The organism is Nostoc sp. (genome assembly GCF_036917655.1).
In the GTDB taxonomy this organism is placed as follows: Bacteria; Cyanobacteriota; Cyanobacteriia; order Cyanobacteriales; family Nostocaceae; genus Nostoc.
This window is the reverse complement of record NZ_JBALCY010000014.1, coordinates 115344-173014: the sequence shown is the minus strand read 5'-3', so window position 1 is coordinate 173014 and position 57671 is coordinate 115344. Positions and strand designations below refer to the sequence as shown.

Below are 57671 nucleotides of genomic sequence, written 5' to 3'. Positions count from 1 at the left end.
TTGCTGCACAATAGCCATCCGCAACTGCTAATTGCTGAGGTCGAAATCTAAACAGTCAATTATCAAACTAGTCCCCATAGACACCTGTTTTTTTGTTAGTATTCAAAAAAACCTATTGACACATTTTCAGATCAATTGTTTGTTGTTTGTAAGTAAATGTAAACAATTGTTTCAAAAGAAAGAAAGCACATGAGGTTTAATGACTGATTATTTCCAAGGAAATTTCCCATTACAATCTGTCCCACTGACGAAGAGTGTGGTAAAGAGCCACGCCCATACCGAAGAGGAGAGCGGAAAATTAGCTGCAACAATAGTAGAAGCTGCATCAGACCGCAAAGCGGGTGAGATTGTATTGCTCAAAGTAGCAGAGGTATCTTACCTAGCGGATTACTTTGTGATGATGACTGGCTATTCTAGGGTACAAGTAAGGGCGATCGCTCAAGCAATTGAAGGAAAAGTCGAAACTGAGTTGCAACGGCGTCCCATAAGGACAGAAGGGAAAGTCGAGGGGAGTTGGGTACTACAAGACTACGGTGATGTGATCGTTCACATCATGATGCCCAAAGAACGGGAGTTTTATAATTTAGAAGCGTTCTGGATTCATGCAGAACGTATTTCCCTTCCAGAATCTGATGAGGGTGAAGGTAAGCCAACATGATTAGGTCTTCGGTTTCAAATTGCCCAGTTCCCACAGACCAACAACCGCTTAATGAGTACGAAGAGTTAAAAACTTCCTGGCTGTTTCGTGATAGCACTTTAGATTGGCGCTATTATATCACGAAAATGGCTTGGATTTGGGGTTTATCTTGGCTGGTCGCAGGGCCTGTGGCAGCAGCAAGTTTTCCCCCTCACAAATATATTGCACATTTTATCCTCTGTGGTGCAGCAGCTGCGAGTGTTGGGGTAGTGCTGGCACTGGTAAGGTTGTACTTAGGCTGGTTCTACGTGTGCGATCGCCTTTGCAGTCCCACAGTATTTTATGAAGAGTCCGGCTGGTACGACGGTCAAACTTGGACGAAGCCACAAGAAGTCCTCAACCGCGATCGCTTAATTGTCTCATACGAAATCAAACCTATTCTGCGGCGGTTACAATTTACCTTTGCTGGCTTGGCGGGAATGTACGTTATTGGTACGATAGGTTGGCATTTGTTTTAAAAGTTGGGAGTCAGGAGTTAGGAGTGATTAGTTAATAATTCATAACTCTTAACTCCTAACTCCTAACTAAAAAAAGGTAATAAATATAAACCCATGACAATGGGAAAACGAACTCAAGCCACAGCACTGGAAGTCCGGTTGCTGCGGGAAGGTATTATTGAATCCAGGCATATAGTCCAAGCTGTTGTCTGCGACGAACGAGGACGGGTTCTAACCGTTGCCGGAAATTCTGAAACTGCTGCATTTATCCGTTCAGCCCTCAAACCATTTCAGGCACTCGCAGTCACCACCACAGGTACACTGGAACGCTATGACCTCAGCGATCGCGACTTAGCAATTATCACAAGTTCCCACAAAGGGACAATAGAGCAAGTCCGACAAGTATTTAACATCCTTTGGCGATCTGATCTTGACCCAACTGTACTCCAGTGTCCAATTCCTGAAGGGAAGCGGAGTCCTCTGGAATACAATTGCTCTGGAAAACATGCAGGGATGTTAGCCGTTTGTCAGCAACGCCATTGGCCCTTGAATAACTACTTGGATCGCAAGCACCCAATACAGCAGTTGATTTTGGGCAAAGTAGCAGAGTTGCTGCGAATGCCAGCTGAGGAATTTATCTGCGCTCATGATGACTGTGGCGCACCTACTTATCTGATGCAACTCGGTCATATGGCGTCTTTGTATGCGCTGTTAGCCTCTAGTACCAATTTGGACATGGAACGCATTGTCCGTGCTATGACTCATCACCCCGCTATGGTAGCAGGAGATGGAGAATTTGATACGGAACTGATGCGTTTAACTCCAGGGGAACTGGTGAGTAAAGCTGGTGCCGAAGGAGTGCAGTGCATTGGTAGACTCGGTGAAGGTATGGGCTTGGCAATCAAAGTCATGGATGGGGCAAAACGAGCAAAACATGCCGTTGCTATTCACTTACTCCAGCAAATGGGTTGGATTAGTCCCAGCGCCGCAGAAAGCCTCTCAGAAAAGTTTGTGACCTTAGGAAAATACAAGCGTTTAGAAGTAATTGGAGAATTATCATTTTTGTAGTTGCCAAACTCTTGACCATAGGTTATGATATAAAAGTCAAGAGCGACGCGGGATAGAGCAGCCTGGTAGCTCGTCGGGCTCAACGGGCAAAGTTAACTAGACGCTTATTAGTTAAGTTTGCTATGGGCGGCACATAAAGAAACTTATGTGCGTTTATCTGTCAAACTCGGGGAAGCCAATAGCGCGGTAATCCCGAACCAAGCTCCAGAAATGGAGAAGGTGTAGAGACTGGAAGGCAGACACCCTAACGATAATGACGAGGGTGAAGGGACAGTCCAGACCACAAACCAGTTAATCTGGGCAACGAAAGTTGTAGTTGGTAAGCATAACCCGAAGGTCAGTGGTTCAAATCCACTTCCCGCCACCAAATGAAATATAAAGCAAAACCCTGTTTTCCTAAAAGATTACAGGGTTTTGTTTTATGCTGATTGTCAGCTACTTTGTTTTACAAATGGACACAAAGCTTAAGGGAGACATAGCAGAACAAGCTGCTGTTCTTCATGCCTTAAAGCGTGGTTGGGGAGTTTTAAAACCTTTTGGTGATCGACTACCTTACGATCTAGCATTTGATGTAGAGGGAACTCTAATTAAAATCCAAGTCAAATATGCTTGGTTGGATGAGCCTTCCGGCAACTATGTTGTAGATAATCGCCGCACTAAAACCAATCGGCGGCTGATGCTTCGAGAAGCATATCAGCTCTCAGACTTTGATTTTGCCCTGGTATATATAGAAAAGCTTGATCTGTTCTATGTCTTTCCCGTGGATGTGTTCATAGATTATGGGAGCGAAGTACACCTTGTTGAGGCTGAAAAACGCCAGCGTAAACCTCGTTCTGCAAAATATCGTGAGGCTTGGGAGTTAATTTTACAGGCATCTGTAGGTAAAGAAAGTTGTGTTCGATCGCCTGTTCAATTCGGAGAAGCAGGTTTTTGATCTATTCTGGAAGAAATAGCCATCTAAAAGGCGCGGAGAATCATGGTTGTGAAGTTGCAGCGACCAATTTTAGTGGGAGGATTGGGACTGTCCTTTTCTCTGTGGATGTTGGACAGTTGGCAGGATTCTATAGTCCAGGTGGGTGAGTTTGGTTTGTTGAGTGCCTTAGCTGTAGGTGGTGGTTTGTGGTTATTTCAACAAAATCGCTCGAAAGACAGTTTAGAGCAGCTAAATAGTATGCTCGTGGATCGGGCGACTGTGGAAAGTGCGATTTCTATTGCTGAAACTGTAATTAACCAACTAGCACAAGAAGCAGAAAACCATCCGGCGTTACAAACACTGCGAGAACAAGTCGCCCAATTGTTGTTGGAATTAGACAGGCAACAAATTAAAGTGGCTGTGACTGGCGGCAAATCCGTGGGTAAAAGCACTTTAATTCAAGTGCTAAAGCAAAATGTCGAGACACGAAATTTGGTGTCTTTAGAAGAGACAGCACCTTTGTTTAGAGAAGCGAGTGACAATTCAGATGCAGCTATTTTAGCAGAAGTGGCAAAATCTGATTTTGTTCTGTTCCTAACAAATGGTGATTTGACAGACTCAGAATTTCAAACCTTACAGCAGATAAAAGCAGCAAATCAGCCTACTATTCTAGTTTTCAACAAACAGGACCAGTATTTAACCGATGAAAGGGCCAGCATCTTACTGTCATTAAAACAGCGGATGCATGAAAATGTAGTTGCAACAGCCGCCTCTCCCATTCCCATCAAAGTCCGAAAGCATCAGGCTGATGGTTCTGTGCAAGAGTGGATGGAGCAACCAGCAGCAGATATCCAGCAGTTGGCGCAGCAGTTGGGCGAAGTTTTGGCACAGCAGAGACAACGGCTAGTTTGGGTAACTACCATGAGGAAAGCTGGGTTGTTGAAAGCTGAGGCGAAAAACTGGCTGAATGGAACCAGATGCGATCGCGCCACCCCAATTATTGAACAATATCAATGGATAGCTGCTGCTGCTGCCTTTGCTAACCCAGTCCCAGCCCTTGACATCCTAGCGACTGCGGCAATTAATGCTCAGATGGTAATGGATTTGGGTAATATCTATCAGCAGAAATTTTCCCTGGAACAGGCACAAACTGTAGCTGGAACAATGGGAAGTTTGATGCTGAAACTGGGTTTAGTTGAACTTTCTACAAAGGCGATTAGTACTGTTCTTAAAAGTAATGCTGTTACCTTTGTTGCTGGTGGCGTAGTGCAGGGAGTAAGTGCAGCTTATCTAACAAGGGTAGCTGGGTTAAGTCTAGTTGAGTATTTCCAACAGCAGGAAATAGCGATAGATTCTGGGACTAGTTTGAATTTGGAGAATTTGCGGCAAACGTTGCAAAAGGTATTTGGGCAAAATCAGCAGATTGGTTTTTTGCAGGGGTTTGTTAAGCAGGGTGTGAAGCGTTTGTTGCCAGAGGTGCAGCAAGTTGAAGTTGTAAGTATCCAGATGTAGCAGTATAATTTAAGACAAAAAAGCCGACTCTTAAATTTTGGATTTTAGATTTTGGATTTTGGATTGAATGATTCAAAATCCAAAATTTAAACGTGGTTTCAAGCCCCCGATTTTAATCGTGGAGAAAAAATAAATAAACATCTTTGTTTCAATAAAGAGGATTAATCTGTTGGGTCAATCTAAAATCTAAAATCCAAAATTGGCTGACACTTGCTTGCGTAGTGCTGTAGGTAAACCTAAAATTTACCCAAGTCTATTTTAGACTTGGGTGTATTTAAGAATTATCGTGAGAGTTGCGAGTTAGCAAAAAATTGTGAATAAAGATAGTTAACTAAACAGCACCACTGTTTCTATTAAACACAATAGCTATAGTTTTGAAAATTAACTTTAAATCGTACACCAAACTCCAATTTTTTTGATACTGCAAATCCAGGCGAATTACATCTTCAAAACTACGGACTGTAGAACGCCCATTTACTTGCCATTCGCCAGTCATACCGGGTTTAACATCTAAACGTTGCCACTCCGGTACTTCATAGCGTTCCACTTCATCAGGTGTGGGTGGTCGGGTGCCTACTAAACTCATCTCTCCTTTGAGAACGTTCCAAAATTGGGGTAGTTCATCGAGACTACTTCGCCGTAAAAAGCGGCCTATCTTAGTAATTCTGGGGTCATTCGCATTCTTGAAAAAGGCACCTTGCACTTGGTTTTTGACTTGAGATTTCTTCGCTTCCGCATCCACACACATGGAGCGGAATTTCCAAATCTCAAACTGCTTCCCCATCCAACCACAACGGATTTGACTAAAGAAAATGGGTCCGGGATCATTAATTTGAATAGCGATCGCAATAGGAATAAACAAAACTCCTGTAATTAATAAACCGATCACTGACCCTACAATGTCTAATAACCGTTTCATCCAAGATGCTACAGAAGGGTGAGTAGTTGGTAACTGCTCTACTTTACGGGAAGTTGTCTTCCGATTATCTATTAAGTCTTCTTGTTTTATTAGCGATCCATCGTCCACAGGCTCCAGGGGAAAAACCTGATCCAATCCCGTGAGTTTTAGGACTGCCATTACCTGAGGTGTTACATTCCGCAGTGTTAATGTAATCCCTTTCACCTGAGCGTATTTAAAATTACTGACCAGGGCACCTAAACCACTACTATCCATAAAAGTAGTTTGGTGAAAGTCAATGATGATTTGCTTGGGATGTGAATTGGGCTGGATTAAGCCTTGGCAGGTTTGCTTAAAGCCTAAAGCCTCCAGCACGCTCAACCGCTTGGGCACCTGCACTATAGCCGTGTCGTTTAGGGAATTAACTGGAAAATCGACCTCTGTCGGTTGGCTAGTCATGAAGCTCTGCACTTTCGTTGCCATGTATAATGTAATCTGCCAAACATTATTTTGTCCTAGAAAATTACCTAACCTAATATTAGAATCAGTAGTAATAAGGACTAATCGCTATTTACCGGGGCTGAAATTGGAGATCGCCAGCGACGATTCACAGTAGAACAAGAAGCCAAAAAACATCCTTGCTGTTGTGCCGACGCAGCGCGATCGCGTTGCTCTCATCAAATGATTGCTAAAACTACGCTTACACCTACTGCACGCCTGATTGAGGTGTTTTCTGCCATTCAAGGGGAAGGACTGAATGTAGGGACACGTCAGATTTTTATTCGTTTTGCTCTGTGTGATTTGCGCTGTCATTTTTGTGATAGCGCCCACACTTGGAATGCACCTGCTACTTGTCGGATAGAGCGATCGCCTGGATTGCGCGACTTTGAAATCCACTCTAACCCTGTCCCATTACCCATCTTAATTGAATGGGTGGAACAGCAAAATCTACCTTGTCTACACGATAGCATTAGCTTAACTGGGGGCGAACCACTTCTTCATGCCCCATTTTTAACGCAGTTTCTACCCCAAGTGCGAGCCATAACTGGTCTACCTATATACTTAGAAACTGGCGGACATCGCCCAGAACAACTGGCGATGATTCTCCCCTACTTAGACTCTGTGGGTATGGATTTCAAATTGCCCAGTGTCAGCGGCGAAAATCATTGGCAAGAACATGCTAAATCTCTCCAATTATGTCATGATTCATATTTAAATGTTTTTGTCAAGATAATTGTGTCTCAAAACACAGATCCAGCCGAGTTGGAACGTTCAGCTTTGCTGGTGGCAGAGGTTAGTCCAGATATCTCAGTATTTTTACAACCTGTTACGCCTTTGGCAGTATCTGAACAATTTTCCCCAATACCTGTGCTTGCACCTTCGAGCGATCAAGTTTTGACGTGGCAAGCTTTAATGAAGCGGTTTGTCAAGCACGTGCGTGTGATCCCACAGACGCATAAAATGCTGAACCAGCTGTAAAATTTGAGTTTTACAAAGATGTAGTCAAGAAAAAAGTAAGATTTTATGAAATAGTCATTGGGCTGCTGTTAATCAGGGAGACAGTAGCCCTCCCAGTAGGCAGTCTAATTAGCTCAATCAAAAGACCTCTAAGAGTTTTTAATACGTAAAATCGTCCCTCTGCGAATCGGAGAGGGACAGACTTAAAGTTTAGTTCAAGGCAGGGAGAGGTTCGTCAAACTCATCTTGATTTAGGTACTTTGTTGCGTGGGCAATACCCACCAAACCTAATTTCTGGTTTTTACAGTGCGCCCTCATCTGGAGTTTTGGATTTAGCTTTTGCCTTATTGGCACTGCGTTTGAGGGCAGAGAGTCTTGCTTCGTATCTAGACCGTTGGCGCTTACTAGGTGTATTGTCAATCAGGGTTTTTAAAGCGCTACCAAGACTTTTGTAGGCATTGGGGAGGCTATAACCAAAACGAGTTGCCAAAGCGATCGCTTTTTCATCAGCATTTAGCAATTCTTTTAGTTGCTTTTCACCACTATTCTTTTGGTACAATCGCCAGCCTGACACACCACACAGCGACAAAGCTAACACTAGCAGCAATCCATCTTGTACCCACAATTCGCCTACAGCACCACCTAAACCGATGGCTAGTGCTGCCATTTCCCAACCATCTTTAGGAATTGTGTCATTTTGAACGCGAGCAACTTCATGCCAGAACAGCAGATTACGCTGATCCATTGCGAGGGCATCCCATTTCACCAAGTCAATTTGAATTTCTACCTGGTCTTTACCAATTTCTTCGCAACGAACCAGGGGTGGATTGACCTCAGTTGTGCCTTCAACCGTGACCCAGCTTTGCAATTCTGGCGGTAGTAAGCCTTTCAACCGCCGGAGTTCACTCATTTCCGCTTTGGCAGAGGAGGTTGCATAGGATGTCATAATATCCAGCCCTAGAAAATTTCAGTATATAGTGAGGGTATCACTTTGGAGTATAGCTATTTAAGTGATGATCCGTCTCAGTCGCGGGGAAAACTTCCTCGCTTTTTTCGCGCTTCCATTGCTTTTTCCAGCAAATCTAGCAATCCTGGGGCTTCTTCTTGGATACTGAGTAGCAGTCTTTCCCCAAGTTCTATATTTCCCGGATCAAGACCTGTTACCATCACTTCTTTCAGGCGAGGTATCGCTATACCATCTACAATTTGAATCAACCCACTCAGACAACGGTGAAATTGTCTTTCTGTGAGAATCGAGTCTTCTAGAGGAAACTCAATAATGGCACGGATTTCGCCATCGGATGGGTCATACTTCCATTGCAACATTTTGGTTTCCCAGGAAATGGCAAGCATTGTCTGTAGGATAGCTGCCTTGTGAGGATGATCTTGAATTCCTGCCAGAACTTGAGGGGCAAATACCCGGAAAAATTTTCCCTCTTCATCCAGCTGGACAACTATTAGGAAATCTTCTAGGTTATCAGCCTCTACACCTGTTATAATCCGGTCTTCTTCTTCATCAAAACGGTAGTCCCAACCAAGGTTATCTAAATAGTTGGCAATTTGTTTGAGGTTAGCTCCCATAAAAGCCTCATAAGGAACGTGGAGCAGCTGTTAACAGGCCTAGTTTAACCTGCTAAGGATAGTTGTTTAGGTTGGTGTGGCTACTTCTGATCACATAGAAGTATGCAATTAGGGCATGGGGCAAAACAGTTCCTCTTTTCCGAGTTCTGAGTAAAGAAGTAGGGAATCTCACTTCTTTACTCAGAACTCAGCACTCAAAACTTTTGAGGAGCAGTGGGTATTGAAAATAGGAAAAACCGATGATGTTCTGCGCTATAAATTATATTTTCTGAAGAACTATTGCTCATTATTAAAGAAGCGATGATCACTTTTTTCCAAGAAAATAAACTATCCCTTTGGGGTTTTATTGGGATTAGTCAAAATGGTTTATAACTCCCTTGGTTTACCTTATCCCCAGAGTTTTCAACTTTGCTATTGGGATTAACTTTTTACACGGGTGCGTTTATCGCTGAAATTGTCCGAGGTGAGATTCAATCAGTAGCTAAGGGACAGTGGGAAACAGCGCGATCGCTAGGATTAAAACCAGGGTTGGTGATGCGACTGGTGATTTTTCCCCAAGCTTTGCGGGTAATAATTCCACCGTTGACGAGTCAGTATCTTAATTTGACGAAAAAGACCAGTTTAGCGATCGCCATCGGCTACCCTGATATTTATTTTGTCGATTGGCGAACTTGGATTGTGCTGGCGATCGCTTCGACTTTAGGCGCTATAACTGAGGGTGTATTTTTTAGCAAACAACAGTTAACAAAGTGGGGAATTGTTTTGTTTGCTTTCATCATCGGCGTTTTGTTAGTTGTTTTACCACTGGACTTTACATCCCGTCTCTGGTTACTAATCTTTGCATCCCACAACTTCGCACCAAGCTTGAGCAAAAAATCCATCTGGATGCTGACTCCATTCCCGTAAAGCACGGCTCATTGCTGTAAGCGTAGGCGTAGGCGTAGCCCGCCGCAGGCATCGCTCATCAGTCCAACCTTTTTCCACAGCTTGATCGTCCTTTGCAGAAGCCTCAATTAGCAGCGCTAAATATTCTGTAGCTTCACTCAGCGGCTCATAACATTGATAAGAAGCCGAAGCTTTGATATTAGTAAACCCACTTTGGCGCAGCAGAGCGCGTAACTCTCTACCTACGTAAGGATTACCAGAATTTTGCTGCTGGAGCCACTTGTAATAAGAAAATGCTTTTTCCAGTTCTGGTGTAGACGGCGCAATCAAAAACCCGCCCCAGTCAGGACTACGAAGCCCAACAATTCCCCCGGTTTTAAAACTCGCCACAGTTCCCGTAACGCCTGCGCTGGTTCTTGAAGATGCTCAAATAGTGCATGGGAAAAGATTGCATCAAATGAGTTATCCGGGAAGGGTAAAGCATAAATATTCGCCTCCAGAAAATTAGCATTACTGACACCTTGGGTGAAAGCACTCTCAGCAGCGATCTGGATTTGAGAAGCTTCGCGATCGATACCTGTAAGCGTACCTGGTGCGATCGCTTTAGGTTTAGCAAAAGCGATCGCACCAGGGCCGCAACCACAATCTAGTAATTTCATCCCTGGACGTAAATAAGGTGTGAAAAACGCAGCATGAGTATTTGCGCTGCGATTTGCCATAAAATTCGTCGCATTACTCGAATAGCCTGGAGTATACTTCTCTGACATAGCTCTGACTCCCTACGATGTCTGTATAAGTATCATAGATAGGTAGTTTTGAGATGTCTAATATATATTTATAGAGAATTGAAACTTATAAAATATCAAAAAAAATGGAATTGCGACACCTGCGCTACTTTATTGCTGTCGCTGAAGAACTGCACTTCAGTAGAGCCGCAGAGCGATTGCACATCGCTCAACCGCCCTTAAGCCAACAAATTCAGCAACTAGAGGCACAATTGGGAGTAGAACTGTTTCACCGCAAAACCAAGCGACAGGTGCAACTGACGGAAGCTGGACAAATGTTTTTGCAAGAGGCTTATCAACTTTTGGCTCAACTGGAAAAGGCAATTGAGCTAACTCAAAGAATAGGAAGAGGTGAGAAGGGACAACTACGAATCGGGTTTACTAGCTTAGTAACTTATGATTTGCTTCCTGTGATTTTGCGGCGGTTTCGAGAACAGTTTCCAGAAGTAGAGTTGGTATTGCAGGAATTAACCACAACTCAGCAGGAACAAGCGCTACAGGATGGCCGCATTCATGTAGGCTTTGCCCATCCACCCTTAGAAGACAACGCACTCAATCAAGAGTGCATTCACCAAGAAGCTCTAATTGTGGCTTTGCTAGAAACTCATCCCTTAGCTGAACAAGAGTGTATCTCAGTGCGATCGCTAAAAAACGAAAACTTTATCATGTTCCCTCGCCACCTGAGCTTTGGACTTTACGATCAAATCGTGAGTCTTTGCCAGCAAGGAAATTTTAGTCCAAAAGTGACTCAAGAAGCTATTCAGATGCAGACGATTATCGGATTGGTGTCAGCGGGAATGGGGATTGCGATCGCCCCATCTTCATTGCAAAATCTTCAAAGGGCTGGTGTGGTGTATCGTGCTGTAGAGGAGAAAACACCATTAGTAGAAACGGCTATAGTGTGGCGAGAAGAAGATATGACGCCTGTTTTACGCGAGTTTTTGCAAGTTATGAGAAGTGTCTGTGGTTAACTGATTAGTTATCTCCACGCCATGTAAAAATAATTTGTTCATCAGCTTGCCTAAACTCAATATTAAACTTATCAAATACAACTTCTCTTCCTAGAAGTAATTGCTCTCCACCTGTATTGGTTTGTAACCATGCCACAGTAGCAATAAAACTGTGTTCATCAATTGTCATTTCAACATTACGTAAAACATACTCAACTCTTCCACCTATAGTTTCTGCTAATAATGTTGATTCGGCATCAGCCAAAGCATAGCCTAAATCTTGACCGACTTTGAAGGAAATTAAACTTAATTCAGCACCAGAGTCTACTAACATCGTTGTAGACATTTGTATATCTCTATGCTTCAGTTTTACATTATAATTTGGCTGCCAGTCATGCCGAGCAACTGTACGAAACCGAATTGGTAGAATTTGGATAGAAGCAGTGCGAAGCGGAACTAAATAAATTGCAAATATCTGCTTTGACGCTTCTGCCAATTCTAGAACTTCACGCAAGTTTTCACTATGAGCAATTAAGCCATTAGCATTGTAAGCAATATATTGATTTTTATATAAGTCTAATAACATTTGGCGATTCTGGTTTAGCCACTTCAGCATTTGCTGACTTTCATCGGGAGATGGTGTTTTATTCATAGATTTTTATGTTCTACATAAATGTAAAACCGGGTTGTTGCTGTTAATTTAAATTAAAAAATATCCTTATTCTAACTGCATCTGGCTGAAATGAGATTTGAGCGTTCGCTCTCTCATCTGCGATTTATTAATTGAGGGTGGGTTTCAAGCCGCGTTCAACAGCTACTTTCAAAGCTCTTGCTTTACTTACTAAGCCACGTCGGTAGACCTGCATGAGTTCATCTAGTTGACGAACTTCTGCATCATTAAGCTGTCCCTCTCGGTGACGAGCTAATAATGCACTGAAAACTTCTTGTTGCTGACTTTGCATCTGCATATCGCACAGAACCAAAACCTGATTATCCGGTAATGACTCCATAGGTAGTTCGGTAATAGCGCTAACAATTTCAGCCATTTTCTACCAGCTTGCCTTTTATTTATGATTGTATCTGCGATCGCTCTGCATCTTCTCGTTAAAAAGAGCGTAGGCGTAGCCCGTCGGAGACATCGCTATTACATAAACTACAACTCAAATTGGGAATACTGAGTAAAGCGCAGGTATTTGCTGTGCAGAATCGAAGCGACTGGCTACCAGACATCATGCTGCTGAAATTTTAGCAACTAGGAGAAAATTATGAGTTTACCAGTGACAGCAACCTTTATGCTTGCTGATTGGATTGTCAAAGGACTAACAGATGGGACTTTTGAACGAGTTGGGGGTGTAATTAGAAATGTAAATACAAAACAAATCGTTAGTTGGTTACGGGAGCAGGGAGCAAATAATTATACTGGAAAACAGTTAGAGGAACTTGGGCGAAGTATGCAAGTCACTCAAGGAATTTTGCAGGTAACTAGTGCAGTCAGTATACTTAACCTTGGTGTCTCAGTTATAGGCTTTGCTGTAATAGCACAACGGCTTAAGGAATTAGAACAACGCTTACAACAAGCACAAAAACTGTTAAAGAATATTAACCGTAAAATCGACCTTAGTTTCTATGCTAATTTTCGTGCTGCAATCGAATTAGCAACTAATGCCTTTACGATGACCAAAACTGAAAATCGTAGAAGCAGCGCACTACAAGCTATTAACCGCTTTTTAGAAGCAGAGCATATTTATACTGAATACACCGATATCCAAATTGAGCAAAAAAGCCAAATTGCTGATGAATATCTGCTGACTTTATCTTTAGCCTACCTAGCTGAAGCTCGTTGTTATTTAGAATTAGAAGAACACGATACAGCACTTCGGCGCTTTCAGGAAGGTTCGAGAGTTATCTATTCTCGTATCCAAAAATATGTTGAGCTTCTGCTAACTTCTAACCCAGCAGCATACTTGCATCCTCAGTTCAAAGGTCAGATTGATTTGCGTAGACTAACCCGCATTTACCAATGGCTTGACCCGAATTTGGATGAAAATGCAGTCTTCGATATGCAACGTAAGAAATTGTTCAAGTTAGCGCAAGATCCTAATAAGTGGGTAGAATCAATACCAGCAGCAATTTGGGATTCCGAGATAGATTGGGTAGGAAAAGCAATTTGGGATGATCCTAAACCGCAGATTTACGCACGTCTTCCTAAAACTTTGGCAGTAATGGAATCTATGATTGAAACCGATCGCCGCTTTGAATCTTACCAAACAGAAGTACAAGCAATATCCCAATTAGGAATCAGCTTTCATGACTGGCTTAAATTAACTCCATCCATAGAAATTAAACCAGATGGCGCAGGATTGATATATATTATTCCATCCAAACCTTTAGATTTACAGCCTTCCATCTGAATTCAATTCTCTTTCTTGGCGGTTCGTTAAAAAGAGCGATCGCTATTAGACAGAATAGAACTCAAATTGGGAATACTAAGTAAAGCGGGAATATTTGTTGCCTAGATGTCAAGTTGCTTATCACCAAATATCCTGCGACGGAAGTTTTATTAACTAGGAGAAAATTATGAGTTTACCACTTCAAATTACCTTTGCACTTGCACCACATATCGCTAAAGGTTTAGCGAAGGGAATATATGTACTATGTGGCAGTGTAATCCGAGATATTCCAACAAATAATGTCCTTGGATTTTTAAGAGGAACAACCTCAACCCCTGCGAGTTCGCCTAATAACGTTCTAAACCTGATTATTTCTGGTGCAACTTTGCTAACTTCAGGAGCAAATATAGCTGTGTCAGCTAAGGGATTTAGCAATGTTAACCAGCGATTAGATAAGGGATTTGGTGATGTTAACCAACAACTAGATAATATTGAAAATCAAATCCAAGCAATTGGAAAACCTATGCAAATCAGTTCACAGCTTTTGCAGATAACTACTGCTGCTAGTATACTTAATCTTGGGGTATCTGTGATGGGTTTTGCTGTTATATCGCAGCGTCTCAATGAGATAGAAAACCAATTAAAACAAGCAGCAGAATTGTTAAATAAAATTAATCACAAAATTGACCTCAGTTTCTATGCTAACTTCCATGCTGGAATCGAATTAGCACTTAATGCCTTTACGATGACTAGAGTTGAAAACCGTAGAAGCAGCGCCTTACAAGCTATCAATCGCTTCTTAGAAGCAGAACATATTTACAAAGATTACACCGTTAATGAACTTTCCCAAAAAAGCCCAATTATTGACAAATATATACTTACATTATCTCTAGCCTATATTGCAGAAGCACGTTGTCATTTAGAACTAGAAGAACATGAAACAGCACTTCGCCGTTTTCAAGAAGGGGCAAAATTTCTCAGGTTGCTGCTTAATAAATATATTGAACTCATGCTTACTTCTAATCCAGCAGCATACTTACATCCTCAGTTTAAAGACCAGATTAATTTGCATAAACTAACCCAAATTTACCAATGGATTGACCCGAATTTTGATGAAAATAGAGTTTTTGAGATGCAACGCGAGAATATGTTTAAACTGTCTCAAAGTCATGATGAATGGCTGTCTTCTCTTCCATCGGCAATTATAGATCGTAGTGAAATTGAATGGAGCATATTTGGACGAAATCCTACTCCATTCACAGGAAGATTTGAAAAAGAAGCTTACAAACGTCTTCCCCAAGTATTTGAAGTAATGCAATCTATGATTGAAACCAATCGTCGTTTTGAATCTTACCAAACAGAAGTACAAGCAATATCCCAATTAGGAATCAGCTTTCATGACTGGCTTAAATTAACTCCATCTACAGAAATTAAACCAGACGGCGCAGAATTGATGTACATCATTCCATCCAAACCTTTAGAGTTACAGCCTTCCATCTGAACTAATTACAGGATTAAAGATGAATTAATCAAGGTCAAGAAAGTCTCTGGGAGTAATAATCTGGTTTTGAGATTCGGCTAGGGTCTTGAGTGATAAAAGGTCTTGATCTCCTGTGATTAAAAATTCTGCATTTGCATCTTTAGCAAGTTCTAAAAATTTGTTGTCATCTGGATCTCTACAGGTATTTATTTGAGATTTTATTTCTATAAATTGACTGTATTTTTTAACTATGTCCAAAAAATCTTGTCGGTCTTCATCTGAGATATATTTATCGAACTTACGTTTGTAAATTCGTGTGTTTAATTCTTGATAAGTTTTATCGCTTTGAACAATTTTGAATTCTTTATAGACTTTATCTAGGGCTTTACGGGCTGTTCCATTAGGACTTAGAGCAGCACTAAGTAAAACATTTGTGTCAATGACAATTAGTTTATGATTCATCGGCGAGTAATTCTTCTAGAGTTTTTTCGGTTAATCCTTTGGCTTGAGCATTTCTGCCGATTCTGTCAAAAACACTAAGTAAATCTTCATCTTTATTATTTGAAGAGGTTTTCTTTATTTCTTGAATAAGTTGTTCTTGTTCTTGTGCGGGAAGTTGTAGGACAAGATTAAGAATTTGCTCGAAGGTTAGGGGGAGTTGATAGGTTTTTTGAGTCATGGTGAGTTCTGGAGTTAGGGAATAGAAACTTGTTAGCTTTTTTAATCAGGTTTGAGCCATTTTTCTACTTTTCAATCACGATTCCTCTACACCTTGGCGAATCGCATTATCGATATTCTCAAGAGTTTTAGGTTTTCCTTGATATTTTAAGCAGCCCGCTACATCATCTAATTTAGTTTATGGAAAAAAATTACTATGCTTTAATAAATCACCGACTTCTGGAATTGCTTCTGTTTTAATTCCAATTTTTTTCATATTCCTCTAGATTTCTATATGTGGGAATAGATTGGTTAGTAACCACAGAATAAAGAACATCTGGGTCTAAATCTGCGCCATTATCCCAGTGAATTGTTCCCCATTCACTATTAATTTTAACAGTTTTAAAATAGTTGAAATCTTTTAAAGGTGCAAAAACTCCTGTAAATTCGATTAACTGGTTAACATCAACAATACCTTCTTTTGCGTCTTCAAACTTCAAATACAGTTGATAGTTATCGTGAGGAATAACTTCTATAATATCTTTAAGCATAATTCACTCTAATGGTTGAATTGTTTCTAAGGGATTATTTTGTCTTGCCAGTTGCGAGTTTTCTCTAAGTTCTGATTTATGCATAGCTGCCCATTCAATTATTAAACCAAGAACTTTAGAAGTGAGTTTACCTTCTAAAATTGTCTATTCAGCCATACCTACCTGATTGTAACTATTTTTAGTAGCTCTTATTTTGCGCCTCTGTGAGACAAAAAAGGCGAACTTTTTGGTTTCGCCTTTATCATATTCTGTTGCTCAATAAAAACCCAAATCTAAATCTTCGCTTCTTCCCTCACCAACTTATCCCAACCCAAATCTTTCAAATTATTATTCCGACGCAACGGACGAGTCACCAACTCTAACAGGTCACGCGCATTCGTAAAGCCGTGAATTTGAGCAAAAGTGAACTCCACAGACCACTTTGTATTAATACCGCGTGCTTCCAACGGGTTAGCGTGAGCCATACCAGTAATTACCAAATCTGGTTTCAACTCATAAATTCGCTGAAGTTGATTGTAATTATCCGGCTTCTCCACAATCCTTGGCAGGGGTGAATTCATTTCCTGGCAAGTTTTCTCCAACAGTGCCAACTCAGCAGCTTGATAGCGCTTATCCATGTAGGGAATGCCGATTTCGTGAACAGTCATCCCACAACGGATTAAAAATCGTGCTTGGGAAACTTCCAGCAAGTTATCACCCATGAAGAATACAGACTTACCGCGAATCAGTTTCACATAATCTTCCAAACCTGCCCAAATTTGTGCTTCCCGTTCATCCAAACCCTTGGGAGTAATACCGAACACCGAGCAGATTTTCTCAATCCAAGCGCGGGTACCATCGGGGCCGATGGGGAAGGGTGCGCCAATTAGTTTACACTTGCGGCGGCGCATTAAGGTGGTAGCAGTGCGGCTGAGGAAGGGGTTGACACCAGCGACATAATACCCTTCTTCCAGTACTGGCAGTTCAGTGAAGCGCTTCGCGGGAAGCCAGCCGGAGACTTTGATACCTTGTTTCTTTAGTTCCAAGGTTAACTGAGTAACCACGGGGTCGGGAAGGGAGCCAAAGAGAACCAGTGGTGGGTGATCCACGTACTCAGATTCATCTTGGGCGACATCTTCTTTCTTCTTACCGAAGTTGAGCAATTTAGCGATCGCATTCCGTTCAATTTTCTCTGTTTCCGCCACAGGAGCCTTATCAGGGCAACGATTAGCCATAGCAGCTAACACAGTGTCTTCCCCTTGGGTGAAGGCGTAATCTAGACCATTTGCCCGCGCTACAACGATGGGAATCCCAATTTCAGATTCCAGCTTCGGTGCCAAGCCTTCTAAATCTGTTTTGATAATTTCGGTGGTGCAAGTGCCAATCCAGACAATTACACTAGGATTGCGATCGCGTTTAATTTGCAAGCACAACCGCTTTAACTCTTCATAATCATTCAGTTGTGCCGAAATATCGCCCTCTTCCAACTCTGCCATTGCATAGCGGGGTTCAGCAAAAATCATCACCCCCATCGCATTTTGCAGGAAGTAGCCACAAGTTTTTGTCCCAATCACCAAAAAGAAGCTATCTTCAATTTTTTGGTATAACCACGCCACGCAGCTAATTGGGCAAAAGGTATGGTAATTCCCAGTTTCACATTCAAAGCTTAAAGCTTCTGGTTGTTGAGCGACAGTCATTTTGGTTTTTTCTCCCCTTGATATTTAATGGCAGGTCAACCAATTTTAGATTTTAGACTGACGATTTTGGATTGAGACTGGGACAACAAAAGTATCCTATGTCTGACGACAATTTCCCTAATTCCTAATCCAAAACCCCAAATCTAAAACTTAAAATTGTGAGGAACGGCAATAATTAAGCGTTGGGGAAGAGACGGGCAATTTCTGATTCATCAAAAACGCCTGCTGGCAGTTCTTCCCCTAAAAAATCGTTATTTTCTTCAGCCTTTTGCAAAGCTGTTTCATCACCCCAGACATCTGATAACACGTCCTTAAACGCATTTTCATCTAGCGGACTATCCTCAAGCGCCTCTTCATCCAGCTTTACTTCCATTGCAGCTGTTGTATCGAAGGCAATTTCCCCAAACTCATCTGCTTCTAGACTAGAGATTTGGAAAGACTCATCTTTTGAATCCTGTCCGTTGGATAAGGAAATATCGCCAAAGCCATTTTCGGTTTCCTCCAACTCGCTGATCCCCAGGCTTTGATCATCGGAATCCAGGATTGCGAACTCTGGAACTACCGCCACCGACCCAAAGCCATTTGTATGAGAATGCGTCAAAGTTTCATCTTCAGGCTTTTCATCGATGATAACTGCTGCTTCTTCTCCGTAATTCTCTGGTTCTGGGTTGACGAGAAAGCGATTACCGAGAGCGAAATCTGGGTCAAAATGCAAATCCAGCACCTCAATCAGCGTATCGGCGTCAGGATTAAGCTTGGCAAAGGGCAACATTAACTGCGCTAGCTTTGGCTCTAGGGCATTAACTACTCCCAGGATGAGGTAAGAAGGTGGTCGCTTCCCGCCATCAGGGGTGTACACTGATTCCACTTGCATGTGCAGGGTAATCCAGTCCCGATTGTTCTGGAAAAATTGCAACCACTTTTGCTTTAATGAATCCGTAAAGCTGTGAAAGAAAGCCATATTATTGTCCCCCATCCTGAGAACTTGGTGATTTATACAATCATCAAGTCTAGTTCCTCTTCTGAATTAGGAACCTGGGGTTTACCCGGATTTAGATAAAAATCGGACAACAAAGAGAACAACTCACGATCTGGTGTGTCATTCGGTACAACACCTTCGGGACGCGCCAGAATTTGGTCGGCGATGTTGAGATAGTAGTCGCAAACGTAGTCCAGGGAAGGATCTTGCTCTGCCATTTCAAACAAAGTCTTACCTTTCACACGGGAAACACGGATATCTTCAATTAAAGGTAAAACTTCTAGAACTGGCATGGGCACTGCTTCTATATATTTTTCAATCAAGTCGCGCTTGGAGGTGCGATTGCCAATCAACCCAGCTAAACGCAGTGGGTGAGTTCGGGCTTTTTCGCGGACTGAAGCAGCGATGCGATTGGCAGCAAACAAAGCATCAAAGCCGTTGTCTGTAACAATCAGGCAGTAATCTGCATAGTTGAGTGGTGCTGCAAAACCACCGCAAACTACGTCACCCAGAACATCAAAAAGAATTATGTCGTATTCATCAAAGGCGTTGAGTTCTTTAAGTAATTTTACGGTTTCACCGACTACGTAGCCACCGCATCCAGCACCCGCAGGTGGGCCACCAGCTTCTACGCAATCAACACCGCCGTAGCCTTTATAAATCACATCTTCCGGCCAGACATCTTCGTAGTGATAGTCCTTTTCTTGCAGAGTGTCGATAATTGTGGGAATCAAAAACCCAGTCAGGGTGAAGGTGCTGTCATGTTTGGGGTCGCAGCCAATTTGCAGCACTTTCTTTCCACGTTTAGCTAGGGCGACGGATATATTACAGCTAGTCGTGGATTTACCGATACCACCTTTTCCGTAGACTGCTAGTTTCACTGTTGTTTCCCTCTTATAGCTTCTTGTCAAACTTGTGGCTCAAACATTTGCCTTCACCTGTACTGAGATGGCGATGCGTGAGGTCTGTTGATGTCATTATTGGGCAAATTACATAGAAAAGAAAGTGGCTCTTAATCTGTAAAACGGTCTAAGATGATGAATTAAAGATTAATCAGGTGTATTTGGGGTTTTATCAATCTTAAAGACTTTAATAGCTCTAAAAAAACTCAATAAAAACTTTTTATTAGTTATTTTTATAAAAAGAGTTACAAAATAAAAAAAGCTAAGATAGCCTTCTTGGAATGGTTTTTATAGAATTAACTGACGTTCGTACAAAGTGTTTTCAGCGTATTGGGGCGCAGGGTCAAGGGTAAAGAGAGGTATATGCAGCCGGATGCTAGAAATACTACTGGAATTTGCGTTAGCGTAGCTCACCGAAGGTATCGCAGATAAATTGCCAGTTTTCAGTCGGTAGCTAAGACCCTTTAATTGCTGCTTGAGAGTAAGTTACTCTGATTTTGTAAAATATTATTAAATTTCTAGATATTATCTAAGCTGATTAAAATCTTTCGGCTGTGCCAATTAAAAACCTCGTTTTCAGCCTCTGGCTGGAAATGCTTTTTCATTGCGGCTCTGCCGCCACTCTTGAGGCGGCAGCCCTCACATAGGCATTCCCAGTCGGAGACTGGGAACGAGGAACGAGGCACGAGGCAATTAGGACACCTCAGTTTCAATTTCCTGGATTTCTTGTAATGTTTGCCAGCCAGCTTGCCACTGGGAGTTATCTTGTAATAATTTGGCGTTTATCCAGAAACGGACTTTCGGATCACAAGCCGCAACCATTTCGGCGTAAACCCACTTAGCCTGATTTTTACGGTTGACAACTTGGAAGTGCCGCCAGCCATCAACTTTTTGCTGTGCCGTCCACTTAGAACCAACTAGGTAAGGAAATTTTTGTTTTTTTGTCATTACTCAATTGTCTCTCCTCTGCTTCCCCAGTCCCCAGCTAAGATCGAAGCAAATCACCATTACGGGTAAACTTCTGACAATGCAACTCACTATCTTGCTGGACACATAGCGAAAACCATCTGATATGGCTCCAGCAGGTGTTGATGTTGTTGGTAATTTTGCGCTTCTTCTTGGAAAGTCGTTGTCTTACAACTTCATTAGGGCAAAGAATTTCTAACGTGCCCGTACCATCTTCGTAATTGACGATGCGAAATAGACAGTCTTGCAACATAGCACGGCTGCTGCTGTCGAAGAACCGCTTAAACCGATGTAGCTTTTCCCCTTCAGTCATTTGACTAATGGGTTTTATTTTCAAGAAATCCTCATCCTCAAAGTCAAAGTCATCATCTTCAAAGTCGTAGGGGTCAATCATTTTCAGCATCCACTAAGCGACCTGGGATTATGGTAACTCTGTGTGGGGGCAGGAGGAAAATGGTGGAGGAAAGGTTGAAGAATTTTAATAGGTGATGCTTGGTGTATGCATTTAGATTTATACTGAGGTTCAGCCAGCTTCAGCAATAACCTTTCCAATTTCTTGAAGGCTTGCACCTGTTGCCAGCATCGCACGTATCAACAGTTCAATTGAAACTGAAGCATCACCATTCTCTGCCTTAGCAACACGCGGTTGACTTGAGTGAATTCTCTCGGCTAATTCAACTTGTGTCATGACTTTTTGTCGTCGTGCTTTTAAACTCCGGCTGAGTGCTAATTTGATTCCAATCAGAGCATTTTCTTCTGGCGTTAGTTCCAAAAATTCTGAAACTGTGCCAACCTTCCAACCCCTTGCTTCTAGACGTTCCTTTTTAAGTTGATCCATGACTAATCCTGTCTATCTATATCGTATTTACTCAATCGCTTTTGACAATTCTCAATCACTTGCTCAGGTGTTGTTCGCGTAGTTTTATTGAACACCTCGACAATCAAAATGGCATCGTCGTCAATTCGATAAATGATTCTCCAATTTTTGTCCACGTCTCGAATGCGTAACTCGTAGCAATGCGCTCCAATACTTGGCATTGGTCGTGAGTGAGGCAATTCTAGGTTCTCACCTTGCTGCAAACACCTCAACAGAAAACCTGCCTCAACACGAGCTTCCTGACTAAAAGGTGGAGTTTTAACCTCGCCGCGTAGCCAAACCAAAGGTTTATCATCGTTATACATCCCATTTTTATATCATATCTGATATACTATAGTTGTCGCCAGCAGCCTAACAAGTAGCTGCACCGACCGTAGAGCATCCGTGAGAGGTTAAGACAAAATCATTTTTGTCATTTAATTCGTTATGAAGCGATCGCAATTCAATCAGGTGATTTTCTTCTGGGCAGTATCAATTATCGCCATGCGGTGAATTCAAACGTTGGGTCGCGTAGAGCTATAATTTGAGGCAAAGGATTCCAAACTCCAAGCATGACAACAGTAGCAATATTGCCAATCTTTGATGCTGATGGTGAAAAAACTTATCGCGCCATTGCAGGGGATAAGCACTCTGTTGGCAAAACTGCGGGGCAAGCCCTAGATGCGTTAACTACTCAGTTGGGTGAAACGGAGTTCAGCGCACTGCTTGTCATTCAAAATTTTAGCCCTGACCCGTTTTTTAGCGCTAAACAACAAAAACGGTTATCGGAATTGATGAGTTTATGGCGGTTGGCACGAGATCAGGGGCAAGCATTACCACCAGCGCAACAAGCAGAGTTAGATACTTTGGTTGAGGCTGAATTAAGAGCAGCAGCAGCCCGAACAGCTGCATTGATACAGCAAGAGAGTTTGTGAATCGGTATTACGCTGCGAGCACACAACGAGCCAACCATCATTGTGACTACTGCCAAGCCCCTGAACTAATCTTTAATTTTCCATTTGAGGTTGAGCATATCATCCCGCTCTCTCAGCAAGGTGAAAATGACCAAGCAAATTTAGCTCTTGCGTGTCGCTCCTGTAATCTCCGTAAAGGAACTCGTATTAGTGGCATTGTGCCTGGTTCCAACACTGAAGTTAGTTTTTTTCATCCCAGACAGGATAAGTGGAGTGAGCATTTTCAGGTTGATACTCAATCTGGCAAGATTATAGGCATTACTTCCCTTGGAAAAGTCACTATCGAATATTTGGAGATGAACAGTGCTTCTCAAATGGCAGCCCGACAATTATGGATTCGCTTGAGTTTGTTTCCGTAGTCGTACAGCACAACAATAAATGGAAAATCGGAACTAGGGGAAAATACCACTTTTACAAGACGTGAACACCGATCTAGGCGATCGCTATCCTGTTCTTACAATATCTATTGAGAGCAGAAATTTTCTTTACTTGGTGTTCTGGTGGTAGCCTGCGACAAGCCCTCCGGGTTCGCAGTCGCCTGCGGAGGGAAACCCTCCCCCAGCGCTGTCTCACTACTGCGCCTCTACGTTCCTGAAAAAGCCTATGCAACCTACTAATCCTAACCAATTTACAGAAAAAGCCTGGGAAGCGATCGCCCATACCCCAGATATTGTTAAACAATATCAACAACAGCAAATTGAAAGTGAACATCTGATGAAAGCGCTGCTAGAACAAGATGGTCTAGCAACTGGGATTCTCACAAAGGCAGGTGTTAACCTTCAAAAACTGCGCGATCGCACTGAACAATTTTTTCAACGTCAGCCGAAAGTATCCGGTACTAGCAGTTCTGTGTACTTGGGACGCAGCTTGGATACACTTCTAGATCGGGCAGATGCGTATCGCAAAGAGTTTCAAGATGAATATATTTCAATTGAACACTTATTGCTGGCTTACGCTAAAGATGACCGCTTTGGCAAAGGTTTATTCCAAGAATTCGGTTTAGACGAAAGCAAACTAAAAGATATTATTAAACAAGTTCGGGGGAACCAAAAAGTGACCGACCAAAATCCAGAAGGCAAATACGAAGCACTGGAAAAATACGGGCGTGACCTTACAGAAGCCGCGCGTAAAGGTCAACTCGATCCAGTGATTGGGCGGGATGATGAGATTCGTCGGACTGTGCAAATTCTCTCTCGCCGCACTAAGAATAACCCTGTGCTAATTGGTGAACCGGGTGTTGGTAAAACTGCGATCGCCGAAGGATTAGCACAGCGCATTATTGCAGGTGATGTACCCCAGTCCCTCAAAGACTGCAAGCTGATTTCTTTAGATATGGGTGCTTTGATTGCAGGGGCAAAATTCCGGGGTGAATTTGAAGAACGTTTGAAAGCAGTATTAAAAGAAGTTACTGAATCTACCGGCAAGATTATTTTATTTATTGATGAAATTCATACCGTTGTCGGCGCTGGTGCAACTCAAGGCGCGATGGATGCTAGTAACTTATTAAAACCAATGTTGGCGCGGGGCGAATTGCGCTGTATTGGGGCGACAACCCTAGATGAATACCGCAAACATATCGAAAAAGATGCCGCACTAGAAAGACGCTTCCAGCAAGTTTATGTGGATCAGCCCAGTGTAGAAGATAGTATTTCGATTTTGCGGGGGTTGAGAGAACGTTATGAAAACCACCACGGGGTAAAGATTTCTGATAGTGCTTTAGTTGCAGCAGCCGTATTGTCGAGTCGATATATTAGCGATCGCTTCTTACCAGATAAAGCCATTGACTTGGTAGATGAAGCCGCCGCTAGATTAAAAATGGAGATTACCTCCAAACCAGAAGAACTCGACGAAATTGATCGCAAGATTCTGCAATTGGAAATGGAGAAGCTATCGCTGCAAAAAGAAAGCGATGCAGCTTCTCGTGAACGTCTAGAAAGACTAGAAAAAGAAATTGCTGATCTCAAAGAAGAACAAAGAACCCTGAATACTCAATGGCAATCAGAAAAAGATATCATTGACAAAATTCAGTCCGTTAAAAAAGAGATTGAACGGGTCAACTTAGAGATTCAGCAAGCAGAACGCGACTACGATCTTAACCGCGCTGCGGAGTTGAAATACGGCAATTTAACCAGTTTGCATCGCCAATTGGAAGCAGTAGAAGCTGAATTGGCAAACGCCCAAAGAAGTGGTAAATCACTCTTGCGGGAAGAAGTCACAGAAGCTGATATTGCTGAAATTATTTCTAAATGGACAGGAATTCCCATCAGCAAGTTGGTGGAATCAGAGAAAGAAAAACTGCTGCATTTAGAAGATGAACTACACCGTCGGGTAATTGGACAAGAAGAAGCAGTCACAGCGGTAGCAGATGCAATTCAGCGATCGCGCGCTGGACTAGCTGATCCTAATCGTCCTATCGCTAGCTTTGTTTTCCTTGGGCCTACGGGTGTGGGTAAAACTGAGTTGGCGAAAGCGCTGGCGGCGTATATGTTCGATAGCGAAGATGCGCTGGTGCGAATCGATATGTCTGAGTATATGGAGAAACACGCCGTCTCTCGGTTAATCGGTGCGCCTCCAGGATACGTGGGTTACGAAGAAGGCGGACAACTTACAGAAGCGATTCGCCGCCGTCCTTACTCAGTGATTCTCTTCGATGAAATCGAGAAAGCACACCCGGATGTATTTAACATATTCTTGCAAATCCTCGATGATGGTCGCGTTACTGATGCCCAAGGTCATAAGGTGGACTTTAAGAACGCTATTATCATCATGACCAGCAACATCGGTTCGCAGTACATTCTTGATGTCGCTGGGGATAACGCCCACTACGACGAAATGCGCCGTCGAGTAATGGAGGCGATGCGAAATAGCTTCCGTCCAGAATTCCTAAACCGAATTGACGAAATTATCATCTTCCACGGTTTAGATAAGAAGGAATTGCGGCAAATTGTGCTATTGCAAGTGGAAAGATTGCGGCAAAGATTGGGCGATCGCAAAATATCCCTGAAACTCTCGGATATTGCACTTGACTTTTTAGCAGAAGTAGGGTATGACCCAGTATATGGGGCGCGTCCACTGAAGCGGGCGATTCAGCGGGAGTTAGAAACCCAAATTGCTAAATCCATCTTGCGCGGCGAATTCAACGACGGCAACACCATCTTTGTAGATGTGCAAAATGAAAGGTTGTCGTTTAGCCGTTTACCAGTCGAAGTATTTACTGGATAATTACACCTCACAAATCACACACAAAAACCCGCTTTCTGAAAGAGATCGGGTTTTTGAATTATCTAGGAGGAAAATGAGAATCCTTAATTATATTCATAAAACGAATTGGGAATTAGAAAAACTCTTTCCCAGTCCTCAGTCAATTTTACGAGGTGATAACTAATGATTAGCATAATTACACCAGTTTATAACGGTGAGAAATTTATAGAATCCTGCCTTCAAGTTGTCATTAACCAAAATTTTGCGGAAGTTGAGCATATCATTATCGATGGCGGCTCAACCGATAAAACAATAGATATCCTTGAACATTATGCCAATCAATATTCCCACATCCGCCGGATTTCTGAAAAAGATCAGGGACAATCAGATGCGATGAATAAAGGAATTACTATGGCACAAGGACTGATTATAGGCATTTTAAACGTTGATGATTTCTATGAACCAAACGTTATTAGCCGCATCTGGGAACTCTTTAAAACTCTACCAGAACCTAGCTTGATTGTTGGCAATTGTAATATGTGGGATCATCGAGAGAAGTTAATTCAACTAAATAATAAATCGTAGAGGCACAGCATACATTGGTGTCAACTTAAGTTTTAGCGACTAGAAGTCGCGGCTATATCAACTAAGTCCGCCTGCTCGGACTTAGCCAAAATTCAGGTAGTGGCTGAATTTTTTACTGACTCTTACAAAGCACTTGTCGCATTTTACGCATATTTGCAGGCAACTCTAAGTTCATTGCTTGTTGAATGAAAATTGATGGAATTGGAATAAGGGGTGTAGCTTGCACAGTATAAGCAAGTATTGTGCCATTACCGCAATCTTTGAGTTCTAAATTGGCGTTAAAGTCCTCAAAAGTCCCTTTTACCATGCGAAATTGGATTTGCTGCCCCAGCACTTCCATGACGTTGAGGTAAATTTCAACTTGAGCGGTGAAAAAGAAAAAGGCTTTTTGTGCTGCTTGATACAGATGCTTAACTTCACCTCTGTATATCACTTCGCTTTTAGTAATATCAGGAAAAAATTGCACCCACCGGGGATAATCAGTTAATTGCTGCCAGACTTGCGATCGCACCATCGGCAAATACATCCAGGCTGTCACAGCGCCACCCCACGCCTTGTGCGATCGCGTTTCTACTAAAATTTCACCCTCTACCAGCAACCTTTGCTTGTCTTGACTCCAAGCCATATCTGAACCTGCAATAATTGAGTCTGATATATAAGACGCAGACATAATGATTTTAGTTACTCCTCAACTCATCCACCTAACGGAGTTGAATTACAAGCCATAAAACTTGATTTAGATCCAACCCACTAATTTTTATTTCCAGTGTAATGCCTATCTTTTCTGGAAACGGTGATTTTTTGGTAATTATTTCAGACACTTTATTGTAAAAACTGTATTTTTTCTCACAATTAACACAATTAATACTTAAATAAGTTTTATCAGAGCAATATTTGTAGATGAAAAACTGAGTTGTTAACAGCTAGAATGGCACAAACATGACCTAATATCAAGCACCTTACTCCAACGTCTGAATAGCATCTATCGATTTTTAGGTATTATTTCTGATGAAACTGCAACTTCGTTGTAACTTCATATAGGACTCATATTTGATTTTTGAAATACACGTAGGGTGTGTTAGACGAGAGTCCGGCACCGTCCGAAGGCTTTGGTGCGTTAGGACGGAGTTCGTAACCCACCCTACATATACTTAGATTTTTGAAAAAATCAAATCGGATTACTATATCTTATTGTCAATATCAAGTGTAATGTCTGTTGAGTTGAGAGGAAAAGTAGGTGAATCAATCTTCTTTAAATCGTAGATTAATCCAGATTTTTGGTATCCTTCTCGGCATTAGCGTAGCCGTCTGGGTACTGAGAGGCTTTGGTATTCTCACTTTTATTCCAGGTGGAATTATTTGGCTATTGCTACTAGGGGCGATCGCAATCGGGATTATCAGTTACGCCCAAAGGAGATGGTGGCGTTTTTAATCTGATTTATTTTGAGGATAGCTGAGATTATCTCGGAAATTTCCCCTAAAGGTACACGCCTTTATTTGATGATTTTCATGCCGTAGTCTCGTTTAAGAATTGTAGCGTGCCTATTTTGACTCACTGCCAAAAGTATTTAATAGTGAAGCAATGCCAAGAATTTAGTAGGGGAAACGAAGATGGCAAAGTATATATGTACTGTTTGCGCTTATGAATATGATCCAGAAGTAGGCGATCCAGATAGCGACATAGCACCGGGAACAGTCTTTGAAAATATACCAGATGATTGGGTATGTCCAGTTTGCGGTGCTACAAAAGACCAATTTGAACTAGTTGAAGAGTGAAGATAAGGGCTAGCCTAGAAAGTAGGTGCTATAGAGACATTTTTGAAATTGTTACCGTTACAAATTGTAGTTATTGGGGGTGGGGCAGCAGGATTTTTTGGCGCGATCACTTGTGCTAAAGCCAATCCTGATGCCCAAGTTACTTTACTCGAAGCCAGTCGCCAACCCCTAGCGAAAGTGCTAATTTCTGGTGGCGGACGCTGCAACGTTACTCACGCTTGCTTTGATCCTGAAGAGTTAGTCCAAAATTACCCCAGAGGTGCAAAAGCCTTGCGGGGTGCTTTGACTCGTTTTGGCCCTCAAGATACAGTAGCTTGGTTTGCTGCTGGTGGAGTCTATCTAAAAACTGAAGCTGATGGCCGGATGTTTCCTGTCACCAATACTTCAGAAACCATTGTGGAATGTCTAATTAAAGCGGTGGCGACATCTGGGGTCAAACTCCGTATCAGTACACACGTAACTTCAGTGAGAACCTCAGCAGATGGGGGGTTTGATATTTTTCTGAAGTCGGGAGATCCGATTAAATGCGATCGCCTACTTCTTGCGACCGGTAGTAGCCTTGTGGGTTATAAAATTGTTCGAGAGTTAGGTCATCAAATTGAACCGCCAGTACCCTCGTTATTTACCCTCAACATTCTCGATCAAAAGCTGAGGGAATTAGCTGGAGTTAGCGTTAACCCTGCTCAATTGCGGTTATCTGCGGGCGGAAAATCGCAATTACAACAAACTGGGCCATTGCTAATTACCCACTGGGGTTTGAGTGGCCCCGCAGTTCTGAAGCTTTCTGCTTGGGGTGCGAGAGTTCTGCACGAAAGCCACTATCAAGCCACGTTATTGATTAATTGGCTGCCCCTTTTGCAACAAGAACAAGTGCGAGAAAAAGTTTTAGCAGTTAAGGATGAATGGGGAAAGAAAGCGATCGCATTACATCGCGGCGTTGACCTACCCCATCGTCTCTGGCAATATATCATTGCCCGTGCAGGCATTACCACAGAAGACCGTTGGGCAGAAATATCTAGCAAAACATTAAATCAACTGGTGCAAGAACTCACTCAGGGACAATACTTAATCAACGGTAAAGGAGCCTTCAAAGAAGAATTTGTTACCTGTGGCGGCGTCAAGCTTAAAGAAGTCAACTTCAAAACGATGGAAAGTAGGTTAGTTCCTGGTCTTTATTTTGCCGGAGAAATCTTAGATATTGATGGCGTCACCGGTGGGTTTAACTTTCAAAGTGCTTGGACAACTGGGTATTTAGCAGGGATAGGAATGGCGACTAGCGACTAGTCCCGCTATAGGGCAATACGCTTGTGTTAAGGCTTGATCCTCCCTAACCCTCCTTAAAAAGGAGGAATTAGAGCAAGCCTTTTTAAGCTACGTGTACACACACAATAATAAATATTTGCAAAAGCATGATAGGTATAGAAGCGATCGCACTGATAATAAAACATGACTGACTGGTTATCGGTTCTATCAGCGAGAGTTATGGAAATTCCCTGAAAGGTAGTACCGAAAGCGTATAAATAAAGCTTATTTCAGGAGGCAGAACATGAACGCTGAATTACCGCTCATCATCGAATGTCGCTGTAATGATATGGACTATCGCAAGGATAATCCCAATTTTCCATACACCCCACAAGAGATTATTAGGGAAGCGGTGCGTGCTTGGGAAGCGGGAGCCTCTATTTTTCACTGGCACGCGCGTGAACCAAACAGTGGTAAGTGGGTTAACGATGTCGAACTCTATCTTGAGGTGATTCAGGGAATTCGAGAAAAAACGGATTTGATTGTCGATCCTACCCTTGGCTACGTAGCAACACAAGGAAGTATAGAGGAACGTGTCGGACACGTTTTGGCAGCAAAAGCCGAGCCAGCACTGGGAGTGGACATGGTTCCTCTAGAATTTGGCTCTTTTAACGTAGACTTTTGGAACCCGAAAGCAAAGCAATTTGAGACATACGACCAAGTTTATAGTAATTCCCGCGCTCATCTTCAGGAGCAACTAAAGATACTAAACCAACACAGTATTTTTGTGAGTTGCGCTTGCTGGGATATAGGGCAAATTCGCACGGCACGGTGTTTTCAAGAAATGGGACTCCTGTCACGGAATACATTTTGGGAGTTTGTCTTCACCGGGGAAATTATGCCGACTGGCATTTTACCAACACTCCCTAACTTGCAGGCGGCATTAGATTCTATACCCTCTGGTGAACCTTGGCTAGTGATGTGTTGGAATGGAGATGTCATGCCTTTGGCATCCTGGGCAATTACACTAGGAGGACATGTTGGCATTGGACTTGGTGATTACCCTTATACTCGCTTTGGTAAGCCGCACAACGGTGAGTTAGTCGAAATGGTTGTGAAGATGGCGCGGATACTAGGTCGGGAAGTAGCAACGCCAGCACAGGCGCGAGAAATTTTGAAGATCAAAGCACGTTCTGAACTTAGTATTTCAAAAGTGGAAGTTACAGTATAAAAAGGTGCAAATTCGCTCAATGAAGAGTGCTGAGTTCCGAGTTCCCAGTGCTGAGTTAAAAGACCGCCCACAAGGGGCGGGGTATCAACCAACTCAGGAATACAAAGATTCCCCCACGCCACTTGCTCCTCTTGGCTACAAGCCAAGAGGAGCAAGTGGCTCCACAAGGGGCGGGGCTTTTACCATAGGGCAAAATTACTGAGTACTCTTCTTACTCAGCACTCAGCACTGAGTATGGTAAAGTACTCCAACCTTAAGCGAAGTTAGGAACGGTTCGATCATCTCACCAAGGCGCCAGTTCACCGCTACGCGTCTACAAAATTACTGGATTGGCTCATAAAGAGGGAAAATTATTTTGCCATTGTAGATCAATTTTGAACACACCTAACAATGAAATTCAGCGAAATCCTCCGCCAATTGGGTGAAGCGGCCACCAATCATAGCCTGACTAGTAACCCAGACCATGACCCAGAAATTACAGGGGTAGCAGCCATTGATGAAGCTACCAACGGTACTATTAGCTACGTAGAAGGGGCAAAATTTGGGTCTTTTGTTGGCAAGACCAATGCTAGTGCTTTAATTTTGCCCCAGGACGAAAAATTACAGGTACTTGCCCAAGAGAGAGATATTGTCTGGATAGCGACCTCAGATCCGCGACTGTTGTTTGCCAAAGCTATCGCACTTTTTTACCAACCATATCGCCCCGTCCCAGAAATTCATCCCACCGCTGTGATTCACTCCACCGCAAAAGTTGGTAGCGATGTTTATATTGGCCCCCATGCTGTGATTCAACAAGGGGTAGAAATTGGCAATGGCGCAATCATTCATCCGAATGTAGTGATTTATCCAGATGCCAAAATAGGCGATCGCACCACCTTACACGCCAATTGCACCATCCATGAACGCACCCGCATTGGTGCAGATTGCGTCATTCACAGCGGTGCTGTCATCGGTGCAGAAGGCTTTGGTTTTGTTCCTACCCGGACTGGTTGGTTTAAAATGGAACAATCCGGCTATACAGTCTTAGAAGATGGCGTGGAAGTTGGCTGCAACAGTGGCATTGACCGCCCATCTGTTGGAGAAACACGGGTAGGTCGTAATACAGTAATTGATAGTTTAGTGCAAATAGGTCACGGTTGCAAAATTGGTTCTGGCTGTGCGATCGCAGGTCAGGTTGGCATGGCGGGAGGTGTTCAACTGGGAAATCGCGTTATTTTAGCTGGACAAACAGGAATAGTCAATCAAGTGAAGATGGGAGATGGATCAATGACATCTGCTCAAACTGGAATTCACAATGATGTTGCACCAGGAGAAATTGTCTGCGGAACTCCAGCCCTTCCTTACAAACTATATCTCAAGGTATGTGCTGTTTATGGTCGCCTGCCAGATATGTATCAATCGCTAAAACAATTGCAACGTAAATTCAAAAATAGCAATGATTAACTTCATCTAAATCTCCATTCCTCCCACCACCAATCTGAGTGTGCGATTCGTTGGTTAGAAACCAGAGCCTATAAAGGCAACGGGGGATTAACCGCAAGGTAATTACCTTGACAACTGAATGACCATGTAGGTGCAAAACCTACCCTGCAAGTGCAGCAGTGAAAGCACATCCCCCAGGTTTGCGACTAGTCATCAACACCTGAAGCGGGGATGAAAGGTGGCTCTACTGGAAGCCTAAAATCTGGTACCCATCAAGCAAAGTATCTATGAGCAAAGCTTCGGCTTGAAGATGTGTCTGAACCATCGTGACGGTGAACCAGCTAAATAAGGCTGATAGGCTGGAGCCAAAAGGCAAAGGATAAGGAATAGGCAATTACTCAGTTGACCTATAAAGCACTTCCAATAAACCCGGTGGATAGCATCGCTCTAAAGATACATAGTATGGACGTTCGGAACGAAGTAACCTTTCGTATGCTCTCAGGTGGTCGAATACCTGAGTAGGTGCTAACCGTATGCAGCGAGTAGGGGAGATTAAGTCAAAAGCGAATGTCTGGGGTAATGCCCAGAATATGCAGACAGACTTACGGTGATTTGGATGATAAAGTCTCAAGTAGTGAGTATAAATGTCTAATACACAGCCTCAAAAACTGATGGTGGAATGGCACTTTATTAACTGGCGCAAGCTAGAGCGTAGCGTGTATAAGCTCCAAAAGAGAATTTATCAAGCCTCTGCCCGTGGTGATGTGAAAGCATATCGCAGACTCCAAAAGACGCTGATGAAGTCATGGTCAGCAAGAGCTTTAGCGGTTCGTAGAGTTACCCAGGATAACCAGGGGAAAAAGACGGCTGGTGTAGATGGCGTTAAATCGCTGACTCCGAATCTTCGTCTAGAACTTACTGGAAATTTAAAACTGGGTACAAAGGTCAGCCCAACCAGACGAGTATGGATTCCCAAGCCTGGAACGGAAGAGAAGCGACCTTTGGGTATACCTACAATGAAAGACCGAGCCTTGCAAGCACTTGTCAAACTGGCATTAGAGCCAGAATGGGAAGCGCGATTTGAACCTAACTCATACGGGTTCAGACCCGGACGCTCATGCCAAGATGCAATAGGGGCAATATTTACAGCCATCGGACAAAAGCCAAAATACGTGCTAGATGCCGATATTGCTAAGTGCTTCGACCGTATCAACCAGGAAACATTGCTCAGAAAACTAAATACATTCCCCACCATCTGCCGACAAGTTCGTGCGTGGTTAAAAGCGGGAGTGATTGACGGAAAACAGTTGTTTCCAACATCTGAGGGTACGCCACAAGGCGGAGTCATTTCTCCGCTATTAGCAAATATCGCCCTCCACGGGATGGAAGAACGGATTAAAGAATTTGCCAAAACCTTGGATATCAAAGTATCTAAAGGAAATGGACAGATAAGCTGGCAAAAAAAATGTAGTAGCCTTAGCCTAATCCGTTATGCCGACGACTTCGTGATTCTACATGAAGATATAACCGTTGTCCATAGATGCCGAGAGATAATCTCGGAATGGTTAAAAGGCATGAGTTTAGAATTAAAACCTAGTAAAACGAGACTTGCTCATACCTTAGAACAGTATGAACAAGAAAAACCAGGATTCGATTTCCTTGGTTTTACCATACGACAATTTCCAACAGGAAAGTATCACTCGAAACAGGGTTTTAAGACAATCATCACACCAAGCAATACTAAACAAAAGGTACATTACGACCAAATTGCAAGTATTATAAAAGCCCACCAATCAACAACTCAAGAGACACTAATTATCCACTTGAACCCCATTATCCGGGGATGGGCAAATTACTATGCGACGGTAGTAAGTAAAGAAATTTACTCAGAAATTGATAACCTGACGTACCAGAAACTTAGAGCTTGGTCAAAACGCCGTCACCCTGGAAAAAATGGGAAATGGATATCAAACAAATATTGGTCATCCATTGGCGATGATAACTGGGTTTTCGCAACCAAGAAGGAAGGTAAAATATCTCTTCGGTTAGAAAAACATGGCGAAACTCCAATAGTACGTCATGTAAAAGTTAAAAGCGAATCGTCACCATACGACGGAAACCTAGTTTACTGGAGTTCAAGAATGGGTAATAACCCAGAAATGCCAAGTAGGGTTTCAAAACTCCTGAAAAAGCAAAAAGGGAAATGTACCCACTACGGTTTGTTTTTCCGTGAAAATGATGTGATGGAAGTTGACCATAGAATTCCAAAATCGCAAGGTGGAAAGGATTCCTATGATAATTGGCAACTTCTTCATAGACATTGCCATGATACAAAGACTGCCAATAATGGAAGTCCTGGCAACAAATCTGGCTGTAATAGTGCCAAGCCTAAACCCACCAAAAGACTCGAAAGAGTCGAGGATAAATGGGTAATGAGGTATGCATGACAAGCACCAACTCATTGAGGAGCCGTGTGAAAGGAAACTTTCATGCACGGTTTTGAAGACCAACGGGGTTGGTGACAACTCCGTTGAGTTTAATACAGATGTGGTGGGGGTCTTTTGGAGGTTTGGATGAATTTGATTTCAGTGTGGCAAATACATTCCCAACCGGGAAAATTACCGATCGCTAATTACTAAAAGCCTTAGATAGTAAATGTAATTCCAGGAGTGATAGCACTCAAACTGACTTGTTTCAGAACCGATAGTAGACTGCTGCCAATAGTTTTCAGGAGGCAGAAGGGAAGAGAGTTTTAGCCTAGTCTATCTTTCTTTAACGTGAGTTCGATGAACCCCTCGCTCCCAACCTTGAACGAAAGTTCAACTCTTTCCCTCTCCGACTCGGAGAGAGACGATTTTACGTAGTAAAACCAGGGAGAGGTTTTTTATTTAGAAGTTCCTTAACATACTTGACAAAAGTACAGTTCCATAAGATGCACTCATGTCGCCGTTGTCTGCGATCGCCTATAGCCATATACAATACGTAAGTAAGACAAATGACGTGATAAGCTGTCGCGCGTGTAACTTGCACTTTTTATGGTCTGGAACCCTTGTTGCAACGAGAACACTCTCGAAAATTAAAGACGCGACAGCTTAACAAGGTTTCCAGACATGAATTCTGAAAATTAAAGAAAAAAATAATTACTAATTGCCTAAAAATTCCGGTTTTTTTGGCTTTGTGATGATAAATAAAAATAATAGCGTTGAATGTCATGCTTCATTCTGCGAAGGATTACTGAAATTCTTCGCTGCTTTCAGGATGACTACTGAACATTAAACAACATCTGCCGCCAATCAGTTTTTTGCTAAAGATACAGCTACATCAAAAGGCTCTACCACAAAACTTGCTCTAGATGTATCTAAGTAACTATGCTGATCAAGTGTAAAGATGTCACGGTATCTGAGAGCAGATTTTAAAGCAATTGTAAAGGACTTGGTGCCATTTTGGCAGGTTTTTATCGGAAAGATGGGATATTAGTAGATTGTACAAATCTTTATTGTTATTCCCTATCTACCGGCAACTGCTAAGTACAAGCAAATACCGACACAGATAAGTTTAAGTAATTTAATGAAGTAGGAAATAATACATGGTATTATCACTGTCTTCTCATAACGTTATCCAGTATCTGCAAGAAGCGGGGCTGTGTAGCTCAGAAGATGACGCATCAGATAAATCTGAGTTGCCAGGAAATAGTAAGAACAATTTCGATTTACTAGTGACTCTAGCAGATAATCGGAAACTGCTCATTAAACAAGAACGTAACGTTAACAACAATGACGCAGCGCCCCATGAATTGTTTCAGGAGTGGCTATTTCATCAGTTGCTCCAGCAGTTTCCAGTTTTAGGCAATATCTCCGCGATCGCACCATTGGTAGTCCATTTTGACGAAGAAAATTCTATCCTTGTCCGCAACTACTTAAGTGAATATCGGGAGCTTGCGACATTGTACCACAACAATGATATTTTTCCACAAGAAATTGCCACTGCGATCGGCACTACTTTGGCGGGACTCCATCGCGCAACCTATAACCGCCGAGAATATAGAGATTTTATGGCAACTGCTCCTCAAGGAGAGTTTCGCTATGGCTTTTACAATCCGGCGCAAGGGGTAGAGTCAATTGGGCCGGAGATTTTTGGGAATGTTCCCACGGATGCGCTAAAATTCTATCTACTCTACCAGCAATCGGAGAGTTTGGAATCTGCGATCGCAGATTTGGCATATAACTGGAATCCTTGCTGCTTAACTCACAATGACCTCAAATTGAACAACATTTTGGTTCATTCCAGGTGGGAGAAACTAGATAATTGCTTAGTACGACTAATTGATTGGGAAGCTTGTTCTTGGGGAGATCCAGCTTTTGATTTAGGAACTTTGCTGGCAAGCTATTTAGGAATTTGGCTCAATAGCCTGGTAGTAGATCCCACCATTGAATTAGAAGAATCTCTACATCTAGCGTTGACACCATTAGAGAGTTTACAACCTTCAATTATTGCCCTAATTAGGGCTTATCTAAATGCTTTCCCCTTGATTTTGGAATACCGCAGTGATTTTATTTTGCGCGTTATCCAGTTTGCGGGGCTGGCACTTATTCATCAAATTCAGGATATGATTACCTGCCGAAAATCCTTTAATAATGCTGACATCTGTATGCTGCAAGTGGCTAAAAATTTACTCACGATGCCGCAGCAAGCTGTGCTGACTATTTTCGGTATATCAGAGTCAGAAATCCTGAATCCTGTAGCAAAAATCCATAAACTTCCTCAGCCTGTAAAGGAGCCGCAGCTACTTCGGATTTATTACGAAAAAACTCGGCTTCGTGGTTGTTAATGGCAGGGAGCAGAACAATTTAAAAGCCAGATTTTAACTTCAATTAGACATTTTGAATTGTTCTGCATATTCCCCGATCATAATTTTCCGAGGATTTTTGCCCTAGAAGGGTTTCATAATTTTTAATTTTAAAGTTTGAGTTCTAAATGGATTAATGCTAAATTACTCTATCAATCAACCGCTAACTTCTCTATTCGATATTGCTAAGAATATCCAGATTGAGTCCAATTTTTGTATTTATCATCCCAATTATCAACCCTTTACTCTGCCGACTAAAGTAGCCGACAGATTTCAGCACAATTCTGTAGATTTACAACAGAAGTATCTCACTCTATTGCTGCGAAACTTTCTTTATGGGATCTATTACAATGGCTCTCTACAAAGTACTTTAGTAGTCAATACTGATAGTACTAATCGCCCGCCAAAGCAGAATTTAGCAGATAATTCCATCTTAGAAATTGATTGGAACTTTTACGAGCAATTACACGCCAGTAATCACGGCATAGGTTACTTTGACCCTCGATGGCAGGTGTTACGGAAAGAACCTGATGGGACTATGGCGGTGACTAAAGGCGGTTTAACACTTTATGTTGAGCCAGACTGCCATCTAGAATTCAGTAAGAAATCTACCAAAGTGGGTGACATGGTAGCAATCTGGATGCCCAAAAATCGATTGCAAAATGGCTGTTACTTGGCAGTTAGTAATGTCGGACAAGAACAGCAAAGCAACCCCGATGCTGATTTGGGAGCAGGGCGAATTTACTTTAACTTTACGGCATCTGGTGCGATCGCTCTCATGGAAAGCCTGACACTGCAATTGAATGCAGCCTCGATTCCCTTTAGTTTTCAGGTTCTTCACAATCCCCGTGCATACGGACGGTATGATTCGGGGCTACTCTACTTTGAACTTCACGACTATCCAGCAATCCGCACAATCCTTCAGGCTATTTATCCAGAAAATCAATCCCATTTCCAGCCCGAAATTCCCTTGTTTACAAAATTTTTAGCCCCAGGGTTAGGTTTAGCCGAAGAACCAACCCAAAAATTTGCAGCACAAGAAAGTTTTGGAATGAACCGTTGCCAAATTGTCGCTAATGCTTTATTGGAAGCTTGGCAAAAAGGTAAGAATGCGATGGAGGAACGGATGAGGGTTATTGACCAACACTTTACGCGACACCTAATAGATTTACAGCGTCCTTATCTTAATCCCAGTTCGGAGGATATATATAAGCCGTTAAATTAATGGGGATTGGGGATTGGGTACTAGAAGACTGATTCAGCAGACCTCTTGAATAATTATTTTATGGTAAGTTAAAAAACATCTAATTTGCATAACCTAATTAAACATAAGTCTTGTGGGGTGGGTAACATGAGCGCCCAGAATATGCAATTTAAATGTGGAACAACTTAGTATTAAGGGTTTCATAAAAAATGCATATCAAAATCTATACGGAGAGCCTATGTTACCTCATCGGTATGTCTGATTGAGATAGAAAGCATATTTTTAAAACCTATTATCGTACCATGAATTATTTTTGCAAGAGGTCTAGTATTTAGGGTCATGACAAAAAATTCGGGTTTCTTTTAGGCGCAAAAAAGAAATTGTGCTTTAAATGACCTAAAAATCTGGTTTTCCAATCTCACGTTTTATTACTGAATCGGTGTTCTAGGGACTAAGGAGAATAACAATCCCCAATCCCCAATCCCCAATTCAAAATTCCACAATTACTGGCGTATGGTCGCTAGGTTGGGTTACTTTTCTGGGTGCGACATCAATGATGCAACTTGTAGCACGCTCATACAGGGTAGGTGTGAGATAGTGATGGTCAATCCGCCAACCTAAGTTGCGACGGAAGGCAGCGGTACGATAATCCCACCAGCTATAATTTCCGCCTTCTGTGGTGAATTTGCGAAAAGCATCGGCAAATCCCAGTTCCAGAATATCCCGTAAGGCTTGGCGCTCTGTTGCTGTTGCCATAATGTGATTTTCTGTACTCACTTGCTCGTGAATATCTTTATCTTCTAGGGCGATGTTGAAGTCACCGCACACACAAATTGCAGTTTGTGACAGCACCAACAATCGCAAATACTCGCGTAGCGCTGTCAACCAGCGCAATTTATATTCATATTTTTCAGTTCCTACCGCTGCACCATTAGGAACATATAAGTTAACAATCCGAACACCATCAATTACACCTGTAATCACCCGCTTTTGCTCATCCCATTCGTGGTGTAAATCTGGCAAAATCGCCCTAAACCCGCTACTTACGTCTAGAAGTGGCTGGCGGCTAATCAGGGCTACGCCGTTATAAGATTTTTGTCCTGATACATAAAGGTTATAGCCTAACTGCTCAAAAGGCGATCGCGGAAACTCGGCATCCACAACTTTGGTTTCTTGCAAACAAAGAACATCAACAGGATTGTTAGTTAACCAATCAGTAACCTGTTCGAGGCGAGTGCGAATTGAGTTAACGTTCCAAGTAGCGATTTTCATTAGTTAATTATCAGAATTTTTGCAAATTACTAATTACAAATTAGGTAATTTTTGTACAATTACTTAATACTTATAATTTCTGTGCCATTTCCCAATTTCGTTTAAACGAAGCATTAATGATTTGATCCCATTGAAGATTTTAGTATTGTCAGCTACAAAATATTCAATTTTGTAAGTTCTGATACAAAATATTCTACTTCATTATGATCCCCAAGACAGATGCAATAAGTAATAGACTAGCTATAGGTTAGAAATATAGCTCAGGGTTGACTTTTGCCGATAGTCCGTTAGATTTGTCGGGAGAAAATTCGCGGTACGGTTTAACCGTTATTGCGCTTTTGGTAGCCTGTTAGGTTAATTTAAATGTCAAAAGAGTAAGTACAAATCCTCTTTCCTCATAATATAGTGATGTAACTCATTATAATATTGAGGACAATTTTCCAGACTGAACCAAAACAACTTATGAAAATCGCTCAAGTCGCCCCCTTATGGGAAAGGGTTCCACCTCCTAATTATGGAGGAATAGAACTGGTAGTGAGTCGCTTGACTGATGAACTTGTTCGTCGCGGTCATAAGGTAACTTTATTTGCCTCTGGCGATTCTCAGACTTTGGCTCATTTAGAAGCAGTTTATCCGCAGGCATTGCGCTTAGACCCAAATGTCAAAGAGTATGCAGTGTACGAAATGCTAGAACTTAGCCAAGTTTACCAAAGTGCTGCCCAATTCGATATTATCCATTCTCATGTAGGGATTTCGGCATTACCTTTAGCGAGTTTGATAACAGCAACTTCTACAGTGCACACCCTGCACGGTAATTTTACAAACGACAACCGTCACGCATTTAACTACCACCAAAAGCAACCATACGTCAGCATTAGTAACTCGCAGCGTCAAATCGATCTCAATTATATTGGCACGGTTTATAACGGAATTGAGCTAGGAGATTACCCATTCGTAGCCCAACCGTCAGAACCTCAATATTTGGCATTTTTAGGTCGTTTTTCACCAGAGAAAGGACCACAACATGCGATCGCTATTGCTAAACAGAGTGGTTGGCGCTTGAAGATGGCAGGAAAGGTTGATTTAGCAGACTCTAAGTTTTTTGAACAAGAGATTGCCCCCCACATTGATGGTCAGCAAATCGAATATCTAGGCGAAATTAACCACGCCGAAAAGGCTGAACTTCTGGGCAATGCTGCCATAACTCTTTTCCCCATTAACTGGCAAGAACCTTTTGGCTTAGTAATGACTGAATCAATGGCAACTGGTACACCAGTGATTGCCATGAATTTCGGCTCCGTACCTGAAGTGATTGCTCACGGTAAAACAGGTTTTATCTGCAAAAGCTATGCAGAAATGACGGCAATGATTCCACTAGCTTTGGAACTGAATCGTCAAACCTGTCGAAAACATGTAGAAAACAACTTTAGTGTTAACCAAATGGTTAACGGATATGAAGCTGTTTACGGACAAATTATTAAAGACCGCATAGAATCGAATGGCCGCATTCATGCAGCTAACATCCAGTTTTAATCAACTGCTTTTTTATCCAGCTTAAACAATAATTTTTTCAAGGAGGACATTGGTATGAGTACGAGAGCCAACACCTGTCCATGCTGCGGTGGTTCCCTCCTGCGTCATGCCCGTCATGGTGAACTATATTGGTTTTGCCTGTCGTGCCGGCAAGAAGTACCGCTATTAACTGCTACTCGCTTGCCTAATGTGGAAACGCGGAATACCGGAGTGGTTCCTCAGCCAGCGGTGAATTCCTAGTGTTACGGCATTTTAGATTAATAAAAGCCTACTAAAAATCAATACTTGATTTGTTTAGACCTATCAATTAGCTCCAACTGATAAAATCGGATGGAGCTAATTGATAGGTTTAAAGCTTTGTTAGCAGCGTTACTTTATGGTCAAGAAGATTTACGCTTAGAGCAAGTTCCTGACCCCACTCCGGCGGCTGGCGAAGTTGTGATCCAAGTGGGGGTAGCAACAACTTGTGGTACAGATTTGAAAGTCTGGCGGCGTGGTGGTCATGCCAAAATGCTGATACCGCCGACGCTGTTTGGTCATGAAGGTGCTGGGCGAATTGTTGCCTTGGGTACAGGGGTTACAAATTGGCAAGTAGGCGATCGCATTGTCGCTAATAATTCCGCCCCCTGCATGAAGTGCTTTTTTTGTCAACGTCAAAAGTATTCATTATGTCCGAATCTGACCTGGAATAATGGAACTTTTGCCGAATACTTGAAAATTCCCGCACCGATAGTACAGCATAATTTGTTGCAGATTCCCGATGAGTTGCCGTGGGAATTGGCAGCGATGACGGAACCCTTAGCTTGTGTATTGCATGGTGTAGCTCGTTCTAATATCAAAGCCAAAGATCAAGTAGTCGTCTTAGGAGATGGGGCGATCGGGCTGATGTTTGTGGCGGCGTTGAGTGGGAAAGCTGAGGTGTTGCTGTGGGGAGGTAATAACCACAGGCTAGAAATTGGTCAGAAATTGGGTGCAGCCCAGACTTTTAATTATCATCAAATCTCGGATATTCCCAGTGTGGTGAAAGAACTCACCCAAGGATGGGGTGCAGATGTGGTGATTGAAGCAATTGGTGTACCAAGTGTTTGGGAAACTGCGATCGCCTGCGCCCGTCCTGGTGCAACAGTCAACTTATTCGGTGGATGTCCACGGGATACCAGCATTACCGTCAATACAGAGCAGCTACACTACAGCGAACTTACTATCAAAGGCGTTTTTCATAATACACCAGAGTATGTGCGGGAGGCGCTGGCACTGATCGCTAGTCGCAAAATTCCCTTTGAGTTACTTATTAGTGAACAGCGGCCATTAAAAGATTTAGAACAGGTGTTTTGTGAGATGAAAGCGCGTCAGGTAATTAAGGTAGCGATGATTCCTTAGTTTTTTGCAGAATACAGTAGATGCTCTGAGTCTAGCCAAACAATAGCGCATTGACTTGAATTCAGATGAGGGGGGAGGGTCAATACGCTTGGGTTGAACGAACGCGAACAGCGTCCCGTAGGGAAGTGAAACCCAATAAACCCTCGAAAATGTTGGGTTTCGTTCCTCAACCCAACCTACGCAGGTTAAGATTTTTGACGCTAACCCAAGCGTATTGGGGTGAGGATAGGGGAGTGCGAGAAACCAATGCAATGCCCAATACTTCTCTACGAGAGGCTGCGCCAACGGCTTACCTCGGCTCCGCTCGGCACAAGTTGCTCAGTACAAGTGCCCCATGCCCAATATCCAATGCCCCATGCCCAATGCCCAATACCCAATACCCTAAACTTAAAGACGATTAGTATCTTTTGTAACTAACTTCCAACCTTCAGCTTGGTCAATTAGCTTCATTGACTCTAGTTCGAGATTGTTGAAAGCAGATGCCTGAAGCAGGAAATAGGGTTGGCCGTTGTAGTGCCAATAATATTCCAGTTCGCCAACAGAAGCGGGAATGATGGTGCGATCGCTATAAAAATCCAACGAGGGACGATGGTAGGGAAAAGATGTGTAAATCTTCTTCGTAGCTGGATTTGCCCGCACGATCATGGCGGCGACTGGTTTAACTGGATAGGCTTCAGATAATTCCCAAACCCAGTAGTTAGATTTCATTAACAGCAGCAGCGAAATATAACTTCCCCAAAACAAAATCTTTAGAAATTGCCCGTCGCCTCGTTCTGCCAAAATAGCTGCTAAGGTCATAGTTAAAGCTACTGCTGCAAAAATCAGTTGTAAGTCTGTTTTTGGTGTACCCCAACTGAAATAAATGCTACCAGCAGAAGCGACTATAGCAAGTATCGCCAAACCAGCAACCCAAGCACGGGGATAGGATGAGAGTAAAGGCGAATTTTCCGTCTCTGATAACTGGATACCAAAAGCTAAGGCTAAACTAGGGTAAATCGGGAATAAATACCAGGGAACTTTGGTAATCATGAAAGAAATTACCACTAGATAAACACCACTCCACGCCATTACTAGTTTTGCCCAACTAAGGTTGCGATTTTCCCAGGTTAAGCGGACAGTTTGCGGTAAGAATAATAACCACGGCCATGTGTACTTGAGAAGTTCAATAACATAGTACCAAGGTGGTTCAGAATTCCCCTCTACAAATGAGCCAATTCGGCCTAGTGATGGGTTTACAATGCCAATTTGGGCGAAAGTGTAACCATAGTGAATTAGTTGGGCACCATACCAACCAGCTACAGGCAGAATGCCAATGAAGATTGCTATCCACAGATAGTAACAGGTGAGCAGTCGTGGCGTATCCCAAAACAGAAATGCGATCGCGATCGCACCTAGTAATACACCTAACAGTCCTTGAGTTAGGCAAATCAACCCAAAACTAATACCAACACCAAGGCAATAACGTAAATCCCGGCGCGATCGCAACACGCACAACATCATCACCATCAAAAAACTTACCATCGCCCCATCCAACATTGCCAACCGCCCATGACGCACCACAGGTAGCATTGTTAGATAAATCAAGGCGCTATAAATCGCAGCCCAACGTTGGCGAAATATCTCTCTAGCAATGCAATACAGTAAAGGTACAGATGTCGCTGTTAAAATTGCTCCAGGCAAGCGCGTTGTCAACTCATTTTCGCCTCCTAGAGAATAAGCCCAAGCAATTAGCAAATGCATCAAAGGCGGCTTGTTATAGTATGGTTCGCCTCCTAGCGTTGGGTAAAGCCAACGCATTGAACCTGCTGGGGCGTGCCAAATTTCACGAGCAACCTGTGCTACAGTCCCTTCATCCCAATCTCGCAGCGGCAATCCTCCCAGATTGATGCTAAACAGTAACACTGCTGCCAACAGCAATACTATTAGCCATACCCAATCAATCCATTTGCCAACCGTGCGATGCTGTTTTTCTAGATGACTCCAAATAAAGCTTCCTTCTTGCATATTCTCTGGTAATCATTTTACTTGCTGGTTTGATTACATAGAGACCAAAGCGAATCTCCAATGTTGCCACCCAGTAGCAACGTATATTCTTAACAATTGCTAGTTTCCAAGATTAGCTCAATTTTCTTTAATTAGCGCTATTTTTTGAAAAATTTATCTTCGTTAGTTAAAGAACATTTAAGCCGGAAAATGATAAAAATAATACAGGTAATCAATTATTTATTACCTGTTGAGTAGTCCGTAAATGAACTTGTATTTTATTTTGAATGTTACGCTTAGTTTAAATTTTATCTCCTTAGTTTTATCGGGCTAAATTCTGAAAAATATGAAATAATTGCTACAGGCTTTTAATATCATGCTGAACACTTAAAGGAATTAGTTGTAATTTTTTTGGATAGTAATTACCAAGATTTTTTCAATCTTTCGTTTTGTTCCCATCCCGCCTTAGAATAAATTCAGAGGCGAATAACTTGCATTCCTCTCAAGAGGACTATAATATTTTAAGCTTACAAAAAAATTTACGATTCTTATAGAGATGATTGTTGATTAAAATTATTCAAAATTAGCAAGTTTTGGCATTTTAAATTTAATGAAGCGATTGTTTAATTAAAATATCTGTATTATACAATTTTGTAAAAGCATCTTTTAGAATAATAAACAGCTATAAAATGGGAGCCTGTCAATGAACTTACCTGTAGTTGTGGATATTACTATCGGCTTAGTTTTTATTTACTTAATTTTGAGCCTGCTAGCTTCTGAAATTCAGGAGTTGATTGCTACATGTTTACAATGGAGAGCTAAACATTTAAAAAACTCAATTGAATTACTTTTAGCAGGCGGTAGCGAAACTGAAGAATCAGATATTACTAAGGCAAAAAAATTGGTAGAGACACTTTATAACGATCCTTTGATTAATACCTTGAATCAACAAGGTAAGGAAAAAGTAGAAAGGCAGTTTCGGGAAATTATTAAAAGCATTGACAAAAAAGGACTAGGGAAAAAACAAAGCGGCCCTTCCTATCTTCCTTCTGAAACATTTGCCATTACTTTATTAGATATCTTAAGAATTCCCCATCTGATTAATTATGTGAAACATCCTAGTAAGGAATTTAAAACTAATTTGCATATGATATTAGCATCTTACAAAGAACTTAAAACAGGTATTAATGATCAAAATAGTGAAAGTTATAAAACGATTCAAAAAATTTATGGAGATATTGACCAGAAATTGATAGACTTTGTTAATGATGAGTTAACTAATGAAGTACCCGATAATTTAATCAAGAGTCTTGCTGTGATTGCTCAACGTGGTAGGATAAAGATTGGCGACCTCACAGAAGAAATGAATCAGTTTAAAAATGAGGTCGAAACATGGTTTGATCGCTCTATGGATCGAGCCAGTGGTGTTTATAAACGCAATGCCAAAGGAGTTGCAATTTTAATTGGAATATCAATTGCCATATCAACCAATACTGATACATTTCACCTCGTTAAAAGACTGTCGCAAGATTCTGTTATCCGATCTACTATTACTCAAAGTGCAATTAAAGGAAGCGATTATATCAAAGATCCAGAAGCCAGAAGAGAAATCGAGAAATTATTAGAAAATGCTTCTGTACCCATTGGATGGCAAAACATCAATCAGCAATTTGAGCTATTAGATACTAAAGACTCGAATAGTCGAAACGTCTTATTAATCAGAAGTTGGCAGGGTTTTAAATTAATTTGCGGTTGGATAGTGAGTGGTTTAGCTATTGCTATGGGTGCGCCTTTTTGGTTTGATATCCTCAATAAAGTTATCAATGTGCGGAATGCAGGGCCAAAACCTGTTGCGTATACTAGGGATCAACAGTCTCAGAAATAGTCAATTTAAGCCAGGGTGAATGGAATTCGCGGCTATACAGACAAAACCCACCTCCGTGGGTTTCAAATTCCTGGAGTATATTTGCAAAGCTGAGATGCTCCTGTTTCTAACCGCCTCTTTAACTTAAAAAATAAAAATAACTTGTAGTTTTAGTTCTTTATTCTGAAGAGTAATCTCAATTTGCCTGATGAATTCTCGAAAGTAAAATCGTCGCTCTGTTTCGGATAAATCTAACCAAAATTGTGGTATGGAAACAGCTTGAGCAACAGAACGCAAGTTAACTGGGGGAAGAGTCGCCAACTTTGCTTCGAGTGCAGAAAGTTCTGTGCGGAGTTTGTAAGCCCTTAACTTTGCTGTTTGGACATCTAAAATTCCAGTTTCAATTAAAGCGGGTAACTGAGCAAGTATTTCTTGCTGACGAGCGATCGCTTGCCCTAAACTATTCTTGACTGCATCCAACTGAGGAAAATTCATCCCCGCTACAGCTAAGGGTAACTCACGGCAAACGGTTTCAATTGTATGTTCTAAAACTTCTTGGTAGGGAATAGCCTTACACTTGGGGCGTTGAGGACAGCTAGTAGAACGTAAATAAAGATACTCCTTATCTTGATTGCGTTGGGTGACACGAGTAACTGTCATGTGTGATTGACACTCAGCACAGACAACCAACCCGGCTAAAGAACGCCTAGCACTAGCAGTTCGGGATGGTAAACGGCTGTTACGCCGTAAAAGTCGGTCAACTTGGGCTGCTTCTTCCTTAGAAATTATCGGAATATGGGTATTGGAGATAATTTCACCATTTTGGTAAGCTGTATTACCGCGATAAACTGGATTAGTTAGCCAGCGTCTTCCTGTGGTGACAGAGATTTTTTTGGCGTATTTTTTCGCCAAGTAACGAACTGAACCCCGCAGAGAACCATAGAGTAAAAAGTCTTCAAAAAAATCTTTGACTACTGGTGAAGTACTGCGGTCAATGGTATATTTTCCCTTACCTCTGCGATAGCCGTAGGGAACTTTGCCAGGTGGCGGTGTAACATTGAGACGATTACGGGCGTGTCCTTCACGGATGCGACGACTACGTTGTTGACGTTGGATTGCGTGTAGCAAATTCAGCAAGTCAGCGCCCAGAGGGTAATTTTCGGAAGTGTAGGGCTGTTCTGTGGCGATTATCGCTACTCCCATTGCTTCGAGTTGATGCAAGCGATCGCTAATTTCCTCTACAGTATCCCCTAATTCTTCCAACCGACGAATCAGGAGATAATCTGCTGGTTCAGTTTGGCAATCGGCAAATAATTGTTGTAATTGCGATCGCGTAGCGTGTCCAAAGGACTCTCGCGTAGCCTGTCCAGAAGACTCTTGCTTGCCCAAATCTTCATAAACCCGATCCACCTCCCATCCCCAATCGGCTTGATCGGGAGAAGATTCTAATAGCGGATTGGTGTAAGAGTAGGCAATTATTTTCATTGGTCATTTGTCATTTGTCATTTGTCATTGGTCATTTGGCAGAGGAAAATAATAACTTCTAACTCCTAACTCCCCACTCCCCACTCCCCACTCCCCACTCCCCCTCACTGCTGACCCAACTCAATAATATTTCCATCAGGGTCTTGAGTAAATAGAGCAGGGCGACCGGAAGCACTGGGTTGAATGGGATAATTATGATTGAGCAACTCTTGTTTAGCAGCGTCTAAGTCAGTTACTGAGAAGGCGACGTGGGGGTTGCGTCCCCATTTTTCGTTTGGGTTTTCGGTGGGGACAGCAGGTGCAACTATCAGGTGAATTTGATAGTTGCCGACTTGATACCATGCACCAGCGTAGTTTAGGGAACGATCTATTTTAGATAATCCCAATACTTTGCCATAAAAATGTTCGGAGCGTTCTAAGTCAGTCACGAGAATTGCTGTATGGAGACTTTGGATAATCTGCATTGTCAGTAAGTGCGATCGCGTTTATCTAAATTTTGACGTAGTTTGAACCCTTGGGGGAAGCAGCGAAACAGAGAAGCAGGGGAGAATAATAATAACCAATGCCCCATGCCCAATGCCCAATGCCCAATGCCCAATAACAAAAAAATGAGGAGAAATGATGGATGCTCAATTAAGTCATACAGAAATCAGTGTTGCACGAGAGATTTTACAAGATTACGACCCTGCACAACACGCTTTGAATCACTTGGAAAAACACAATGGCAAAGTTGAAACCGCTTTTGAGGATTTGTGGATTGAGAAAAATGGGCAACCGTTGATGCAGCAAAGTAAATCACTTTGGCAAGTAACACTAAAGGTATTGCGTGAGGAACTCTGTGGCGATGATGGTTTTCGCGGTCAACTTAAAGAATACACGAAGAATCCAGGGAGTTCGCCTTTGCTGACAGGGTTGATTATCTCCCTTGTGGGTGTAGCCACGGCACACGGTTTGCCAATTGATCCAGCGATCGCAACTGTTATTGTTTTATATATCCTCAAAATCGGTTTGAATATTTTTTGCGAATATACCGAATCACCCGTTGGCAATTCTGGAACTCTAGCGCCAGCAAACTGATGTGCTACCTTGCAACTATGCAGGGTATCCACCAGCTTGAAAAATCTGTTCGGCGGTTAAATCTAGCTCTGGGAAAGTAGGCGAGACGATGCGCTCATCGCCTCTAAATTGAGTAACTTGGTATTCACCGTCAACTAATTGGTAAAGAGAGATAGTGGGTTGTTTAGGATTACCGATAAACTTTTTACCACCGATAGCTAAATAATCAACAATCCAATATTCTTTTATCCCTATTTCCTCATATTCACCTAGCTTTTTATGATAATCATCCCGCCAGTTAGTACTAACAACTTCAATCACTAAAGGAATGGAATCGGCAAATTTAACCGTAGAATATTTCTGCCAAAGTGGTTCTAATTTTAAAGCAGGACGGTTGAGTAATAGCAAGTCTGGAGAATAGCAAGACTGGCTACTAGCAGATTGGACTAATGCTGTTTTTGGGATGGAATAAGGTAGACGATTGCGAACGTACTCAACAGCAATTTTTTCAACCAAAAACCCAACAATATCCTCATGATCTCCGACTGGTTGTGCCATCTCAAGAATCACGCCATCATGTAATTCGTATCTTCCGCCTTCGGGTCGCCACGCTGCAAAATCTTCAAAGGTTACTAGTTTTGGTATGGCTTGAGTCATAAATTGTTACCTTGGCAACTACTTGACTTATACGGAAATCTTATCTTATGAGCATATAAATATAACTATTTGACATCACCCTATCACTCTGATAATCTCTCTAACGCCTCCCGTGCGATCGCTCCCCGATATTCATCCTTATACTCAACATATATCTCCAACGCTGTCTGCAAATGAACCCTGGCCTCTGCGTAGTTTTCTTCTGCTTCTGCAAGCGTTCCTAATTGACCGTAGGTGCTGGCTTGGGAATAGCGATCGCCAAATTCGATTTTAATAACCAAAGCTTGTTGGTAATTGCACCGCGCCTCCTCAAATTCCCGCAATTCTTGGGCAAGTATTCCCAAATTATGGTAAGTGCTGGCTTGAGAATAGCGATCGCCAAATTCAATTTTGATAGCCAAAGCTTGTTGGTAATTGCGCTGCGCCTTATCAAATTCCCCCAAATTTTGGGCAACTCTTCCCAACTCGTGGTAGGTGCTGGCTTGGGAATAGCGATCGCCAAATTCGATATTGATAGCCAAAGCTTGTTGGTAATTGCGCTGCGCCTCCTCAAATTCCCCTAAATTTTGGGCAACATATCCCAACTGGTGGTATATTTTAGCTTGGTTATAGTGATCGCCAAATTCGATAGTGATAGCCAAAGCTTGTTGGTAATTGCGCCGCGCCTCCTCAAATTCCCGCAAATCTTGGGCAACTCTTCCCAACTGATGGTATGTGCTAGCTGAAGAATAGCGATCGCCATATTCGATATCGATAGCCAAAGCTTGTTGGTAATTGCGTCGCGCCTCCTCAAATTCCCGCAATTCTTGAGCAACTATTCCCAACTGGTGGTATGTGACAGCTTGGGAATAGCGATCACCAAATTCGATTTTGATAGCCAAAGCTTGTTGGTAATTGCGCCGCGCCTTCTCAAATTCCCGCAGTTCTTGAGCAATCATTCCCATCTGGTGGTAAATGCTGGCAGAAGAATAGCGATCGCCTATTTGTTGTTGAATTTCTAGACACTGTTGATAGAAAATTGTCGCCTGTGTAAATTGTCTCAAGTTTAGATAAGCACTCCCCAGTTTAAACAAAGCAGCAATTTCGCCGCGAGGATTCTGAAGTTGCTGTGAAATACTTAAAGATTTTTGATAATAAGCGATCGCTGTATCAAATTGCCTTTGCTGAGAATAAGATTCTCCTAATGTGTTGAGAACTTCAGCATGGAAGGTGGAATCTTGAAACTCATGAGCTATTTTTTCGGCTTCTTCTAAATATTCTCTAGCTTTGATAGGTTCTCTCTTACTCAGATAAGCAACTCCTAACTGATGCAAAATATTAGTACAGTTGCGGAGGTTTTCTCCTATTGGATGATGTCCAGTAGGTTTATACTCCATTAGCAGGCGGTGTAATAAATCGATCCGCTCTTGCTTTTCTGGAGGTTCTAATCTGTCTATAATTCTCTCAGTATTTTGAGCCTCATTAATCGCATAATCTTTAGTAATTTGAGGTGTTTGAAACCGAAACATCCCCGATTGCCAAGCCCAAAAATCAGGAGCAAATTTGGCTAACCGAGTCAGGGCATAATCTGGCAGAATAAACAGAATCGGATGAGGAACAGTTCTTTTATAAGCATCTCGGACAAAGTTGAGGTCTTGTAAGACTGGCGGGTAGTCTCCATAAACGCCAATAGACTTTTCTAAACCTTCTACAATCAAGACTAGTTTTTTATTAGATTCTATCTCAAGAGTTGGTAATATTTGGACAATTTCATCCCTGAGAAATCGCAAATTGGCATCAGAAAAATTCATAGTCACAAACTGAATATCTCGACACTCAGGATTTGTCTTTAGCGCCTCAACTAATATTTCTGCATCTGGGGGAAAATTAATTTCTACAAAACCAATCGTAAACTTTTCTGCAAAGTCTACAAAGGTGAGTAATTCAGCAAATATCTCTTGATTAAGCGCGATAAACAGCCCGATTTCTGAGCTAAGGTTGCGCTGCGAGTGCGGATGCGAGGGCTTTCTGGAAGAATTCATTTTGCTTCACCACTGGATTGGGGTAATTCCACCGTTTATCGCCGTTGTATTCCAAAACTGAATTGTTAAACAGCATTAACTGACCAATATCATCTTTGCTACCATTCTTGGTTATACACACTTGGGCTAAAAACGCATAATGTTCTTCAGGAATAAACCTTTCAAAATTAAATTGCAGTTGTTTCACAGCATAGATAATATCTTCGGCAATAATTTTGGGATGTTTGCGAGTACTAGCAGTTTGGCAAGCAGTCCGCATCATCTGCATTAATTGGCGGACATGTCCTCCACTGGCTTTTGCTAAATCTAGCAATTCCTGGCGAGATTCAAATACAGCATCAATATCTACCCGCTTTTCAATGACGCTGGCGACTGCTTCTAGTCCGGTTTGATTGTAGTTTAAATGACAGCGATCGCGTTCAAATTCATAAATATTCACCATTGGGACAATATGAGGATTCCCATCAAACTGATTGAGTGGGTTTTTCGGGGAACAAAGCACAGAAATTGGAACTGTATAAATTATCGTGCAATCTAGTTCTTGTAACTGAGCCGCATAATCAAAAAATAAATGTTCTGCAATCGTTGGTGGTACACGATCCATGTTGTCAAAAATAATTAATAAACCTTTAGATTGAGGGAATTTTTCTCGGAGTTTAATGTAGGCATCTCCTAATAAAAGGTTAATATCTGCTTTCAGACGTGATATGTCTTTTTCTAAAGTTTGGCGAATAGTAGTTTTTTGCTTATCAGAACCTTTAATCTGTGCCAGTAATTTGACCATCAATTTAGCGATAAATGGAGCTTCTGGTTTCAGAGTCGCTTCTCCCTCAACACTGACAGACTTTTCCACAGTTTCTTCGGTTTCTTTGGTAATATCCTTAAACCAAGATTCAAAGTTTTCCAAAAGTTGAGGATCAAATTTTAAACCTAATTTCCGCAACTCAAATTCTACTTTTTTGATAACAATTAAATATAAATCTGTATAATTAGCATCATTAATATCTGTTTCTTCGTTAACTTCTAAATAAATTACGTGATATTGTTTTTGCCATTGGTTCTGAATACGTTTTAACTCTGTACTTTTGCCACAGCCGCGATGTCCGGTAAACAAAATTGTGCTGAAATCTGCGGGTTCTTGAAAGTCTAAAATCGTACTAACACTCTCAATTGCTGAAGTTTTGCGGACTGCTGATAAATCAACATAGTAACGCTCCATGTCTGCACCCTCTAGCGGTTCAACATTACAAACTTGAAATGCAGCTTTGAGAGTATTAGCACGCTGGTGATTCATTGGGTTTTGACTAACTTTATAAATATGACTTTCTCAATCTTAAATTTTAGGCGATCGCAGTGCGATTTTACATCTGAATCAAAGTTTACTTTTTGATGCCTCATTGTAATATCTTATACATTAATAACCTGGATAACGATATATCCTGAAAAATTTTTACCGGACGGCTGCGATCGCGCTATCTTGAAAAATGAACTTTCAAGTATGTAAAACTGATGAAAGGCAAACAAGTTTTACTCACAGGTGGTACTGGTGGACTAGGTTTAGGCGTGACACCACTGCTTATCGCCCAAGGTGCAGAGGTGACAATTCCTTATCGGAATCCCAAAGATATTGAACGCCTCAAGGGAATTCTTTCACCCGCTGATTTTGTCAGACTTTCCTTTGTCCCCTCTAATCTTGAAGAGGAAGCCTCGGTAGAAAATCTCATCAACAGCATCGGACGGGTGGACGTGTTAATTCATCTGGTGGGTGGATTTTCGATGGGAAAAACCCACGAATACAGTTTTTCTAATTGGAAACGCGAATTAGATATCAACTTGAATACAACTTTTTTGGTTTGCAAATATAGCCTGAAAAAAATGTTGGAACATGGCTATGGACGCATTGTCACAGTAGGTTCTAAAGCTGCTGTCGAACCTGCTGGACAATTTGCAGCATATTCTGCTGCCAAAGCCGGTGTGGTAGCTTTGACAAAGGCGATCGCTGATGAAACTAAAGATACTAATATCACTGCTAATGTCGTCCTTCCCAGCGTCATTGATACCCCCAACAACCGTCAAGCAATGGGTGCAGAAAATGCGAACAAGTGGGTTAAATCCGAATCCTTGGCACAAATAATCTGCTTCTTAGCTTCAGAAGCTGCTAAAGATATCCGAGGTGCAGCAATTCCTGTCTACGGCAATATTTAGCTGGAATACTCAAAATCTACATTATTGGTGAATTTGGATTCAGTAACACTAACCTAATTCACCATTTTGTATAATACTACATAGAATTAAACTTAAAGATGAAGACCACTATTGAGTAGAAGATGCTCAAAAAGCAATGTTATACTCACTTGTCAATCCTCCAAAAGAAATATATTAAAAATATTAAGCAAGCTTATTTATGCCCACTTGCTTAATTCTGCTCAAGCAACTCCAAAGGTTGCTCCTAGTACAACACGGTGTCAATCCACCTACCATCTCAATTAACCAGATAAGTTGCTCAAGCTCCTTGTTAAAGGTAGCCAAACTGACGCCACAGTGTACTAGTCATTTTCGCCCAAACTATACTGGGTTGATGTTAAAAAATAGCACACTTAATCAATTAATATCAATTTCAGTAAGAAAACTGAGTATTAGTAACTTCTACCAATTTCGCCCAAACAGGCTTGTATATTGATCAAACATTTGAAAGAATAACTAAAAGAATTATCAGTGGTGCTGAACTGTTAATTGCTAGTTCTGATTACTGAGTTATTAATTCTCAGTGTGATGATAGCGTCATCTAGCAAAAACTTGAGGTTTTCTCTTGCTATTCCTTGAAATCTCCTCTTCCCTCTAAATCTTCATTGTCAAAATAAATCTTAAGCCTGTTCCTACACCACAATGAAAGACCAAGTACTAAATCGGATTTTAAACAAACCTTCTTTTCCACGTAAATTTGAACACTTAAAACTGGATGATAAATTCCTCATCATCGATACATCCGAGCAAGTGCAACGGTTTGCAAAACGTCCTGAGGAAGTGATTCGGGGAAAAGATGTCCGGCTTAGTTTTCCCAAATTTATCGGGCTAGAAAATATCTTAAAAGCTGTCCTGCATGGGGAGCGTGAACTGTTTGAATTACAAGCGATCGAACGAGGTTCAGAGTATAACATCCATCTATATATAGATATATCATCAGCGAACAGCATGAAAATAAATTAATTGTCTTGATTGAAGATGTTACCGCTAGGCTAGTTTTAAAGCAAAACTTAGCACAGCAAACTAATGAAATAAATCTGCTATCAAGTGCTTTAATATCATACAAAAATTACATGGATCAAGTAATTACTTCAATAGCAGATGCTTTGTTTATCACCAGTAATTTAGGAAAAATAAAGAAAGTAAATCGTGCTGCTCAACAATTATTTGGTTTTAGTGAAGAAGAATTAATTAATCAACCAATATCACTGATAATTGATGATAATCAAGGATTAATCCAAGCCATTCACCAGCATTCTTATTTTCGGAAAAATTTTCAGAATTTAGAGGTAGTTTGTCGAACCAAGACTAGAGAAAAGCGGTTGATTGCTTTTTCTTGTTCAGTAATTCCGAAAAAAATCAAAGGATTAGAAGATATTATCTACATTGGTCGGGATATTACTGCTCGGCAGCACCGGGAACAGCGTACAAGTACCCAGTATGCTATCACTAGGATATTATCAGAATCCCAAAGTGTAAAGCAGGTAATTCCACAAATTTTGCAGTCGATTTGTCAAAACTTGGGATGGGATTTAGGCGAACTTTGGACACCAAGTCAATATATTGGCACTTCGGTAGAGGGACACAGCATCAATGCAGTACTAAGGTGTGTGGAAATTTGGTCAAGTCGAGTAATTTCTGTGCGAGAGTTTAAAGCTATCACCTGGCAAACTACCTATACACCCGGTGTTGGCTTACCTGGTCGAATTTGGATCAGACGTTTGCCCTTGTGGATTAAAGATATCACAGAAGATGGAGATAAAAAGCGATCGCAACCTGCTGCCGAGGCTGGATTGCACGCAGCTTTTGGCTTCCCCATCTTAGAGGATAGTGAAATCTTAGGAGTGATGGTTTTCTTTAGCCGGGACGTACAACCAAAAGATAAAGACCTATTGCAAATGGTGGGTTCTATTGGTAGTCAAATCGCCCAGTTTATCAAACGTAAACAAGCAGAAGATGCACTTGTAGAAAGTGAAGAACAATATCGAGATTTATTTGAAAATGCTAATGACTTGATTCAATCCGTCAATGCCTATGGTCGTTTTTTGTATGTCAATCGTGCATGGCGAGAAACTTTGGGATATAGCGAAGCTGAAATTGCGAATATGACTGTTTTTGATATTATACATCCAGACTTTAAGCAAGACTGTTGGGAAAGGTTTTATCGCGTGCTGTCAGGAGAAAAGTTCGATCAAGTAAAAGCCGCATTTGTTACTAAAGACGGTGAAACAATCTTTCTAGAAGGTAATATTAACTGTAAATTTGTCGAAGGTCATCCAGTTGCGACTCGCGGCATTTTTCGCAACGTCACCCAGCGACTAGCAGCAGAAGAAGCGCTACACCATCAGCAAGAAGAAGCCGAACGTTTATTGTTGAAGATTTTGCTACCGGCAATCTCCAAACCCTTGAAAGAAGAACCAGCTAACATTGCCGAAGACTTTGCTGATGTCACAGTTTTATTTGCAGATATTGTCGGCTTTACCGAAATTGCTGCTTCTGTGAGTGCAATTCAACTGGTAAACTTACTCAACTCGATTTTCTCAGCTTTCGATCGCCTCACCGAACAACATGGTTTACAGAGAATCAAGACCATTAACGATGCTTATATGGTAGTTGGTGGCTTGTCCACACGCCGCCCAGATCATCCTCAAACGATCGCTCAAATGGCACTCCAGATGCAAACTGCGATCGCTCTATTTAATACTGAGAATAACCAAAACTTCAGCATTCGTATCGGCATCCATAGCGGTTCCGTAGTCGCGGGAGTAATCGACCTCAACAAGTTTACTTATGATCTCTGGGGAGACACGGCAAACATCGCCAGCTGCATGGAATCCCAAGGTATTATTGGTAAAATCCAGGTTACAGAAGATACTTATAAATGTTTGTGTGATGAATTTTTATTGGAAAAACGGGGCGAAATCGAAGTTAAAAGCAAAGGGAAAATAACAACCTATTTGTTGATTGGGCAAAAGGGATGAGGGCCAAACAGGGCAATTCAATTTTGGATTTTGGATTTTAAATTTTGGATTAAATTTCAATCTAAAATCTAAAATCCAAAATCTAAAATTCTTGCTCCCCTACTCCCTAATTAGCATTCGGAATCAGCCGACCACAGGGATAAGTCGCTGTTTGCTTTTCAGCACTGTCAGCCACTGCTGCTGGAATCTGATCGGATGGTCGGGTTTTGGCTGCTAGATAGTCTTTTTGCAGTTTGTCGAAAATCGCTTCTCGCCTGTCGTATATACGCTTCAGGGGACGAGGCTGGCACTTATTCAAGACGTATGCTGTCACCAGTGGTAGAGCGATGGTGTTATCGGTATAACAAACAATTGTGTTAGGTAACTCCTCCGGGTCAATCTTACCCCAACTGACGGCTTCCGATGGGGTTGCTCCAGACAAACCGCCTGTATCTGGACGCGCATCGGTAAACTGCACAAAGTAATCGTGTCCTCGTTCTTCTAGCCCCAATACTTCGTGAAGTTGCGGTTGAGTTTGTAGCAAAAAGTTTTTCGGACTACCGCCACCGAGAATTACAGCCGCACTTTTACCTCCTGATTCACGGGCATTATATGCGATCGCAGCCGTCTCATTTACGTCAATTGATGGATCTATCACCAACTGCGAACCTTCCAAAGCCAAAGCCGCCACATTCATCCCAATTGAACTATCTCCTGGAGAAGACGTATATATAGGCACGCCACACTCATAAGCTGTCGCCAGCAAGCAGGAATGCTCCACACCCAATTGCTTTTCTACTTCCCGAACATACTTACCCAATAAATAGTGAAACTCAGCCGTTCCCATCCGCTTCTGAAACGCTTCCCCTTGTAGAATCTTGCGGATGAACGCATCAGTTTCCAGTAGCACATCGTAACCAAAGATAATGTCATAAATGCGAATAGTGCCTTCCTGGCGCAGTTTCACATCATCCAAAAACGGATTACCAGCAAAGAGTTCAAAACCCAAACCGTAGTGCATATCGTGGTAAAGATTTGCACCAGTGCTAATCATCCAGTCAATAAAGCCGTTGCGAATTAAAGGTGCAAGCGCT

The 57671-nt window shown here is 41.9% G+C and carries 56 protein-coding genes and 2 pseudogenes (1 of these 58 only partly in view); 31 read left to right on the top strand and 27 right to left on the bottom strand.

What is annotated here, in order from left to right:
* Window positions 1-199: 199 nt before the first annotated feature.
* From rsfS to V7K30_RS08520, 5 genes are all read left to right on the top strand, one after another.
* Entirely contained in the window at window positions 200-658 is a 459-nt protein-coding gene (gene rsfS, locus V7K30_RS08540) for a ribosome silencing factor (RefSeq protein WP_334998667.1), read from the top strand.
* Complete coding sequence (locus V7K30_RS08535; RefSeq protein WP_334998666.1) at window positions 655-1155, top strand: CGLD27 family protein; 501 nt, start codon at window positions 655-657, stop codon at window positions 1153-1155. Before rsfS ends, V7K30_RS08535 begins: the two co-directional genes overlap by 4 nt.
* A 93-nt stretch (window positions 1156-1248) precedes the next feature.
* Entirely contained in the window at window positions 1249-2202 is a 954-nt protein-coding gene (locus V7K30_RS08530) for an asparaginase (protein WP_334998665.1), read from the top strand.
* Window positions 2203-2623: 421 nt separating this feature from the next.
* Window positions 2624-3136 (top strand): group I intron-associated PD-(D/E)XK endonuclease, encoded by a 513-nt coding sequence (locus V7K30_RS08525; protein ID WP_334998664.1) that lies wholly within the window; start codon window positions 2624-2626, stop codon window positions 3134-3136.
* A gap of 42 nt (window positions 3137-3178) precedes the next feature.
* Window positions 3179-4627, top strand: a complete 1449-nt coding sequence (locus V7K30_RS08520; RefSeq protein ID WP_334998663.1) for a YcjF family protein — start codon at window positions 3179-3181, stop codon at window positions 4625-4627.
* Window positions 4628-4958: 331 nt separating this feature from the next.
* On the opposite strand, the gene V7K30_RS08515 is transcribed toward V7K30_RS08520, so the two are convergent.
* Entirely contained in the window at window positions 4959-6008 is a 1050-nt protein-coding gene (locus V7K30_RS08515) for an anti-sigma factor antagonist (protein WP_334998662.1), read from the bottom strand.
* A gap of 198 nt (window positions 6009-6206) precedes the next feature.
* Between V7K30_RS08515 and V7K30_RS08510 the strand changes: the two genes are divergently transcribed.
* On the top strand, window positions 6207-7004 hold the full coding sequence (locus V7K30_RS08510) for a 7-carboxy-7-deazaguanine synthase QueE (protein ID WP_334998661.1): 798 nt from the start codon (window positions 6207-6209) through the stop codon (window positions 7002-7004).
* A gap of 280 nt (window positions 7005-7284) precedes the next feature.
* Here the strand turns inward: V7K30_RS08510 and V7K30_RS08505 are convergent, their stop codons facing one another.
* Together V7K30_RS08505 and V7K30_RS08500 are read right to left on the bottom strand one after the other, a co-directional pair.
* Entirely contained in the window at window positions 7285-7929 is a 645-nt protein-coding gene (locus V7K30_RS08505; protein WP_334998660.1) for a DUF3318 domain-containing protein, read from the bottom strand.
* Window positions 7930-8006: 77 nt separating this feature from the next.
* Complete coding sequence (locus tag V7K30_RS08500; protein WP_334998659.1) at window positions 8007-8564, bottom strand: hypothetical protein; 558 nt, start codon at window positions 8562-8564, stop codon at window positions 8007-8009.
* 318 nt (window positions 8565-8882) lie between these two features.
* On the opposite strand from V7K30_RS08500, the pseudogene V7K30_RS08495 reads away from it, so the two are divergent.
* A pseudogene (locus V7K30_RS08495) lies at window positions 8883-9470 on the top strand (ABC transporter permease subunit); the annotation flags it as partial.
* Here V7K30_RS08495 and V7K30_RS08490 read toward each other — a convergent pair.
* Both V7K30_RS08490 and V7K30_RS08485 read right to left on the bottom strand, forming a co-directional pair.
* Window positions 9396-9839 (bottom strand): hypothetical protein, encoded by a 444-nt coding sequence (locus V7K30_RS08490; RefSeq protein ID WP_334998658.1) that lies wholly within the window; start codon window positions 9837-9839, stop codon window positions 9396-9398. The pseudogene V7K30_RS08495 and the gene V7K30_RS08490 sit on opposite strands and share 75 nt — an antisense overlap.
* On the bottom strand, window positions 9776-10216 hold the full coding sequence (locus V7K30_RS08485) for a class I SAM-dependent methyltransferase (protein ID WP_334998657.1): 441 nt from the start codon (window positions 10214-10216) through the stop codon (window positions 9776-9778). The genes V7K30_RS08490 and V7K30_RS08485 overlap by 64 nt, the downstream gene beginning before the upstream one ends.
* A 104-nt stretch (window positions 10217-10320) precedes the next feature.
* Here V7K30_RS08485 and V7K30_RS08480 point away from each other — a divergent pair, with 104 nt between their 5' ends.
* Window positions 10321-11205 (top strand): LysR family transcriptional regulator, encoded by an 885-nt coding sequence (locus tag V7K30_RS08480; RefSeq protein ID WP_334998656.1) that lies wholly within the window; start codon window positions 10321-10323, stop codon window positions 11203-11205.
* Window positions 11206-11209: 4 nt separating this feature from the next.
* On the opposite strand, the gene V7K30_RS08475 is transcribed toward V7K30_RS08480, so the two are convergent.
* Both V7K30_RS08475 and V7K30_RS08470 read right to left on the bottom strand, forming a co-directional pair.
* Window positions 11210-11836: a retropepsin-like domain-containing protein gene (locus V7K30_RS08475; protein ID WP_334998655.1), complete on the bottom strand. Its 627-nt coding sequence runs from the start codon at window positions 11834-11836 to the stop codon at window positions 11210-11212.
* Between the two features lie 127 nt (window positions 11837-11963).
* Window positions 11964-12230 (bottom strand): hypothetical protein, encoded by a 267-nt coding sequence (locus tag V7K30_RS08470; protein ID WP_334998654.1) that lies wholly within the window; start codon window positions 12228-12230, stop codon window positions 11964-11966.
* A 219-nt stretch (window positions 12231-12449) separates the two neighbouring features.
* On the opposite strand from V7K30_RS08470, the gene V7K30_RS08465 reads away from it, so the two are divergent.
* Together V7K30_RS08465 and V7K30_RS08460 are read left to right on the top strand one after the other, a co-directional pair.
* On the top strand, window positions 12450-13595 hold the full coding sequence (locus V7K30_RS08465) for a hypothetical protein (protein ID WP_334998653.1): 1146 nt from the start codon (window positions 12450-12452) through the stop codon (window positions 13593-13595).
* A gap of 166 nt (window positions 13596-13761) precedes the next feature.
* A complete protein-coding gene (locus V7K30_RS08460; RefSeq protein WP_334998652.1) occupies window positions 13762-15075 on the top strand; it encodes a hypothetical protein in 1314 nt (437 codons plus the stop codon).
* A gap of 24 nt (window positions 15076-15099) precedes the next feature.
* Here V7K30_RS08460 and V7K30_RS08455 read toward each other — a convergent pair whose 3' ends face one another.
* From V7K30_RS08455 to V7K30_RS08410, 11 genes and pseudogenes are all read right to left on the bottom strand, one after another.
* On the bottom strand, window positions 15100-15516 hold the full coding sequence (locus V7K30_RS08455; protein ID WP_334998651.1) for a putative toxin-antitoxin system toxin component, PIN family: 417 nt from the start codon (window positions 15514-15516) through the stop codon (window positions 15100-15102).
* Complete coding sequence (locus tag V7K30_RS08450) at window positions 15506-15733, bottom strand: hypothetical protein (RefSeq protein ID WP_334998650.1); 228 nt, start codon at window positions 15731-15733, stop codon at window positions 15506-15508. Before V7K30_RS08450 ends, V7K30_RS08455 begins: the two co-directional genes overlap by 11 nt.
* 75 nt (window positions 15734-15808) lie before the next feature.
* A pseudogene (locus V7K30_RS34195) lies at window positions 15809-15910 on the bottom strand (AbrB/MazE/SpoVT family DNA-binding domain-containing protein); the annotation flags it as partial.
* Window positions 15911-15968: 58 nt separating this feature from the next.
* The gene (locus tag V7K30_RS08445) at window positions 15969-16262 is read right to left on the bottom strand and encodes a DUF2442 domain-containing protein (protein ID WP_334998649.1); all 294 of its coding nucleotides are present in this window, start codon (window positions 16260-16262) and stop codon (window positions 15969-15971) included.
* A gap of 272 nt (window positions 16263-16534) precedes the next feature.
* A complete protein-coding gene (locus V7K30_RS08440; RefSeq protein WP_334998648.1) occupies window positions 16535-17938 on the bottom strand; it encodes a ferredoxin:protochlorophyllide reductase (ATP-dependent) subunit N in 1404 nt (467 codons plus the stop codon).
* Between the two features lie 175 nt (window positions 17939-18113).
* Window positions 18114-18899: a DUF5331 domain-containing protein gene (locus V7K30_RS08435; RefSeq protein ID WP_334998647.1), complete on the bottom strand. Its 786-nt coding sequence runs from the start codon at window positions 18897-18899 to the stop codon at window positions 18114-18116.
* Between the two features lie 32 nt (window positions 18900-18931).
* Window positions 18932-19798 (bottom strand): ferredoxin:protochlorophyllide reductase (ATP-dependent) iron-sulfur ATP-binding protein, encoded by an 867-nt coding sequence (bchL, locus tag V7K30_RS08430; protein ID WP_196528135.1) that lies wholly within the window; start codon window positions 19796-19798, stop codon window positions 18932-18934.
* A 714-nt stretch (window positions 19799-20512) separates the two neighbouring features.
* Window positions 20513-20767 carry a TIGR02450 family Trp-rich protein gene (locus V7K30_RS08425; protein WP_334825435.1) on the bottom strand — a complete coding sequence of 85 codons (255 nt, stop codon included), beginning with the start codon at window positions 20765-20767 and terminating at the stop codon, window positions 20513-20515.
* 37 nt (window positions 20768-20804) lie between these two features.
* Window positions 20805-21179: a hypothetical protein gene (locus V7K30_RS08420; RefSeq protein WP_334825432.1), complete on the bottom strand. Its 375-nt coding sequence runs from the start codon at window positions 21177-21179 to the stop codon at window positions 20805-20807.
* Between the two features lie 129 nt (window positions 21180-21308).
* Complete coding sequence (locus V7K30_RS08415) at window positions 21309-21623, bottom strand: helix-turn-helix domain-containing protein (protein WP_334998646.1); 315 nt, start codon at window positions 21621-21623, stop codon at window positions 21309-21311.
* 2 nt (window positions 21624-21625) lie between these two features.
* Window positions 21626-21967, bottom strand: coding sequence for a type II toxin-antitoxin system RelE/ParE family toxin (locus V7K30_RS08410; RefSeq protein WP_334998645.1), 342 nt, complete (start codon window positions 21965-21967; stop codon window positions 21626-21628).
* A 246-nt stretch (window positions 21968-22213) separates the two neighbouring features.
* Here V7K30_RS08410 and V7K30_RS08405 point away from each other — a divergent pair, with 246 nt between their 5' ends.
* The 4 genes from V7K30_RS08405 to V7K30_RS08390 all read left to right on the top strand — a co-directional run bounded on the left by V7K30_RS08405 (window position 22214) and on the right by V7K30_RS08390 (window position 26401).
* Window positions 22214-22576, top strand: a complete 363-nt coding sequence (locus tag V7K30_RS08405; protein ID WP_334998644.1) for a hypothetical protein — start codon at window positions 22214-22216, stop codon at window positions 22574-22576.
* A complete protein-coding gene (locus tag V7K30_RS08400) occupies window positions 22573-22974 on the top strand; it encodes an HNH endonuclease (RefSeq protein WP_334998643.1) in 402 nt (133 codons plus the stop codon). Before V7K30_RS08405 ends, V7K30_RS08400 begins: the two co-directional genes overlap by 4 nt.
* 244 nt (window positions 22975-23218) lie before the next feature.
* Window positions 23219-25837: an ATP-dependent chaperone ClpB gene (gene clpB / locus V7K30_RS08395; protein ID WP_334998642.1), complete on the top strand. Its 2619-nt coding sequence runs from the start codon at window positions 23219-23221 to the stop codon at window positions 25835-25837.
* 162 nt (window positions 25838-25999) lie between these two features.
* Window positions 26000-26401, top strand: a complete 402-nt coding sequence (locus V7K30_RS08390; RefSeq protein WP_334998641.1) for a glycosyltransferase — start codon at window positions 26000-26002, stop codon at window positions 26399-26401.
* Between the two features lie 112 nt (window positions 26402-26513).
* Here the strand turns inward: V7K30_RS08390 and V7K30_RS08385 are convergent, their stop codons facing one another.
* The gene (locus V7K30_RS08385; RefSeq protein ID WP_334998640.1) at window positions 26514-27071 is read right to left on the bottom strand and encodes an SRPBCC family protein; all 558 of its coding nucleotides are present in this window, start codon (window positions 27069-27071) and stop codon (window positions 26514-26516) included.
* A 567-nt stretch (window positions 27072-27638) separates the two neighbouring features.
* Here V7K30_RS08385 and V7K30_RS08380 point away from each other — a divergent pair.
* The 9 genes from V7K30_RS08380 (at window position 27639) to V7K30_RS08340 (ending at window position 38143) form a co-directional block, all read left to right on the top strand.
* The gene (locus V7K30_RS08380) at window positions 27639-27833 is read left to right on the top strand and encodes a hypothetical protein (protein ID WP_334998639.1); all 195 of its coding nucleotides are present in this window, start codon (window positions 27639-27641) and stop codon (window positions 27831-27833) included.
* A gap of 179 nt (window positions 27834-28012) precedes the next feature.
* Entirely contained in the window at window positions 28013-28177 is a 165-nt protein-coding gene (rd, locus tag V7K30_RS08375) for a rubredoxin (RefSeq protein WP_334998638.1), read from the top strand.
* 48 nt (window positions 28178-28225) lie between these two features.
* Window positions 28226-29461, top strand: coding sequence for an NAD(P)/FAD-dependent oxidoreductase (locus tag V7K30_RS08370; RefSeq protein ID WP_334998716.1), 1236 nt, complete (start codon window positions 28226-28228; stop codon window positions 29459-29461).
* 262 nt (window positions 29462-29723) lie between these two features.
* Window positions 29724-30650, top strand: coding sequence for a 3-keto-5-aminohexanoate cleavage protein (locus tag V7K30_RS08365; protein ID WP_334998637.1), 927 nt, complete (start codon window positions 29724-29726; stop codon window positions 30648-30650).
* Window positions 30651-30669: 19 nt separating this feature from the next.
* Window positions 30670-30852 (top strand): hypothetical protein, encoded by a 183-nt coding sequence (locus V7K30_RS08360; RefSeq protein WP_334998636.1) that lies wholly within the window; start codon window positions 30670-30672, stop codon window positions 30850-30852.
* Window positions 30853-31040: 188 nt separating this feature from the next.
* Window positions 31041-32093 carry a UDP-3-O-(3-hydroxymyristoyl)glucosamine N-acyltransferase gene (lpxD, locus tag V7K30_RS08355; protein ID WP_334998635.1) on the top strand — a complete coding sequence of 351 codons (1053 nt, stop codon included), beginning with the start codon at window positions 31041-31043 and terminating at the stop codon, window positions 32091-32093.
* Between the two features lie 623 nt (window positions 32094-32716).
* Window positions 32717-34519 carry a group II intron reverse transcriptase/maturase gene (ltrA, locus tag V7K30_RS08350; protein ID WP_334998634.1) on the top strand — a complete coding sequence of 601 codons (1803 nt, stop codon included), beginning with the start codon at window positions 32717-32719 and terminating at the stop codon, window positions 34517-34519.
* Window positions 34520-35658: 1139 nt separating this feature from the next.
* Entirely contained in the window at window positions 35659-36900 is a 1242-nt protein-coding gene (locus V7K30_RS08345; protein WP_334998633.1) for a phosphotransferase family protein, read from the top strand.
* 154 nt (window positions 36901-37054) lie between these two features.
* Window positions 37055-38143 carry a T3SS effector HopA1 family protein gene (locus V7K30_RS08340; protein ID WP_334998632.1) on the top strand — a complete coding sequence of 363 codons (1089 nt, stop codon included), beginning with the start codon at window positions 37055-37057 and terminating at the stop codon, window positions 38141-38143.
* Window positions 38144-38611: 468 nt separating this feature from the next.
* Here the strand turns inward: V7K30_RS08340 and xth are convergent, their stop codons facing one another.
* Entirely contained in the window at window positions 38612-39394 is a 783-nt protein-coding gene (gene xth, locus V7K30_RS08335) for an exodeoxyribonuclease III (protein ID WP_334998631.1), read from the bottom strand.
* 462 nt (window positions 39395-39856) lie between these two features.
* Here xth and V7K30_RS08330 point away from each other — a divergent pair, with 462 nt between their 5' ends.
* The 3 genes from V7K30_RS08330 to V7K30_RS08320 all read left to right on the top strand — a co-directional run bounded on the left by V7K30_RS08330 (window position 39857) and on the right by V7K30_RS08320 (window position 42307).
* The gene (locus V7K30_RS08330; protein ID WP_334998630.1) at window positions 39857-40927 is read left to right on the top strand and encodes a glycosyltransferase family 4 protein; all 1071 of its coding nucleotides are present in this window, start codon (window positions 39857-39859) and stop codon (window positions 40925-40927) included.
* A 54-nt stretch (window positions 40928-40981) separates the two neighbouring features.
* The gene (locus V7K30_RS08325; RefSeq protein ID WP_118166720.1) at window positions 40982-41167 is read left to right on the top strand and encodes a hypothetical protein; all 186 of its coding nucleotides are present in this window, start codon (window positions 40982-40984) and stop codon (window positions 41165-41167) included.
* A gap of 117 nt (window positions 41168-41284) precedes the next feature.
* Window positions 41285-42307 (top strand): zinc-dependent alcohol dehydrogenase, encoded by a 1023-nt coding sequence (locus V7K30_RS08320; RefSeq protein WP_334998715.1) that lies wholly within the window; start codon window positions 41285-41287, stop codon window positions 42305-42307.
* Window positions 42308-42694: 387 nt separating this feature from the next.
* On the opposite strand, the gene V7K30_RS08315 is transcribed toward V7K30_RS08320, so the two are convergent.
* Window positions 42695-44311 carry an ArnT family glycosyltransferase gene (locus tag V7K30_RS08315; protein ID WP_334998629.1) on the bottom strand — a complete coding sequence of 539 codons (1617 nt, stop codon included), beginning with the start codon at window positions 44309-44311 and terminating at the stop codon, window positions 42695-42697.
* A gap of 682 nt (window positions 44312-44993) precedes the next feature.
* Between V7K30_RS08315 and V7K30_RS08310 the strand changes: the two genes are divergently transcribed.
* Entirely contained in the window at window positions 44994-46175 is a 1182-nt protein-coding gene (locus V7K30_RS08310) for a hypothetical protein (RefSeq protein ID WP_334998628.1), read from the top strand.
* A 123-nt stretch (window positions 46176-46298) separates the two neighbouring features.
* On the opposite strand, the gene V7K30_RS08305 is transcribed toward V7K30_RS08310, so the two are convergent.
* Window positions 46299-47639, bottom strand: coding sequence for a recombinase family protein (locus V7K30_RS08305; protein WP_334998627.1), 1341 nt, complete (start codon window positions 47637-47639; stop codon window positions 46299-46301).
* Between the two features lie 104 nt (window positions 47640-47743).
* Window positions 47744-48103, bottom strand: a complete 360-nt coding sequence (locus V7K30_RS08300; protein ID WP_334998626.1) for a VOC family protein — start codon at window positions 48101-48103, stop codon at window positions 47744-47746.
* Window positions 48104-48260: 157 nt separating this feature from the next.
* On the opposite strand from V7K30_RS08300, the gene V7K30_RS08295 reads away from it, so the two are divergent.
* Window positions 48261-48716 carry a hypothetical protein gene (locus V7K30_RS08295; RefSeq protein ID WP_334998714.1) on the top strand — a complete coding sequence of 152 codons (456 nt, stop codon included), beginning with the start codon at window positions 48261-48263 and terminating at the stop codon, window positions 48714-48716.
* 15 nt (window positions 48717-48731) lie between these two features.
* On the opposite strand, the gene V7K30_RS08290 is transcribed toward V7K30_RS08295, so the two are convergent.
* From V7K30_RS08290 to V7K30_RS08280, 3 genes are all read right to left on the bottom strand, one after another.
* Window positions 48732-49352, bottom strand: coding sequence for a Uma2 family endonuclease (locus V7K30_RS08290; protein WP_334998625.1), 621 nt, complete (start codon window positions 49350-49352; stop codon window positions 48732-48734).
* A gap of 83 nt (window positions 49353-49435) precedes the next feature.
* Window positions 49436-51373 carry a tetratricopeptide repeat protein gene (locus V7K30_RS08285; RefSeq protein ID WP_334998624.1) on the bottom strand — a complete coding sequence of 646 codons (1938 nt, stop codon included), beginning with the start codon at window positions 51371-51373 and terminating at the stop codon, window positions 49436-49438.
* Window positions 51324-52667, bottom strand: a complete 1344-nt coding sequence (locus V7K30_RS08280; RefSeq protein WP_334998623.1) for a P-loop NTPase fold protein — start codon at window positions 52665-52667, stop codon at window positions 51324-51326. Before V7K30_RS08280 ends, V7K30_RS08285 begins: the two co-directional genes overlap by 50 nt.
* Before the next feature lie 215 nt (window positions 52668-52882).
* Between V7K30_RS08280 and fabG the strand changes: the two genes are divergently transcribed.
* The 3 genes from fabG to V7K30_RS08265 all read left to right on the top strand — a co-directional run bounded on the left by fabG (window position 52883) and on the right by V7K30_RS08265 (window position 56598).
* Window positions 52883-53578: a 3-oxoacyl-ACP reductase FabG gene (gene fabG, locus V7K30_RS08275; protein ID WP_334998622.1), complete on the top strand. Its 696-nt coding sequence runs from the start codon at window positions 52883-52885 to the stop codon at window positions 53576-53578.
* A gap of 681 nt (window positions 53579-54259) precedes the next feature.
* Window positions 54260-54580, top strand: coding sequence for a hypothetical protein (locus tag V7K30_RS08270; protein WP_334998621.1), 321 nt, complete (start codon window positions 54260-54262; stop codon window positions 54578-54580).
* A gap of 110 nt (window positions 54581-54690) precedes the next feature.
* Window positions 54691-56598: an adenylate/guanylate cyclase domain-containing protein gene (locus V7K30_RS08265; protein WP_334998620.1), complete on the top strand. Its 1908-nt coding sequence runs from the start codon at window positions 54691-54693 to the stop codon at window positions 56596-56598.
* Between the two features lie 106 nt (window positions 56599-56704).
* Here V7K30_RS08265 and V7K30_RS08260 read toward each other — a convergent pair whose 3' ends face one another.
* A protein-coding gene (locus tag V7K30_RS08260; RefSeq protein WP_334998619.1) for a homospermidine biosynthesis protein crosses the window boundary here: on the bottom strand, window positions 56705-57671 show its 3' portion. It continues 209 nt past the right edge of the window; 967 of the gene's 1176 nt are visible here — the last part of the coding sequence; its start codon lies beyond the right edge, outside the window; it ends in the stop codon at window positions 56705-56707.

Excerpts from the sequence above, each read along its gene's own strand:
- rsfS (WP_334998667.1), top strand. The coding sequence starts at position 200 with ATGACTGATTATTTCCAAGGAAATTTCCCATTACAATCTGTCCCACTG.
- V7K30_RS08535 (WP_334998666.1), top strand. The coding sequence starts at position 655 with ATGATTAGGTCTTCGGTTTCAAATTGCCCAGTTCCCACAGACCAACAA.
- V7K30_RS08530 (WP_334998665.1), top strand. The coding sequence starts at position 1,249 with ATGACAATGGGAAAACGAACTCAAGCCACAGCACTGGAAGTCCGGTTG.
- V7K30_RS08525 (WP_334998664.1), top strand. The coding sequence starts at position 2,624 with ATGCTGATTGTCAGCTACTTTGTTTTACAAATGGACACAAAGCTTAAG.
- V7K30_RS08520 (WP_334998663.1), top strand. The coding sequence starts at position 3,179 with ATGGTTGTGAAGTTGCAGCGACCAATTTTAGTGGGAGGATTGGGACTG.
- V7K30_RS08515 (WP_334998662.1), bottom strand. The coding sequence starts at position 6,008 with ATGGCAACGAAAGTGCAGAGCTTCATGACTAGCCAACCGACAGAGGTC.
- V7K30_RS08510 (WP_334998661.1), top strand. The coding sequence starts at position 6,207 with ATGATTGCTAAAACTACGCTTACACCTACTGCACGCCTGATTGAGGTG.
- V7K30_RS08505 (WP_334998660.1), bottom strand. The coding sequence starts at position 7,929 with ATGACATCCTATGCAACCTCCTCTGCCAAAGCGGAAATGAGTGAACTC.
- V7K30_RS08500 (WP_334998659.1), bottom strand. The coding sequence starts at position 8,564 with ATGGGAGCTAACCTCAAACAAATTGCCAACTATTTAGATAACCTTGGT.
- V7K30_RS08485 (WP_334998657.1), bottom strand. The coding sequence starts at position 10,216 with ATGTCAGAGAAGTATACTCCAGGCTATTCGAGTAATGCGACGAATTTT.
- V7K30_RS08480 (WP_334998656.1), top strand. The coding sequence starts at position 10,321 with ATGGAATTGCGACACCTGCGCTACTTTATTGCTGTCGCTGAAGAACTG.
- V7K30_RS08475 (WP_334998655.1), bottom strand. The coding sequence starts at position 11,836 with ATGAATAAAACACCATCTCCCGATGAAAGTCAGCAAATGCTGAAGTGG.
- V7K30_RS08470 (WP_334998654.1), bottom strand. The coding sequence starts at position 12,230 with ATGGCTGAAATTGTTAGCGCTATTACCGAACTACCTATGGAGTCATTA.
- V7K30_RS08465 (WP_334998653.1), top strand. The coding sequence starts at position 12,450 with ATGAGTTTACCAGTGACAGCAACCTTTATGCTTGCTGATTGGATTGTC.
- V7K30_RS08460 (WP_334998652.1), top strand. The coding sequence starts at position 13,762 with ATGAGTTTACCACTTCAAATTACCTTTGCACTTGCACCACATATCGCT.
- V7K30_RS08455 (WP_334998651.1), bottom strand. The coding sequence starts at position 15,516 with ATGAATCATAAACTAATTGTCATTGACACAAATGTTTTACTTAGTGCT.
- V7K30_RS08450 (WP_334998650.1), bottom strand. The coding sequence starts at position 15,733 with ATGACTCAAAAAACCTATCAACTCCCCCTAACCTTCGAGCAAATTCTT.
- V7K30_RS08445 (WP_334998649.1), bottom strand. The coding sequence starts at position 16,262 with ATGCTTAAAGATATTATAGAAGTTATTCCTCACGATAACTATCAACTG.
- V7K30_RS08440 (WP_334998648.1), bottom strand. The coding sequence starts at position 17,938 with ATGACTGTCGCTCAACAACCAGAAGCTTTAAGCTTTGAATGTGAAACT.
- V7K30_RS08435 (WP_334998647.1), bottom strand. The coding sequence starts at position 18,899 with ATGGCTTTCTTTCACAGCTTTACGGATTCATTAAAGCAAAAGTGGTTG.
- V7K30_RS08425 (WP_334825435.1), bottom strand. The coding sequence starts at position 20,767 with ATGACAAAAAAACAAAAATTTCCTTACCTAGTTGGTTCTAAGTGGACG.
- V7K30_RS08420 (WP_334825432.1), bottom strand. The coding sequence starts at position 21,179 with ATGATTGACCCCTACGACTTTGAAGATGATGACTTTGACTTTGAGGAT.
- V7K30_RS08415 (WP_334998646.1), bottom strand. The coding sequence starts at position 21,623 with ATGGATCAACTTAAAAAGGAACGTCTAGAAGCAAGGGGTTGGAAGGTT.
- V7K30_RS08410 (WP_334998645.1), bottom strand. The coding sequence starts at position 21,967 with ATGTATAACGATGATAAACCTTTGGTTTGGCTACGCGGCGAGGTTAAA.
- V7K30_RS08405 (WP_334998644.1), top strand. The coding sequence starts at position 22,214 with ATGACAACAGTAGCAATATTGCCAATCTTTGATGCTGATGGTGAAAAA.
- clpB (WP_334998642.1), top strand. The coding sequence starts at position 23,219 with ATGCAACCTACTAATCCTAACCAATTTACAGAAAAAGCCTGGGAAGCG.
- V7K30_RS08390 (WP_334998641.1), top strand. The coding sequence starts at position 26,000 with ATGATTAGCATAATTACACCAGTTTATAACGGTGAGAAATTTATAGAA.
- V7K30_RS08385 (WP_334998640.1), bottom strand. The coding sequence starts at position 27,071 with ATGTCTGCGTCTTATATATCAGACTCAATTATTGCAGGTTCAGATATG.
- rd (WP_334998638.1), top strand. The coding sequence starts at position 28,013 with ATGGCAAAGTATATATGTACTGTTTGCGCTTATGAATATGATCCAGAA.
- V7K30_RS08365 (WP_334998637.1), top strand. The coding sequence starts at position 29,724 with ATGAACGCTGAATTACCGCTCATCATCGAATGTCGCTGTAATGATATG.
- V7K30_RS08360 (WP_334998636.1), top strand. The coding sequence starts at position 30,670 with ATGAAGAGTGCTGAGTTCCGAGTTCCCAGTGCTGAGTTAAAAGACCGC.
- lpxD (WP_334998635.1), top strand. The coding sequence starts at position 31,041 with ATGAAATTCAGCGAAATCCTCCGCCAATTGGGTGAAGCGGCCACCAAT.
- ltrA (WP_334998634.1), top strand. The coding sequence starts at position 32,717 with ATGTCTAATACACAGCCTCAAAAACTGATGGTGGAATGGCACTTTATT.
- V7K30_RS08345 (WP_334998633.1), top strand. The coding sequence starts at position 35,659 with ATGGTATTATCACTGTCTTCTCATAACGTTATCCAGTATCTGCAAGAA.
- V7K30_RS08340 (WP_334998632.1), top strand. The coding sequence starts at position 37,055 with ATGCTAAATTACTCTATCAATCAACCGCTAACTTCTCTATTCGATATT.
- xth (WP_334998631.1), bottom strand. The coding sequence starts at position 39,394 with ATGAAAATCGCTACTTGGAACGTTAACTCAATTCGCACTCGCCTCGAA.
- V7K30_RS08330 (WP_334998630.1), top strand. The coding sequence starts at position 39,857 with ATGAAAATCGCTCAAGTCGCCCCCTTATGGGAAAGGGTTCCACCTCCT.
- V7K30_RS08325 (WP_118166720.1), top strand. The coding sequence starts at position 40,982 with ATGAGTACGAGAGCCAACACCTGTCCATGCTGCGGTGGTTCCCTCCTG.
- V7K30_RS08315 (WP_334998629.1), bottom strand. The coding sequence starts at position 44,311 with ATGCAAGAAGGAAGCTTTATTTGGAGTCATCTAGAAAAACAGCATCGC.
- V7K30_RS08310 (WP_334998628.1), top strand. The coding sequence starts at position 44,994 with ATGAACTTACCTGTAGTTGTGGATATTACTATCGGCTTAGTTTTTATT.
- V7K30_RS08305 (WP_334998627.1), bottom strand. The coding sequence starts at position 47,639 with ATGAAAATAATTGCCTACTCTTACACCAATCCGCTATTAGAATCTTCT.
- V7K30_RS08300 (WP_334998626.1), bottom strand. The coding sequence starts at position 48,103 with ATGCAGATTATCCAAAGTCTCCATACAGCAATTCTCGTGACTGACTTA.
- V7K30_RS08295 (WP_334998714.1), top strand. The coding sequence starts at position 48,261 with ATGGATGCTCAATTAAGTCATACAGAAATCAGTGTTGCACGAGAGATT.
- V7K30_RS08290 (WP_334998625.1), bottom strand. The coding sequence starts at position 49,352 with ATGACTCAAGCCATACCAAAACTAGTAACCTTTGAAGATTTTGCAGCG.
- V7K30_RS08285 (WP_334998624.1), bottom strand. The coding sequence starts at position 51,373 with ATGAATTCTTCCAGAAAGCCCTCGCATCCGCACTCGCAGCGCAACCTT.
- V7K30_RS08280 (WP_334998623.1), bottom strand. The coding sequence starts at position 52,667 with ATGAATCACCAGCGTGCTAATACTCTCAAAGCTGCATTTCAAGTTTGT.
- fabG (WP_334998622.1), top strand. The coding sequence starts at position 52,883 with ATGAAAGGCAAACAAGTTTTACTCACAGGTGGTACTGGTGGACTAGGT.
- V7K30_RS08270 (WP_334998621.1), top strand. The coding sequence starts at position 54,260 with ATGAAAGACCAAGTACTAAATCGGATTTTAAACAAACCTTCTTTTCCA.
- V7K30_RS08265 (WP_334998620.1), top strand. The coding sequence starts at position 54,691 with ATGGATCAAGTAATTACTTCAATAGCAGATGCTTTGTTTATCACCAGT.